Source organism: Glutamicibacter sp. (assembly GCF_035257265.1).
Classification (GTDB): domain Bacteria; phylum Actinomycetota; class Actinomycetes; order Actinomycetales; family Micrococcaceae; genus Glutamicibacter.
This window is the reverse complement of sequence record NZ_DATEXC010000026.1, coordinates 57,672-112,349: the sequence shown is the minus strand read 5'-3', so window position 1 is coordinate 112,349 and position 54,678 is coordinate 57,672. Positions and strand designations below refer to the sequence as shown.

The window sequence follows — 54,678 nt, the reverse complement described above, 5'->3', positions numbered from 1 at the left end:
GCCATCTGCGGCCTGTCCGGCGGCGTGGACTCGGCGGTAGCCGCTGCCCTGGTGCAGCGCGCTATTGGCGACAACCTCACCTGCGTATTCGTCAACCACGGTCTGCTGCGCGAAGGCGAAGCGGAACAGGTGGAGAAGGACTTTGTCGCCGCCACCGGCGCGAAGCTCTACATCGCCGACGAACGCGAGCGCTTCCTCACCGCACTGGACGGCGTCACCGATCCGGAAACTAAGCGTAAAATCATCGGCCGCGAGTTCATCCGCGCCTTTGAGGCCGCCGAGGTAGCAATCCTCAAGGCCGAAGCCGGCACAGGGGAACCGGTCAAGTTCCTGGTGCAGGGCACCTTGTACCCGGACGTTGTCGAATCCGGCGGCGGCGAAGGCGCAAGCAACATCAAGAGCCACCACAACGTCGGCGGGCTGCCAGAGGATCTGGACTTTGAACTGGTGGAGCCGCTGCGCACGCTGTTCAAGGACGAGGTCCGCGCGGTAGGCCGCGAGCTGGGTCTGCCCGAGGAAATCGTGGGACGCCAGCCATTCCCCGGCCCAGGTCTGGGCATCCGCATCATCGGTGCGGTCAACGAGGAACGCCTCACCCTGCTGCGCAAGGCCGACGCGATTGCCCGCGCCGAGCTGACCGCCGCAGGTTTGGACGACGAAGTCTGGCAGATGCCGGTGGTACTGCTGGCCGACGTCCGCTCGGTAGGCGTGCAGGGCGATCACCGCACCTACGGTCACCCGATCGTTTTGCGTCCGGTCTCCAGTGAGGACGCGATGACCGCAGACTGGTCACGCTTGCCGTACGATCTGCTCTCCAAGATCTCCAACCGCATCACCAACGAGGTTGACGGCGTGAACCGCGTGGTGCTCGACGTGACCTCCAAGCCACCTGGAACCATCGAGTGGGAGTAACCCCACAGTTCTAGCCGGCACGGTGTAAAACGTGCGGCCCAAGCGGAACCGCCCGTGCTCAACCACCCTTCACCAGGTGCGCGAGAACGGAACGGTTCCGCTTGTCCGGTTTAAACGTGTTTCGTGGGCGCATTCTGCCCCACCGGTGCACTACCTTTGAAATGAGGCGTGCAAGCTTTTCCGCGCGCCGTGATGGTCGGTTCAGTGAAGGGAATAACTGTCGTGACTAGTGGCCAAAATGCTGCTGCCGAGCGCGTATCTGCCTGGGTGAAATCCCTGGGCCAAAGCGCCGGCGCCGATACCACCTTGCGGTTTGCTCCGTCGACGTCGAACAGTATCGACATCACGCATGCAAATCCATCGGGGTTGGCCCAGTTTCTTGCGGGTCGCCGTACCCGCCTGTCTACCTTGCTGCACGATGCCGATCAGTTTGCGACCGCCAAGCGGACCGCCCGGGCATTAAGCGCTAAGACCACCGAATTGTGGGACGAGCGCGGCATCGACGTGGGCTACCTGGCCGCCGGTGTCGCCAATTGGCGCGCGGTCCATGAGGGCAAGAGCGAACCGGTGTCCGCACCGATCATGCTTGGCCGGATCACGCTGTCCAAACACCTGGACCACGACGACTACGACGTGCAGCTGGTAGGCCGCGCCGAAATTTCCCCGGCCTTCGTCCGCCAATTTGAGGCCGATCACCACACCAAGGTCGACGTGGAAGCGGTAGACGCCGCAGCCTACTCGATTGCCCGTTTTGACCCGGTGCGCGGCATGGACGCCCTGCGTCAGCAGGTCTCCGAGGTCCCCGGGGTAGTGGTTGGACACCGTCTGCTGGTTTCCACCTTCTCAGATTTGATTGACCCGGCCGATCCGGCCATCCTCACCGGGGCCCACCCGGTGATCGAGGCGCTGATCCGTGCAGAGGAACGCGCCAGCGATCCCGCCCCAGCCGCCCCAGCCGCCGCAGAAAAAGCCCAGCCCGAGGCCCCAGCCGAGACGGAAACAGAAACTTCGCCAGAGCCTTCGGCAGACACGCAGCCGGAAGCGAAGTCCGAGGAATCTGCCGGATCGCGCCTGCGCCGGGTCGCCAGCCTGATCAAGGACTCCTCCAAACCACGGCGCACCCCGCCGGCCGCGGCTCCCACCATCACCTCCACCCGCAAGGTGCACACCGGCACCAGCGTACTGGCCAAAAACAGCGACGAACGCGACCCGGCAGATGAGCTCTACCTGCTGGACGCCGATGAGTCCCAGGCAAGGATGCTCGACTACATCGCCGCCGGCGAATCGGTGAGCATCAACGCCGCCTCCGGAACCGGCGCCACGCAGACCGCACTGAACGCCGCCGGTCTGCTCGCAGCGCAGGGCAAGCGCGTGCTGGTGGTCGCCGAGCAGCGTTCGGCAGCCGAAGAATTTGTGCGACGCTTCAACGAACAGCTCGACGCCGGCAGCCTGCTGCTGGAACCCAACGAGGATCCCGACGCGCTGCGCAACCTGCTGATCCGTGCGATCCTGCGCAATGAGCGGGCCACCGAGCCGCAGCTGGGCGGGCTGCTCAAGAAGCTGCGCGAATCGCGCGGAGCCCTGCACGAACACGTCAAATCCCTGCATTCGGTGCGCAGCCGCTGGGGCTGCTCACCGTACCAGGCCATGCAGGAGCTCGCTCGGCTGACCTCGCTGGACCCGGCGCCATCGACCACCGTGCGGCTCAAGCGTTCGGTGCTCGACTCGATGGGCCAGCGCGGCCATGTTGCCGCGCAGCTCAAACGCGCCGCCCAGCTTGGCGCGTTCTCCAAGTCGCACACCACCAGCCCCTGGTTCGGCGCGCCGCTGCGCAACCAGGAAGCCACCGAGCAGGCACTGAACCTCGCCGGAGGCCTGGGCCGCGACCTGCCGATCCTGCACGAACATATGCTCAAAATCGCCGCCCAGTCGCAGATCCGGCTGGAGGACAGCTACGACAAGTGGGGGGACCAGCTGCAGTTGCTGGTCGCCGTGCGCGGTTCGCTGGACAAGTTTGAAGCGGACATCTTTGAGGGGGACATCGACGATCTCATCGCCGCCACCGCCTCCAGCGCCTGGCGCCGCGAACACGGGGTAGAGATGGGCTCCATAGTCCGCTCCCGGCTGCGCAAAATCGCGAAGGAATATGTGCGCCCCGGCATGCACGTGGCCGATCTGCAGGCAGCCCTGCAAGCGGTCTCCATCCAGCGCGACGCCTGGCGCGCCATCGCCACCAGCCAGCGCAACCCTGCCGTTCCCGGCGGGCTGCTGGACGTGGAGGCCGGGTACCACGACGCCGGCGCACGCATCGACAAGCTGTCCCAGATGCTCCCGCCACAGGTAGGTACGGGGCTGCGCGAAATGCCGATCGCGGAGCTGCTGGACATTATCGCCGCGCTGGTGGACCGCAAGGAAGACCTGGCCGAGCTGCCCGAGCGCACGCTCATCGCGGAACAGCTCGCCGAAGGCGGGCTGGCAGATCTGCTCGCCGACTTTGCCGACCGTGAAATTGACGCGGACGCCGTCGACGCGGAACTTGAGCTCGCCTGGTGGCAGTCCGCCCTGGAAGCGATGATTTCCGGCGATGATTTCCTGGCGATGAACGACGGCGCGAAGCTGGAAAAGATCGAGGCCGACTACCGCCTGGCCGACGGCGCGCATATCTCTTCTGGCCCCTCACGGATCCGCTGGGAGCTGGCCCGCAATTGGAAGGCCGCCCTAGCCGATCACCGCGCCGCCTCCCGCCAGCTGCGGGCGACCCTCAAAGACGGCACCCTGACCGTGGCCGGACTGCTCGAATTTGGTCCGGCGCTGGTCGGCTCGCTGACCCCGGTCTTCGTCTCGGCGCCCTTGCTGCTGGGCAGCGCGCTGCCGGCAGACACCGAGTTCGACGCGGTGATCCTGCTGGAGGCCAACTACCTGACCCTGCGCGAGGTACTCGACGCGATCCGCCGCTCCAAGCAGGTCATCGCCATCGGCGACCAAATGCTCGGCGGTCCAAAGCCCTTCGAGGTGTCCGTGGATCCCACCGCACGGCTGAAGGAACGCAACCCCGGACGCTCCGCGCTCAGCGCGCTGAACGAGGTTCTGGTCACCGGCACCCTGTCCACCGTGTACCGCGGGATCGACGAGGGTCTGGTCGAACAGCTCTCGCGCACCTACTACGATTCGGCGATCTCCCGGTTGCCGGTTGCGGTCACCATCACCGGCAGCAGCCCGCTGCTGACCGGGGTGTACGTACCCGATGCCACCGGCACGCTGTCCAACAGCGAGGACGGGGTGCAAACCACCGCGGCCGAGGTCGCGAAGGTCGTAGACCTGGTCTTTGCACACTTCGCATCGCGCGGCACCGAGTCGCTGGCCGTGATCGCCTCGAACCGTGCCCACGCCGCGGCCATTGCCGAGGCCATCCGGGTGCAGCTGCCCAACCACAAGTACGCGATGGATTTCCTGCGTTCCAAGGTGGAACCCTTTGTGGTCACCACCATGGACCGGCTCATCGGGGTGCGCCGCGATGCGGTCATCTTCGCCTGGGGTTATGGACGCACACCGCACGGTAAAACCCTCCATGAATTTGGGGCGCTCTCCCGCGAAGGCGGCGAACAGCTCTTCGTTTCGGCGATGACCCGTTCACGTAAACGCATGACGCTGGTGTCTTCATTGCTGCCGGCCGATGTGGACCTGGACCGGGTATACCGTGGGGCCTGGCAGTTCTTCGAGCTCTTCGGCCGGGTGGAAGCGGGGGATTCTGGCGTCAGCACCGTGGGCAGCCCGCGCTTTGATGCGCTGGTCTCCGACCTGGCCAGGCGCCTGCGCGAACGCGGCGCAATCGTAGCCGAGGATTACCGCGGCGTGCTCGATCTTTCAGCACACGCGCTGGACATGGACGGCGATTCGCCGGTGCGTCCGCTGGCAGTGGTGTACGACGGGACCGAGCACTATGCCGGGTTGACCGTGCGTGAACGCAGCCGGTTGCGTCCGGAGTTCTTCGAGAACCACGGCTGGCGCTACGTGCCGCTGTGGACCATCGACGTGTTCACCGATCCGGCCTCGGTTACCGACCGGTTGGCGCGCAGTCTGGAGTTGGCTCCGGCCGCCTCCGCACATCCGCGCACCGGTCCGCGCACCCGGGTTCCGATGGCGCCTCCGGTCTCCGCGAGCAGTGTGACCGCGCAGCCCGACTCGGCAAAACCAGCGGTCAAGCCGGCCGACAAAGCCGGCAAGGCCGACAAGGCCGAAGCAAAGTCAGTCCAGGAAGCAGAGTCCGCGCAGCAGCCTGCGACTCCGGCGCCGATCCCAGCCAGCGCCGACGCTGCCGGGACTGCTCCGGCAGCCGATCAGCAGACGCAGAAACCACAGGGTAAATGAGCGAGCGTGCGGGGCAGGAACCGACGGGTAAAAAACCCGCCGGACGGGTCAAACGACCCCGGGTCATTGCCCCGCCGCAGCAGCTGAGCGTCAAAGTTGAACTCACCGGGAGCTACACCCCGGTACCCGTGGTGGCGTCGGTGGACCGAGCGTTAGCTTCCCAGCTGGCTCCGTCGACCAAAACCGGCGCAAAAACCACCGATCCGTTAGCGGAGTTGCGCGCCAAGGACGATGACCCACGCCAGTGGGGCGACAACGTCGAGGATTTGGCCGAAAGCATGAAACGCGATAAACCCCCGCACTGGGGTTAGTTCACCAGCACCGCCGAAACCTTGCCGCGGGACACCGCACCGGATAACTCATCGGAATCCCGGTTGGCTGCGGCCACCACGATAATTCCCTCCCCGTCCGGGGTCGCGGCATTAAACATGCCCAGCTGTCCGTCGCCAGAAGCCGGAACCCATAACACCGGCACCGCCCGGGCAATGGTTTCCGAGCTGATTTTGGCCTCAAACCCGTCCCCGGTGGTCAGCACAATATCCACCAGCTGCCCCGGATGCATCAGGCTCACCGTGGCAGGATCGCTGAGCCTGATGGGCACCGCCACGGTCCCGGAAATGGTTCCGGTCAGCAGATTTGGGCCCACCAGCAGGTGCCCGCGCAGCACCGTCCCGGCGGGAACCGCCACCGCCAAGCGTTGGCCGATCACCGCCTGCGGCTCGGTCAGCACCTGAGCGTCTGCCGGATCCAGCGGGATGCTGCGCAGCTGCACCTGATCGGCTCGAACGATCTGCCCCGAGGCCAGATCGCTGCTGGCCACCACCACCTCGCGCTGGGCCAGCTGACCCTCGGCGAGCACATTGATGCCCGCGGCCACCGCCAGCAGCAGCAGTACCACGGCCAGTGGTTTGCGGTAACGCCGCAGAAGCTCATGGCGCGTGCGTGCTGCCCGGATCTTAGGCCGCGGAATCACCGGGGTGCGGCGTCGGGATAAATTACTCATACCCCCAAGCAAACCCGTCCGCCCGGGGTTCGGCCACGTCCCGGCAGCGAACTGTGGGCAAAGCGCGCTAGCTCGGGGCGATGGTGTGGAACTGCCGTTCGGTGATCACCACGTCCACCGGCCGATCGTGGGTTTCCACCGGGAAATCGCCGGCAGGCACAAATTCGGAGGCATGCACCAGCGCCGCCACCCGGGTAGCCTGCTGCTCGATGAGCGGCAGGAAGCGGTCATAGTATCCGCCGCCCTGGCCCAGCCTCAGCCCGCGCTGGTCGACTAGCAATGCGGGGATGAACAGCGTGTGCACCTGCTCGAAGAGCCGCGCATCGTGGCGCGGGCCCACCGGTTCATCCACCGGGGCCACCGCGCTGCGCCGCAGTTCCACTCCCGGGATCCAGCGCACCCAGCCCAACTGATACTGCGGCTGGCACACCGGCAGATACACCTCGATGCCGGCCTCGACCAGCGCGTTTAACAACACCGAGGTATCTGGCTCTTCCGCCGTGGAAAGATACGCGCCGACCCGCATCGCGGTGCCGGTGGATTCGGTCAGGTATTCCATCGCCTGCGCGGCCAGCTGCTGCGCCAACAGGGCCCGCGTCGTGGGGGACAGGGCACGGCGCGCGGCCCGTGCCTCGGCACGCCGGGATTTTTTCTCCGCGCCAAGGCCCGCGGTGTCTGCTGCGTTCATGGACTCAACTCTACTGCCGACCCGGCGGCCACCGGCCGGCTTTCGGCCACCTGCCGGAAACCGTCATCAAACCACAGGTGAACGCCGCACCAAGCGAGCAGAGATACGATAAGTGCATGCTGAGTTTTCTGCGCGGGCGCAATGCCGTGCCACCGCTGTCCTCGGACCGACTGCTGCTCCGGGAAATGGCACTGCGCGATCAGCCCGCCTGGATTGACCTGAGAAACGCCAACGCCATGTGGCTCAAACCCTGGGATCCCACCAACCCGCTCGGCGCGCCGGAACCCATGACTTTCAGGGCGATGCTGGTGGCCAAACGCGCCGCCGCACATGCGGGGGCCGGCTACTCCTGGGTGATGACTCTGCCGGCGCTGCATTCAAAAAATCCGCCGATCATCGGGCAGATATCGGTCAGCGGCATCCAGTATGGGGCCGCGCGCACCGCCTCCATCGGCTATTGGATCGATAGCTCCCATGCCGGGTTCGGCCTGATGCCGGAGGCCTGCGCCCTGGTGATCGATCACTGCTTCCAAACTCTGGCGCTGCACCGGTTGGAGATCAACATCCGCCCGGAAAACGCCGCCAGCCTGCGCGTGGTGGACAAGCTTGGGTTCCGCGACGAGGGGGTGCGCAAGGGATTTCTGCACATCGACGGCGCCTGGCGTGATCATCGAACATTTGCACTAAACCGCGAGGAACTCAAATGCAGCATGTTAGAACGTATCTGCGAATAATCGCGCCGATTAACCCATACGCGGGCGCCAAGCGCGCAAGAACCCACCACGACTTGCGAATTCTTGTAGACACACCGCGAAATCTGCCCGTCGATGCCCCGCACGTTGCATAGTGTTGACTGATGAAGCCCACCGTTGGGCTTCACTGAATTTGACCGTTCACTCGGTGTGGGAGGACCCCTATGGCTAACACGTCACAGAGCGTATCGCAGCAGCAGCAGCCTGCCGCGGCAGGCCTCAAGATCCGTGTGCGCTATGGGCGCTTAGCCGTCGCGGTGCTCGGCCTGCTGGCCGTAGCGGCCACGCTGATCGGCCTGGTGCTGGCGCCTTTCACCGCGCTGACTTTCACCACCGTCGGCATCTTTTTCCTCGTGGCTCTGGGCTCCGTGGCCTCCCTGCGGGCGCTGGCGGTGCTCGATCGCAACCGCAAGCTGCTCGAACATCTTGAAGCTACCCGGGAGCGCGCCCTGGACACTCCGGCCTTCGCCGATCAAGCCAACCAGGTGATCGTTCGCAAGCACGGTGAGGACCAGGTGTTCGATGCACGCCCGGGTTCGGCTCGCCGGGCTCCGGCCATCACCGCCGAAGAGCTGCGCTCCGAGGCGGTACGTGTGGCCCGCGGGGATGGCGGCGTTAAGCAGCCTGCCACCTGGGAGCCCACAAATATTCCTAAGCCCACCTACGTGGCGGTGCGTGAAGCCACCCAGCGCGAAATTTCGGCGCGGGTCCGTCCGGAACCAATTCCGGTGTCCGTTCCGCTGCGCCCCACTAAGCACATCAGCCTGAAGGCCGATCAGGACGCCAAGCGTCTGGCCGCGCAGGTTTCCGCCGAGGAACGCGCGGCGATCATCTCCGTCAGTGCCAAGGCCGATCCGCAGCCCGCCGAGCCGGCAACCCCAGCGGCAGCCGCAGCTCCGGCAGCCGAGGCAGCGCCGGGCACCCCGGCCGCCTCCAGCAAGGCGAAGCTGAACCTCGACGCCGTCATGCAGCGCCGCCGCGCCTAAAACATCTTCACATGCAAAGACCCGCATCCTGGACAAGGATGCGGGTCTTTGTGCTGGGTCTAGCTGAAAATTATTCGCCGTCCACCGGAAGCGGACCGCGGTTGCCCAACTGGTGGTCGAAGACCAAGGTGGTTTCGGTGTGCCCCACGGATTCGTCGGTAGCCAGATTATCGAGCACCCAGTCGCGCAGCGCCTCGGTGGAACCCACCGCAATATGCAGCATGTAGTCGGTGGCACCGGAGACGTGGAACATCGAGAGCACCTCAGGCAGGGCCGGAATACGTTCGCGGAAGGTGTCGATCTTTTCCCGGTCGTGGGCACGCAGCTTCACGGAGATCAGCGCCTGCACGGTGCGTCCCACCGCGGGCAGCGAGACCTCGGCGTGGTAACCGGTGAGGATTCCGCGCTCCACCAGCGAACGGGTGCGCAGCAGCGCGGTAGACGGGGCGATCGAAGCACGTTGCGCCAGCGTCGCATTGGAGATGCGGGCATTGCTGACCAGCTCGTCGATGATGATTCGATCAATCTCGTCTAGATCGTTGCCGAAAGGTGACTCTGGGTGCGATGACATAAGAATATTTCACCATACCCGGCCCCGTTCGTTGAAATGTTTGGGTGTTTTCCCTGACTCCCGTGGCGCTCGCCTGCCACGAAGAAGCGCAATCGTCGATATATTTAGGGTATGACTCGACGTTCTGAATCCACCGGTGAACCCTTCGACACCCGATTGGCGGCCTACGTCCTGGTCGAACACGAGGACAAAGTATTGCTCACCCTGTGGGATATGCGCCACCGCGATCCCAAGTTCACCCCGCGCTGGTCACTGCCCGGAGGCGGTATCGACCTAGGGGAGCAAACCGTCGACGGGGCCATCCGCGAGGTCTATGAGGAGACCGGATACAGCGTGGGAAACCTCGCGCTACTCGACGTCACCACCGGGATCATCCCGGCCGCCCGGCGGTATTCCGGCGATGACTGCCCGATGCAGACCGTGGCCGTCACCTACCGCGCCAAGCTCCTAGGCGGTCAACTGCGTCACGAAGTTTCCGGATCCACCAGCCAGGCCGCCTGGTTTACCCGGGAAGAAATTAAGGCCCTGAACCGGATCGAGCGGGTCGATCTGATCCTGTCTTTAACCGGCCCCGGCGTGCGCTGAGCGGCAATTGCACCTCGCTGACTTAGAATCTAGGGGAGATGAACTTACCTAAAACCGCCGCCTTCGGCGCGCTGACCCTGGCCGTGACGCTGTCTTTGAGCGCCTGCACCGGTGGCGATCCCGGCCCGGTGGCGCAATCCAAAAACATCAGTATTTCGGTAGCCAGCGGCACCTCGGCCACCGAGCTGACGCTGGGCAGCATTTACGCCGACGCACTGCGCTCGGCCGGATACCAGGTCACCGCGTCTGAACCCAGCGCCAACCCGTACCAGCAGGTGCTCGAAGGACACGCGGATCTGGCCATCTCCACCGCGGATAACAGCACCGTGGAGGGTTTCAAAACCGCCGATCCGGCGGTGCGCGCGCTGGAGCAAAGCGAGGCACAAAGTACCCCGGTGCTGGTGATGAGCGCCGCGGAGGCCACCCACTACGGCGTGGATTCAGTGCCGAGCCTGGCCGCGAACTGCCAGAAGCTTGAAATTGTCGGGGTCGCCCCGCAGAACGCGGCGCTCACCAATGCGCTGGCCGCCGAGGGCTGCACCAAGCCACGGTATAAAACGGTTCCCGCCGCGCAATTAGCCAACCAGCTGCGTGCGGCGCTGAACCGGGTAGTCATACTGGACTCGGCCGATGCAATCATCGGCGATGAAGGCTTCGAAACGATCGAGGGCAGCGAAAAGATTTTTGAGGCCAAGGCCGTGGTGCCGCTGGCCGAGGAAGATCTGGATCAAGACGCGCAGAACGTGATCAACCAGGTCACCAAAAAAATTGATCAAAGCTCGCTGATCGGAATCAACCGCATGGTCACCGGTGCGGATGCGCTGGACCCGGGGACCGCGGCCGGCAGGTTCCGGATCCTCACGCAGTAGCGCACCACCGGCAGGTCATCCGCCGACCCGAAGGCGCGCGGCGCGTGCCAAACATGAGAAAGTGAACCCATGGCAGAATTCAAGCAATCCACGAAGCTCCACAACGTCCTCTACGACATTCGCGGGCCCCTGCTTGAACATGCGCAGCGCATGGAATCCGAGGGGCACCGCATCCTGAAACTGAATATTGGCAATCCCGCCACCTTCGGTTTTGAGGCACCGGACGCGGTGCTGGTGGACATGATCCGCAACCTGCCCAACGCGCAGGGCTACTCGGACTCGCGCGGCATCCTTTCGGCGCGCACCGCCGTCTCGCAGTACTACCAGACCCGCGGCATCCAGACCATCGGCGTCGATGACGTGTACCTGGGCAACGGCGTCTCCGAACTGATTACGCTGAGCCTGAACGCGCTGCTGAACAACGGCGACGAGGTGCTCATCCCCGCCCCCGACTACCCGCTGTGGACCGCCTCGGTCTCGCTGGCCGGCGGCACCCCCGTGCACTACCTCAACGTTGAAGAGGAGGGCTGGCTGCCGGATCTGGAGGATATGGAAGCGAAGATCACCGATCGCACCAAGGGCATCGTGATCATCAACCCCAACAACCCCACCGGCGCGGTGTACCCGAAGGACACCCTGGAGGGGATCCTGGAGCTGGCGCGCAAGCACAACCTGATCGTGTTCTCCGATGAGATCTACGAGAAGATCCTCTACGACGATGCCGTTCACATCAACACCGCCGCCCTGGCCGACGACGTTTTGGTCCTCACCTTCTCGGGCCTTTCCAAGGCTTACCGGGTCTGTGGTTTCCGCGCCGGCTGGATGGCGATCTCCGGTCCCCGGCATCAGGCGACCAACTACATCGAGGGCATCAACCTGCTGACCAACATGCGCCTGTGCGCAAATGTTCCGGCGCAGCACGCGATCCAGACCGCGTTGGGCGGCTACCAGTCGATCAACGATCTGATCCTGCCCGGCGGACGCCTGAAGGAACAGCGCGACGCCGCCTACGACCTCTTGCAGGCAATCCCCGGGGTGAGCGTGCAGAAGGCCCAGGGTGCCCTCTACATGTTCCCGAAGCTGGACCCCGAGGTCTACCCGATGCACGACGATGAGAAGTTCGCCCTCGAGCTGCTCAAGGCACAGAAGATCCTGATCACCCAGGGCACCGCCTTTAACTGGCCGAAGCCCGATCACTTCCGGCTGGTCACCTTGCCCAACGTGCGCGATCTGACCGACGCGGTGGGCCGCATTTCGATGTTCCTCGAAGAATGGCGTGCCCGCGCCTAAGTGAAGTTGTTCAAAACCCGTGTGCCGCAAGCAATTGGCGCACGGGTTTTTGCGTTGCTGGACGTAGCTGTTTCAGCTAGCACAAAACCGCTCATTAGCTGCGCAATGACGGTAAAATTGAACCGTAGCTGAAGGGAGCGCAATCATGCCTAGAATTCTTGATCTTGAGCAGTGGTGGCCCGAGCTGTTCGCGGGCATGGACAGTGAAACTCGCAATTCCATCGTCCAGGCATTCGCAGGTTCCTGGCATGAAGGTTGGGAACCGAATCGCGAAGACGTCGAAAATCTAACAAATTTCGTCCGTGGTGAGTACGACCGTGAGGAGTACCTGCGCCGCGCGATGGTCCAAGCTGAGCACAGCTGATTCCGCTCGGAGGGCTGAATGACGCCGCGTCTGGGCCAAGTCCAGGCAAAATACTTCTCAACGGGCGCGTCGGAACAGTAGGCTAGCAAGCAACGTCCGTGCAGTGTGAGTTGGGAACCTAATGAGCGAATACCCGCAGAACCTCGTCCAAGCCCTGCGCGTGGTAGGTGAAGTGGATTTATCCACGCGCGCCACCAAAAACCCCAACTGGTGGCCGGAAGATGCCCCCAAAAATAAAAAGGCTGCCGGGCAACGGATGGAAGCGATCGCCGGGGAACTCGCCGATCTGCAAGAACGGCTGTTCGCCGCCGCGCTGCACGAAGAACTCTCCGATTCACTGCTGCTGGTCCTCCAGGGCATGGACACCTCCGGCAAGGGCGGGATCGTGCGCCACGTGATGGGTTTGTTCGATCCGCAAGGCGTGGAACATCATGCGTTTAAGACGCCGACCAAGGACGAGCTGGCCCACGACTTCCTCTGGCGGGTGGAAAATCAGTTGCCGGCGCCCGGGATTATCGGCGTTTTTGACCGCTCGCACTATGAAGATGTGCTGATTCACAAGGTGCAGAAGCTCAGCAGCGAGCAGGAAATTGAGCAGCGCTACCCGAAGATCGTCGAATTTGAACGACGCCTGCAGGCTCGCTCCATCCACCTGCACAAGGTGATGCTGCACATCAGCAGCGAGGAACAGTTTGCGCGGCTAGGCGAGCGCCTGGACCGGGCGGACAAGCATTGGAAGTACGCGCCGGGGGACGTAGATGACCGGCTGCTGTTCGACGAGTACCAGCGCGCCTATGAAGCCGCGATCGGACGCACCGCAACCGAGAGCGCCCCGTGGTTCGTGATTCCGGCGGATCAAAAATGGCGGGCACGGTTGTGCGTGGCCGAATTATTGCTTCAGACGCTGCGCGGTATCGACCCGCAATGGCCGAAGGCAGACTTTGATCTGGCCGCCGAACGCAAACGCCTGGACGCCACCAAGTAGCGCGTTTAGGCAACGGTGTGCACCGCGAAGGCGGTGAGGAACCCTGCGGTAGCGATGAGCCCGGTGTAGTCGTGCTCCACCTTCCAGGCCTCGGGAATCATGGTGTCCGAGACCATGGTGAGGATGCCGCCTGCGGCCAGTGCTATCGCGAATGCGGTAATTGCCGGATCGGTGAGCGAGAGTAGCGCGTACCCGGCCCAGGCTGATATTCCGGCCGCCAGGGTCACCGAACCCCAGAGCGCAAAGATGCCGCCAGCTTTTTTGCCCGACTCTTTTTGCGCCGCGGTGCTGGCCAGTGCCTCGGGAATGTTGGAGATGAAAATCGCCACGAGCATCGCCGGGTTGACCGCACCTCCGGCCACCAGCCCCATGCCGAGCGCCACGGATTCGGGGATCCCATCGATCAGCGCGCCAATAGCCAGCGCATTGCCCGAGTTTGCGTCGCTGCCGGAGCCGCGCCGCCGCGAACGCTTGGCGACGATCCGGTTGGCGAAGAAGTAGATCAGGGCGCCGCTGGCCAGACCCAAGGCGGTGACCAGCAGTCCGCCGCCATCGTAGGCTTCGGCAACAAGTTCGAAGGCCAACGCACTGATCAGTACGCCGGCGCCGAAGGCCATCACGCCATTGACCAGAACCTTGGGCAGCTTCAGCCACCAGCCGGCGGCCGCGCCGAGCAACAGCGAAGCCCCGGAGACCAGACCCCATATCAACGCCCACCAAGCCATATCCATAGGGCTCAGCGTAGCCACAAATCCGGCCGGTTGGCAGGGGTGCTACTCCTCCGTGGTGTTTTCCACGCGGGCGCGGGCCCGATCGAGGCGTTCGGAGACGCCATTGAGCCAATTTTCGCAGTGCGCCGCCAGCGCTTCGCCACGTTCCCACAAAGCCAGTGAGGCTTCCAAGGGCACGCCGCCGGTCTCCAACTGATTGACGACGTTCATCAGTTCTTCGCGGGCCTGCTCATAGGAGAGGTTTTTGATGTCTGCCGGAATTTGCTCGCTCATATTCTGTCCTTAAACGTTTTTGGTGGATTGCTCGGCCGGGAAAATTTGATCAACGGTGGCGGTCAGTTTGCCCGAGGCCACTCGAATACGCAGCTGCTCGCCGCCGGTGAGGGCTTGGGCAGCGCGAACCACCGAACCATCGGCCAACTGGGTGACCGAATATCCGCGGTCCAAGGTCTGCTGCGGAGATAAGGCGCGCACCTGGGCGCTGAGATGTGCGATCTCATCGCCGGCTCGCTGCACCCGGTGACGGATGAGCGCGGTGGCTCGTTCGCGCCAGCGCTGCAGATCTTCAGCCCGTGAATCGATCATGGTGTGCGGGTTCGCCAGTACGGGACGCTGCCGCAGCGCAGAGATCACCTGCTCCTCGCGGGTGAGCAGGTTACTAATCGCCCGGTCCAGGCGCTGACGCGACATTTGCAGCCCGGCAAACTCTTCGTTCAGATCCGGCACGATGCGCTTGGCCGCGTCGGTCGGTGTTGAAGCGCGTAGATCCGCTACGTCGTCCAGAATCGGGCGGTCCGCCTCATGCCCAATGGCGGAGACCACCGGGGTGGATGCCGCGAACACCGCACGCACCAGGTCCTCGTTGGAAAATGGCAGCAGGTCTTCCAGCGCGCCGCCGCCGCGGGCAATGACAATGACCTCTACCTGCGGGTCTTGATCCAGCTCACGCAGTGCGGCGGTGACTTGAGCGACCGCATCTACCCCCTGTACGGCGGTGTTGATGATGCGGAATTTGACCGCAGGCCAGCGCAGCGTGGCGTTGCGTACGACGTCTTTCTCGGCATCCGAATTTCGTCCGGTAATTAGTCCGATGGTGCCCGGCAATACCGGGAGCCGGCGCTTGTGCTCAACATTGAACAGTCCCTCGGCACCAAGTGCTTGGCGCAGCCGTTCCAGGCGCAGCAGCAATTCGCCCAGGCCCACCGGGCGCAGGTCTGTCGCGTTGAGTGAAAGCCTGCCGGTTTTGGCGTAAAAACTTGGTTTGACCCGGGCGACCACGCGCGAGCCGACCTCGGGGGTGGCGTCGAGCTTACGCATCACCGAGGACCACACGGTGACCGAAAAGGAATTATCCACGTCTACGTCGCGCAGGGTCAGGTAGGCGTGCCCGTTGCGCAAATTCGCCTCCAGCAGCTGACCTTCCACCCAGGTCATGGGGGAGTTTTCGATGTGGATCTTCAGCTTTTCGGTGAGCACACGCAGTGGCCACGGATTATCAGCCGTGGTTAACGCCGCGGTGGCCGGTAAGCCGGCGGGGGACTCGGACTCCATGCGGGCCGCTCCTTGGAAGTTTCGAAATGTAGCGCCAGCGCGCGCTTTGGCTGGTGCACAAGTGAGACTACCGTATGGCACCGAAGGTTCAGCGAATTGAGCGGTTCAGGCTCCGCGGAAAAAGCAGGTGAAGCATTGGTCTCAGCAGGGGATATTCTTTCACGCGCCGTGCTCGCAAGCCGCTGTTTTGATCGGTTATCAAACGATTAGGACAAGCTGGACCAAGGCCATTGTCTGCGGCCTATGAGCGGAGGACACTATGTGCATTGGGGAGATATCCGTGAAGGGCACAAGATCATGTGGTGGGGATCAAAAAAGAATAATGCCGCCCGTGCGGTGTGGGCTGGGGTGCTGGCCCCCACCGGAGATTGCATCTCCTCGTTTAAATCGCGCTACGGCGTAGTTCTGGAGGCGCTGGCCCGCGCCAAGGGACAGTGGGTTATCAACCATTCGATCAGTCACCCGGATTTGCGGCCGCTGTGCTGCGCGCAGTCAGGTAAGCAATTGGGTGGCACCGGGGTGCACACAAACTTCGGCAGGCCGCCGTACGGGGCCATCGACGGTTCGGTGAGCTGCGGCTACAACAGCCGCGGGATGGCGATCTGGACCTGGAGCCGGGACACTAAAGACTGGGAAACTAAATCAAAATCGATCACCGTTTCCCGTGCCTCCGCCGCGGTGTGCGGGGATACCGTCTTGATGCACATGCAAGGGCAGGGATTTGCCCCGGACTCGCTGCGCCAGATCAAGGCGAACCTGGGCAAACGCGGCATCGGTCTCTGCCGGGCTTACCGCGGCAGTGATGGCACCGGAGCGGTGCTGCGTACCCCGGTACGGCTGCCCGGCTCGCTTCCTTGCTGACCCGTAGATGAGCGTGGAGGCTAAACTCACAGCCCTTTAGAGGTGGCGCGCATCATATGAGCATGCGCTAACTTGCATGGGGTTCGTAGACTAGGGGTATGGCTACTTCCACTTCTGTCCCGGTCTCGTTGCCGATCCCTCGGGTTCCGCGTATTCGTCGCACCCCCGAGCAGATCGCAGCTGCCTCCCCGCAGGTCACCAAGCGCAGCGTGCTGCTGGCCGCGCCGCGCGGCTACTGCGCCGGCGTGGACCGTGCGGTCATCGCCGTTGAGAAGGCGCTGGAGCACTACGGCGCCCCGGTCTACGTGCGCAAGCAGATCGTGCACAACGTGCATGTGGTCTCCGAACTTGAATCGCGCGGGGCAATCTTCGTGGAGGAAAACGAGGAAGTGCCCACCGGCGCGCTCGTTGTCTTCTCCGCACACGGTGTCTCCCCGGCGGTCGTGCAGTCCGCCGAGGACCGCGGATTGCGCACCATCGATGCGACCTGCCCGCTGGTGACCAAGGTGCACCGCGAAGCCGTGCGTTTCGCTAAGGCCGATTATGAGATCTTGCTGATCGGCCACGAAGGACACGAAGAGGTTGAGGGTACCTACGGCGAAGCGCCGGAGGTAACAACCATCGTGAACAACCCCGAAGAGGCCGACACAGTGGTGGTGAAGGACCCGGACAAGCTGATCTGGCTCTCGCAGACCACGCTCAGCGTGGACGAGACTATGGAAACCGTACGCCGGCTGCGTCAGCGTTTCCCGAATCTGCAGGATCCACCGAGCGATGACATCTGCTACGCGACCACCAACCGGCAGGCAGCGATCAAGGAGATCGCCCCGGCCTCGGAACTGGTGATCGTGGTGGGTTCGGCGAACTCCTCGAACTCGGTACGCCTGGTGGAGGTCGCACTGGATCACGGTGCCAAGGCCGCCTACCGCGTGGACTTCGCCAACGAGGTTGATGAGACCTGGTTTGAGAACGTCTCCAGCGTGGGCGTGACCTCCGGTGCTTCGGTGCCCGATGTCCTGGTTCAAGAGGTGCTGGCCCTGCTCGCCGATTACGGTTTCACCGACGTTTCCGAGGTCACCACCGCGCAGGAAGACATCATCTTCTCGCTGCCTAAGGAGATCCGCGGCAAGCTCAAGGAGTCCGGCGATGACGCCCGGGCCCTAGGCGGCCGGCGCTCCGCCAATGAAACGAACTAAGCACTTCATTTTTCGCATCTCCTAAGCAAAGGTAGAATCTTCTCCCGTGGCTCTTACTATCGGAATCGTCGGACTGCCCAATGTCGGCAAGTCCACCATGTTCAACGCGCTGACCAACGCCCAGGTGCTGGCAGCCAACTACCCGTTCGCGACTATCGAACCTAACGTGGGCGTCGTCCCGCTGCCGGACGCGCGTCTGAAGGTGCTCTCCGGAATCTTCGGTTCCGAGCGCATCCTTCCAGCAACCGTGTCCTTCGTGGATATCGCCGGCATCGTCAAGGGTGCTTCGGAGGGTGAAGGCCTGGGCAATAAGTTCCTGGCCACCATCCGTGAAGCCGACGCGATCTGCCAGGTGACCCGCGCATTCGTCAACGACGACGTCATCCACGTCAACGGCAAGGTGGACCCTGCCTCGGATATCGAGACGATCGCCACCGAGCTGATCCTCGCCGACATGCAGACCATCGAAAATCAGCTGCCTCGTCTGGAGAAGGAACTGCGCAGCAAGAAGATCGAGAAGTCTTTCTTGGACGCAGTGCTTAATGCGCAGAAGATTCTCGAAGAGGGCATCACTCTCTTCGCCGCGGCGAAGACCAAGGGTGTTGATCTCGAAGAGCTCGCTCCAATGCAGCTGATGACCACCAAGCCGTTCATCTACGTGTTCAACACCGATGAGGCTGGTCTGGCCGACACCGAGATGCAGGCCAAGCTCTCCGAGCTCGTCGCACCGGCGGAAGCAATCTTCCTTGACGCACAGTTCGAATCCGAGCTCGCTGAGCTGGAAGAAGACGAAGCAGCAGAGATGATGGAAGATGCTGGCATCGTCGAGTCCGGACTGGGCAAGCTGGCCCGCGTCGGTTTTGATACCTTGGGTCTGCAGACCTACCTGACCGCTGGCCCGAAGGAAACTCGCGCCTGGACCATCTCTAAGGGCGCGACCGCACCTGAGGCAGCCGGTGTGATCCACACCGATTTCCAGCGCGGCTTCATCAAGGCTGAGGTTGTCGGCTTTGAGGACCTGGTTGAGGTTGGTTCCATTGCCAATGCGAAGGCGGCCGGCAAGGCGCGCATCGAAGGCAAGGAATACATCATGAAGGACGGCGACGTGGTGGAGTTCCGCTTCAACGTCTAGATTCTTCGCCTGAACTCTGTGGAAATGCCGCCCTCCGTGAAAACTGATGAGGGCGGCATTTCTTGTCGATGGATCATAGATTGTGTCAGCTTATTGAACCCTCAGCGCATCCTGTAAGAAGCAATCCGTCACTTTAAGCTAAGTTCTTCGCGGAGAATGCTGATGATTGAGGGGAAGTCAGGTTAATAGACCCGCCGAACCTCCTGGGGCCAGCCGCAAGCCTGGGCAATCTTCCCCGCCCACATTTTTGCATCCTTATCGTCGGGGACATCGATGATTGTTAGACCGCCGATGTACGCCTCGGTGGGGGCAACTGGGCCGTTGGTGATCAACAATGTTCCGCTCGTCGCGTCGGCACTGAACGCGGCGTTGATGTCTTCATCCACGCCGGCGGCGAACACGTAAGCACCTGCGTCTTTGATCTCGTTCACCACATCGTTGGCCAAAGGTCCGCGCGAAGCAAACCATTCCTCGCTGTGGTTTCCGACCCACTGCTGGTTGAAGTAAATGATGTATTGAGTCATAGCAGCTCCTTGCCGAGTGCATTGTGTGATCCAAACAATATACTGCTGGCGCGCTATCAGGGTCGGTATCTGGGCTCGCCTGATGATTGAGCTCTGCATGCGTTTCATGTGGTCGTCCGGTACCAGATGCTGGACCCTGCGCGCTTGGAGTACGCGGCGGTAGGGGTCGCGCGTCGACTTGTGCGTGGAGGAGCGCTGGCCAAGGGAGATAAAGCATGGCGGAGTTACGCTCCAAGGTTTCATCGCGTTGCGTTTCAACTGCTGCCGGACCAGTGCGCGGGCGGCAGTAGGATCGGTATATGGATGCGGAGCATGAGTTTGAGGAGCTTTATCTGGCCGGCGGCTGCCTGTGGGGTGTGCAGGCTTTCATCGCGACGCTGACCGGAGTGACATTCACGGAAGCTGGAAGAGCCAACGGTGCCAACGGTGCCAGCGGAGACATCGATAGCGGCTACGACGGTTATGCAGAATGCGTTCGAACCCGTTTTGATCCGATGATTGTTAGTGTTGAGCAACTCATGGCGTACCTGTTTGAAATTATTGATCCTTACAGCGTGAACCACCAGGGACCGGATACCGGTCTGAAGTACCGCACTGGTGTGTATTCAACTACGCCGGCGCACCTCGACGAGGCTCGGGCATTCATCGCTGCGAGGGACGATGCGGACCGCATCGCGGTCGAGGTGCTGCCACTTGCCACCTATGTGCGAAGCGCAGAGGAACATCAAGATCGGCTCGCACGGTTTCCCGCGGACTCCTGCCACCTTCCTGACTCACTGTTGACTAAGTACCAAGGGTGAAGACCCTCTGCGGCTGGAGCGTAGCGGCATCATGAAGTTGCTACGTGTCAGAACTCGGTGGAGTTTATATTCGAAGTTTAAGTAATCTAGGCGCACTGGCCTCGATCTACTTTGCCTTCACACGCTGATTCGAATCGGACGTTCCGACAGGCTAATGCCATGGTTCTTGTTCTGCTTCGGACCACCCCCTATTGTTGTCGAGGTATTCAAAGGTTCTAAAATTGCGAGGTATTTTGGTGGGAAGAAGTTTCTGGGCTGCCAGAAAACGTGTTGCGCTTTACCTCGCTATCTCGGTTTTTGGCATGGCCTTGCTGATTGGTGTGTACTGCTGGATCTCGGGCAGGGCGCCGCTAGAAGCCATAGAGAATCTTTGGATTGCATTGGTGTTCGCTCTCGGGACGGCCGTGGTGACTGCCTTGCGGGATCAGAAGGAAGAGGGCACCGCTGGTTCCCAGAAAACTAACAGCGAATGACGCGCAGTTTTAATGGTTCTGCGGAGATGGGCGAAACTGACGACAGAGCGCAGACTAGCGGCGTGAAGCAGTGGGAATTAGTCGTCACTGCCTGCCGATGAAATCGAAGGTGTACTCATTAGTCAACGGCATGATGCCGGGGTCATCTTCGAATGGCATGTAATCCAGGGAGTAAAGGTAACCGTCGATAACCCAAAGATCTAAGTGCCCCAAAGCTTTTTCGTTTTGCATCACGGTTACCGAGGAAAACGGTCCGCCGCCATGGGTGATGCGCTTACGACCAGGGGCCTTGGTGACTGCGATAAGGAAGCATTCGCACTCGTCGAATTGGAACCCATCCCAGTGGGAGAACGCCAGCTGTTCACGTGCCTTTGCTGATTCAGTATCGGTGCCACTGCATAGCAACGCTAGGATGTCGCGTTCGGCTTGGCTGAGTTCCTCGCCTTTGCTGCGGTTAGTTTGGGGGCGCATAGATGCAGGCTATGGCGTGGTGCGACGGCACAGCAAATCCGAGGGCACTTGAATGTGCAACATTGCCGCGACGGACCCACCGTGTTTGGATACGAACGACACGAAGCGCGGATGTGCGAATCTCGTAAGGCCGTTGTTCGCCTAGCGCTGTTCGTTTAGAACAATGGCCAGGGGACCGCTGGCATTTCGCCGCTCGGGCTGGGAAATTTACCGGTAGAAAGCAAATGGTCACAGCGCTGCGCAAGGGATGCGAGTTCGTCTGCGGTGATGAGCTCCGCGAGCTTTTGCCCCAGCTCAGCCTGTAGTGCCTCGCTAATGCGAGCGACGCCCTCGTGTTCTTCATCAGTGAGTGCTTCGCCAACCCAGCCCCACAGCACCGTGCGCAGCTTGTGCTCGCGGTGAAAGGTCAGTCCGTGGTCCACACCGTATCGGTGTCCACCGGTCATCGCCAGGATGTGGTTGCCTTTGCGGTCGGCGTTATTAACGATGACATCAAATACCGCCATGCGTCGTAATGCGGGGGAGTCCTCATGAACCAGGGCGAGCAGTTCACCATTCTCGCCGCGCCCCTGGAAAACCTGTTTCCAACCAGTCTGGGGAACGCTCTCGGCAGGAACCAGATCGATCGCATTTTCCTCGACATCTTGCTCCTGCCACAGCTGCACCATGCCCTCGCCGAACTGAGCCTCACGCAGCCAGGTATGTGGCACGATATTCCAGCCCAAGGCTTCCGAGACCAGATAGGCGGCGACCTCCCGATGAGCCAGCTGACCGTCGGGAAAATCCCACAGCGGATTCTCCCCGGCGATCGGCTTGTAAACGACAACGTTCTCTGCGATGTTGCCCATAAAGGTTGCGTTTGACGCCGTGGTGAGCCGGCCGGTGAGCGTGAGCTCGGTGGTCATCAGATCGGACATGTGTATTAGTTTTCGTTGATGGTGCAGGTGTGTCCGTCTGGGTCCATCGGATACCCGCAGAGGGTGCACATCGGACGCCCGGCATCCACGATCTCGCGGGTGCGCTTAGCGAAGGCGCGAGCGGTACCCACCGGCATCCGCACGCGCAGCATTTCGGTCTCTTCGATGGGAGCCGCGTCTGGATCTTCATCCGGAATCGGGTGGGCCTCGATGACGATCTGCGAGGTGGATGGGTCCCAGCCCAGGCTCATTGCGCCGGTGCGGAACTGCTCCTGGTCAGCTTCGAGCGGGTCATTGTCCACGAGCTCGATCGGAGTGCCGGTGGGAATGCTGAAGGGGTTTCCATCCACGGTGAGCAACTGGTCAAGAATGTGATCGATGTTCTCCGCGAGCTGCGCGGCCTGCTGTTTCTCCAGCACAACACTGACAATCTCTTTGCCCGTGCGCACCTGGAGGTAGAACGTGCGGTCACCGGGAAGCCCGATGACGCCGACAACGACCCTATCGGGCCAGGAAAATTCGTGAATACGTGTAGGCATATAAATATCTTATGCTCCGCTAGTGGGTGTAGTTTGTGTTCCGGCTCCGCCACCGACGGGCGCATCGGCGCCGTGGGTAGTGTTCGGCAGCCAGGATAGATCGCCGGCATCGGTGTTGATCGCGTGGACGGCAGGGCGGTTAGTGCCATAGTGCACGATCGAAATCGACGCAGGGCCCACATTTAGACGCTGGAACATGTCCAGGTGCATGCCCAGCGCGTCGGCGAGGATCGACTTGATGATATCCCCGTGGCTGACCGCCGCCCAGACGGCTTGCGGCCCGTGCTCCGCCTCGAAGGCTGCATCGTGACGTCGAATTGCGGCCACCGAGCGGGACTGCATCGCGGCCATCGATTCGCCGCCGGGAAAGGTGACTGCCGAGGGCTGGGACTGGACAACCGGCCACAATTTTTCGGCAGCCAGCTCGCTGAGCATGCGTCCTTGCCACAGTCCGTAGTCGCACTCAGTGAGATCGTCTTCGGTGGGTGCGTAAGGGGTGCCGGGCTGCCGATCGAGGATGTACTGCGCGGTTTGCTGACAGCGCTGAAGCGGGCTGGAAACCACCCCGACCAACGGCACGCGCGCCAGGCGCTCGCCGGCTGAAGTTGCCTGTTGTTCTCCCAGCTCATCAAGACTCACCCCTGGAGTCCGTCCGGCTAGAAGTCCGGTTGCATTGGCTGTGGTGCGGCCGTGCCGCACGAGGATAACTGTCGCCATCTACTCAGCCTAGTCATCTGCCGTCGCTGAACCTAGTTCAATCACTGAACGGTCTTCATTGGCTGCCCAAAAACTACAAGCAGAGGCTGAATTATCGGCATATTCCGTAGCGGATTTGCGTACCAGCCTCTTCGTGCCGAACCGTGATTCTTGAACTTTGACCTGATATCTCACACACGCCTCAGCGCGGGGCGAGGTAGCATTCGAGTGAATGATCAACGGCTCCGGCATCACCCAGATCAAGCTTGAGGTCTCGATCCGAGTTCCACCATGCCGTATTAACGAAATAGTGCATGGCAAGCGAGCCATTACCGCAGACACCGCGCTTAGACTCGGGCGTTATTTTGGGATCGACCCACAGCTTTGGCTGAATTTGCAGTCGCACTATGAATTGGTACTTGCAGAGGATCGTGTTGCTGAACAAATCGCGGCAATCACTCCACTGAAGGTTGCCTGAGGGTTCAACACTGTGGAACGCATTGCTAATTCTTTAAAGACTTCCGCCAACCTTGGACCGCGTAGCAGATCGTCCCGACGAGCAATGCCGCGAAGACCACGGACTGCCAGGAGAAGAGTGACTGCGCGTTGTCAATTGAGACTAGAAGCAGCAACGCTATAAGTACGCTTCCAACCGTCCAGCCCAATGCTTCGCGGCGTGCGCGGAATGAGGTATTGGGCGCGAAGCTGGCTGCATAGCTTTCGGGCGTGCCGAATTCCGTAGGCAGCGATGCCTCGGCATCTACGGCGAATGCGCGGGTATCTTCGATGATGACACGAATCCGTCGGTCGCTAAGGTCATCCCGAAGCCGGAGGCTTTCCTGGAGCTGGCGGATCCATTCCTCGTGTGTTGCGACTTCAGTCTTTGACGTGGTTGAGCGTGGTGCCAGAGAATTGCGCTTTGAAAACTTCTCGATGAGGTAGTAAAAGAGCGCGTACATCGGTACCGGAGCCAGATACCAAAGCACGGATGCTGTGCCCGGAGACCGTGGAAGAGCAATGGCCAGCCCGGCGAGGGCAACCGCGGCGGCAGCGAAGGCCGTTGCAGTCCAGAGCATTGCCCTAAGGCGTGTAAATTTCCGCACTGCAAGATTCCAGAACTGCCTGATGCCCATGGAAATAGCCGGGATGAGGAGCGGAATTCCAAGCATTGCCCAGCTCAGTTCCGTTGTCCATCCATCATCGATAAGGGCCACTATGGTCACTAGAACGCAGAGCAAGGCTGCGCTGATACAGATTGTTTGGGTGAGCTGCTTGAAAGAATACAGGTGGTACCGGTCCTGTGCAGGAGTTCCGGATTGTTGCCAATGCTCCTGTTGTTCTTTGGCCCAAACCTTTGGGTCACCAAATAGTTTTTCTGCCGGTTCCTGCGCGTCCTTGAGTATTGGAAGAAGGTCGACGAGGGCTTGTTTCGCAGCTGAAATTTTGACGTCATCGAGCATTAGCCGACCTGCAGCGGTTTCTACCCAGTTAACGTCGTCTTTCTGGCCACGGGCAGCATGAAACTCTTTGAAGAGTTTGGAGAGATCAATTTCGATGTCCGATTCTGCGGAGTTCTGAGTCATGGCTTCATTCCTTGTGGGTCCGAGTCGTTGTCAGTTTCTGGTTTCTGCGCACCGAGGGAGTTGGCTAGAGCATGCCACGCGCGGCGTTCTTCTTGGAGCCTTGAATGTCCAAGCTGCGTCAACGCATAGTTGCGTTTTCCGGGACCGTTTTGCCCTTGCTCCCATTGCGCGATGACGGCGCCGTCGTTTTCCAGAGCGGTTAGCAGCGGATAGAGAGATCCACCTTTGGGCCGCCCAAGTCCAAGCTCATTGACGGCTTGCGCAATGCCGTAACCGTGCAAAGCCCCGTCTTCAAGACTTGCGAGAACTGCCGTTCCCAATGCAGCACGGGTCCAGGTCGCAGGCCATGCCGATTTCACCTCGTCGTCGCTCATGTATCTAAGTATAGGCTGTATCTAGATATTGAATCAAGGGCATATGACTCCCCAGCACGACTGTAGATGGATCACCCATGACTGCCCTCGCTGCTACCAAGTTTCTATCGAGCCTCTAACGTCGATTGATAGGATTGGGAGCATGTCCAGCTCACGAGCCATCACACTTCGTTCCCGTTCCGAACATGACTTCGACACCTTGTTCCAAATTGCCAACGATTTGACCACCTGGGAAGAACGCAGCGCGGCAGTTCCTGCTCCATTAAATCGAGACACCTACAAGGCCCGGCTGGCACAGCTCGATGCCGATAATTCAGACAAAAGTGTGCGTTTCATGGTTGATGTGGACGGTATCGCAGTCGGTAGTGTCTCGCTCTTCGATTTCGACGAATTAGCCCGCCATGCCGAAGTCGGTATCGCCTTGGTGCCCGAAGCCCGTGGAAAAGGCATCGGGACCGCAGCCATCTCGCAGATCGTCGAATTCGCATTCGTACGCTGCAACTTGCGGCGCGTCCATCTGCAAATGATCGAATCCAACGCCGGCGCTATCCGTGCGTATCAGAAGGCAGGTTTCGTGATCGAGGGTCGTCAGCGCCAGCATGCTTGGGTGCGCGGACAATACGAGGATATCGTCCTCATGGGAATCCTCCGTTCGGATTGAGAGCTCGCTGCGTGGCGGGGGAGCGTACTCTTTGAATCTGAATGTCTGCGAGACAAGCTCTTCGGGAAATATCGTGTTGAATCAGTTGTTCAATGTCCAAAGTTGTCAGGGCTTCTACTCCGAGTCGTCAACAGTGGCTGGCAGGCTGCGGCGCGTCGTCGGGCTTGGCGATTTATTCTCAGCGGTCCATGGAACTTTTGACCGCCCGTAAGCCGAACCCTCTACCTTCTTCTGGGGAAGAAACCTGAAAGGGTTTATTCCCCAGCAGCGCGGCTACAGTTGGGGATCAAGCATAGCTATGCGCAGATGCAAAGTGCCCCTTTGAAAAAGCTGACAACCGCTACCTGTCAAGCGATATGGTTTGGAAGCCCACCTGGATAACCAGCGCAGTGCGTGCAGGAAAAGGAATCGTGAATGAGGACCTCGCCAGATAACATCTTGCTGCGCTTGTCAGCGGCTCAAGAACAACAAATTTGTGAGATATTTGCAGCATTGGAAGCACGTGGGTTTCCTGCACAACAACAGACTCCGCATATCACCATTACCTTTTCCCCGGCCATGGCCGATCAGGCCGTGCAATGTGCTGCACAATTGCTACCCAGCCTGATTCCGTCACGCCTAGATCGTGTAGGCACGGTAATTTTTGGAACGAAGCGCAAACAAACGATCGCCTGGCTGCTTGAAACCTCCGCTGAATTGGAAGCTGCGGCGCGCGAGATTAGCGCGCTGAATCCAGATGGCCGCGGGCACCGATGGACTCCGCACCTGACGATGGGCCTGCGCTTGCCACGGGAGATCGTGCCCGAGTATATTCGCGCTTTAGATGAGCTGACCCCAGCGTCGCTCAAAGAGCTCACCGCTATTCGCGCAGCACTGTGGAAACCGTCAAGTCAGGAGCTGACCGTGCTCGCCGACGCGAGTAGCTGCCAAGAGGCAAAAACCTCCAGGGAATAATCGTTGTGGACGTAAGGGAACAGATGGCTGACAGTACGTGGACGCAGGTTGGCGAGGGCGTGTACCAACGCCGATACGACCCAATGGATGTTTCGGTCGGTCTGGTCCTTGGGCCACGAGGAGCAACGGTAATTGATACGCGCAATAACCCTGCCGAGGCGCAAGAGATCATCAACGATGTGGCGCAGCAGTTTGCGGTGCCGATAGCCGCGGTGCTCAACACTCACGCGCATTATGATCACACTTTCGGCAACCAGCTGTTCGCTCACGCGGGTATCCCCATTTACGGGCACCATTTGATCACGCGGCATTTTGAGAACTTCGAGAGACCCCGGCTGCTGCGAGTACAGCAGGATCCTGCATCCGAACCGGATAAAAGCTGGGCCGAGGTGGCACTGACACCGCCAAGTGTGCCGATTGCTGAATCAACCACGGTTGACCTCGGAGACCGGGAGCTGCAGCTGATTCCACTGGGCCCCGGGCATACGGAGACCGACCTGGCGATTTTCATTCCTGACGCGGGAATCTGGTTCCTCGGCGACATTATCGAAGAGTCAGGCCCGCCGATGTTCGGGTCTGGGTCCTTCCCGTTGGGTTGGCCCGAGGTCTTACGCTCCCTGCTGAAGTTGATTGACCCACAGCACGTGCTGATTCCCGGACATGGGCAAGCGGTGGACCGCGCGTTTGTGAGCGCTCAGCTGGCCCGGTTCGACGAGTTGGCGCAGACTTTGCGAACTGCGCATGCCGCTTCAATCGCAGTAGATGAGATCCAATATTCTGCGCAGCTGCTTGCGTTGTGGCCACATGAGTTCCTTCGCGAAGCCGCGGTGGATGGATATGCGCAGCTTTCGCAGCACGGCGCATCAGGGGTGTAAAGGGCGGCTCATAGTGCGGAAGCCTGGCAAAGCCGCCCGGAACTAGTAGCCCTGTTGCTACGGTGTTTGCAACGCGAGGGTCTTGGCCCGAAAAGGCCTAGGGATTGAGCTGCGCAGCTGCAGCTTTGAAATGCTCCGCATTTTCCGTCTGCATCGCGTAGAGGCCATAGTCAACGGCCGCGGTACTGAAAAGCTCGGCACAGTGCTCGGCTAAGAGCGGGCCGACCACGCCGCCTTGAGCAACGTATCGGTCCACGGTGGCGTTAAACGCTGAGGCGGAAACGCTGGCGTGGTGGAAGACAAAATCCCGGGCCGGGTCGCCGATGGCCGCAGTGGTCCAATCCAGGATGCTGTCGATGCGCTCGCCGGTCATCAACTGGTGCGCGGGATAAATTTCTCCATGCGTCAGTGTGGTGTGCTCGGGCCAATACCGGTCATCGGCTAACCATCGGCTCCAACGTTCCTGCAAGTCTGCGGACACCTCAAATACCTTCACGACCCGGGCGATATCCTCGCGTTTGCGCTGGCGCACGGAACTGGGCGTGAAAACCTCAATGCCGCTGTCGATGACCTCCGTTGGATCCACCGCATGCAATTGGGCAAGAAAATCTGCCAGTGAATGCGCATACTCACGGGATTCGAGCGCAAAATGCCACTGCGGTTGACCTTCCTCGGAAAGCGTCAGACCCGGTTCCCCTGGCAAAAGAGGGTAGGCGATCAACGTGTCGCTATGGATTTTCCAGTCGGGAATTTCCACGTCCAGATGCGGGGCAAGCCGCCGAAGCAGTCTGCCTTCGATGGCGGCACGTTCGGTCACGTCGGGGCGGCGTGGAATGCGCAGCACCCAAGAATCCTCGGCATCTGTGGTTCCGATGGCGACTTGGAAATCCAAGCCAAGCTCGTTGATGGTGATACTGCGCGGTTCCAGCTCCAACCCGTGCATTTTCGCGAGTGCGCAGATCTCATTAATCGCAGAATCTTCCATAAATCAAGCTTTGCCGGTTGCACGCAGAAAGTACAGGGCCAATCCAATCATTCAGCCGGTGCGTGACTCTGCCGCTGGAAGCCCACAGGTTTCCAGAGTTTCACTTGGCGGCGGGTCTAAGGTGAAGTCATGACACATATTGCTGGATTGACAGAACTACTGGCCACGCTCAACGCAGGTGAGGTGATTCCCGGAGGGTCCGCGCATCACGCGGCAATGCATGCGACGAGCCAGGAAGCCTTGCGGATTACTGCGCAGCTCAACGGAAGCTACCAGAGTCCCGAACAGGTTCGTGCATTACTCAGCGAATTGACCGGAACAACAGTGCCCGAGTCAATGCAGCTCTTCCCGCCGTTCAGCGCGGACTTCGGCAAAAACATCAGCTTTGGTCCAGAGGTCTTCATCAACAGTGGGTGCCGCTTCCAAGATCAGGGCGGGATCAGCATCGGTGCGGGCTCACTGATCGGGCACAACGCGGTGATCACCACCTTGAACCATGACATGGTGCCTAGCCGCCGCGCCGATATGCACCCGGCCAAGGTAGTGATTGGCAAAGGTGTCTGGTTCGGTGCGAACGTGACGGTGCTGCCGGGGATCAGTATCGGAGACGGGGCCGTGGTGGGTGCCGGCGCAGTAGTCACCAAGGACGTGGCCCCGAACACGGTGGTGGTCGGCGTGCCCGCAAAGCAGGTCGCGACGGTTCCACTGGACTAACCCGGTAGTCAGCCGGCGGGTTGGCGAGATATTTTAGCCGTGCGAGTCATGAGGCGCAGGTATCCGGCGCCCACAAAGAGGTGCAGTACCGCGCCTAGGCCAAGGATGTAGAGACCCGGGGTGAATAGCCAGGACAGTTCCGGGATGCGCCCAAAAGCCACAGCGGCTAGACCCAGCATCATAATTGCGGTGCGGATCTTCCCCAGCTTGGTTGACTCCGGTGGGGCGGAGAGCCGCAAGGCGAAGTAGGTGCACAACAAGATCAGATCGGTGATGAAGATGGCTAAGCCGATCCATAAGGGCACTAAGCCGCCAAAGACTAAACACACGGCAATCGCGACGATCCCGAGCCTGTCGGCAATCGGGTCAAGCAGGACACCGACGTGGGAGACCTGATTGAACTTCCGCGCGATGAATCCATCAATCCAGTCGCTGAGCCCGAAAACGAGCAATAAGAATGCGGTGGCTACCGGTGCGGAATCAGTCAGCAGGTAAGAGCAGATCGGCACGACCAGCAGGAACCTGAGCACCGTGATGGCGTTGGGTACGGTGGCCCAATCGTGCTTGCGTGCGGCCGGGCTAGTCATCACGCTCTCCTTAATCTCCTACGTTGAACGATGTCGCACCTGAGCTGCGATATCAAGAGGCAAAAGCCGATCTGGCAAAAATAACCCGCTGGTAGGCTGAGCGTGTTCCCTAAAAAGTCCGAGGAGGACTCCGTGGTTGATGTAAAAGCAGTGGCTCAGAAACTCGCCGATTTGCACGAATCAGGCAGCACCTTGGTGCTCCCGACCGTCTGGGATACCTGGAGCGCGAAGATTGCCGCCGAGGCAGGATTCCGAGCGCTCACCATCGGAAGCCACCCCGTGGCCGACGCTACCGGTAGCAGCGATGGCGAGCAGATGGATTTTAAAGAGTATTTGCGCACCTGCCAACGGATTATTGGTTCCGTCACGCTGCCGGTGAGCGTCGACGTGGAGTCAGGTTATGGGTTGGCTCCCGGAGAATTGATCGGGCGTTTGCTCGATGCCGGAGCCGCCGGCGCAAATATCGAAGACGTGGTGCACTTAGAAGGTAAACGCGTTCGTGACCGCCAAGAGCACGCCGACTACATCGCCGCGGCCAGAGCCGAAGCCGACGCGGCGGGCGTGGCATTTGTAATCAATGGACGCACCGACGCGGTGAAGCTTGGCACCGGCGTATTTGCCGATCCGCTGGGCGAGGCCGTAGCCCGCATCAAACTCATGGAGCAGGCCGGCGCGCGCTCGGTCTACCCGGTGGGGCTCAGCTCCGCCGAGCAGATCCGCGAGCTGGTGGCCGCCGTGCAGGTCCCGGTTAATGTCACCGCGCACCCGGTGAAGTCTCATGCCGCCGGAGACCTGGCGCAACTGCGTTCCTTGGGAGTACGCCGGGTGAGTTTTGGTCCGCTATGGCAGATGTGGTTGGCCGAAACTTCCGCCACGCAATTAGCGCAGTGGAGCAAATAACTCGGTGAACGCGCGCTAGGTCGTTTACGCCGTGAGTATGCCGGCGGCGTAGGCGGCCTGAGCGACGTGCGCGATGGCGTCGTCGATAATTGAGATCAGACGGACCCCACGAGTGACCGCCGGATCCCAGCTGCGGTCGATTACCTCGTCCAGTTGCGCGGGAGTTAAAGTAATTGCATAGTCGCCGAGCGCGGTGAGCGTGGCTTCCAGGTATTCCAGCAGCAGCGCCTGATCGTCGACCTTGATGCGCGCAGCTTCCGCCGAGCTGTGACCGTAGCCAACACTGGCACCGAGTTCTCCGAGATCAAATTTTTCGGCATATTCCTCCCAGAGCTGCGCCTTGCCGGTGAGCGGAGCCAACTGCGCATCAACCTCCCGCGCGCTGTGCCAGAGCAACCACGCAATTGAATTGGGATGCCCGGCCGGGTGGGCATTGAGCTGTTCGGCGGTGAGCTGTGGCAGATGTTTGGCCGAACTGATCGGCAGGCGGGCGAGTGTGCTGAAAATTTCTGCTGTGTCCATACTTCTTATTGTGCTCTGAGATTCTCTCGCTGTCAGTTTTTGGTGCTACAGCTCGGTGTCCGGCAACAGTTCAAAACCGGCAGCTTCGGTAGGAACACCGTTGATTTGCAGGGCTATTGAATGCGCACCGGGGTAATAACGGCGTGTGGTGATCGGCCGGAAGGAATGAGTCCGGGCAATGTCGAGTTGTTCGCCCGGTGCCAGCGTGCGGGTGGAGAGTTTAAAAACCTTAGGCGTGGTTGAACCGTTGGCCTTTTGATGGTTGACGATGTAGTCGATGGCCAGCCGTGCCGGCTCTGTCCCGGTATTTTTGATGCTGGCGGCGAATTCGACCGAGGAGTTCCACCCAATTTGTTCACTGGCCACCGATGGACCGCTGATCTCTAGCGTGGCGGGCACAAAACCTAGTACCGCCAGCGCCTCGGGGTTTCCGCGCTTGAGCAGCGTGCGCAGCCCATGCTTGACTACCCCGAGCGTGGTATCGGCCGGATTTTCCAACCAGCGCTGCGCCGTATGGACAACTAGCGAGGCTGATTCCCGGCTCAGATCGTTCAAGTGGTTAGCTACCGAGCGGCGCACATATTCACTCTCGTCACGGTACAGCGCGTCAAGAATGGGAATTGCCATTGCCGGTGCGACGTTCAGCTGCGGCACCCGGACAGCCCACGGTAAATACGGTCGGGTGCCTTCGCTGGCTAACCGGCGGACGTGCTCATCGGGGGATTGCGTCCACCGGTAAACGAAGGACAACGCGCGCTCCAGGTCGTGGTTTAGCAACTGCCGAATCGCGAACTCCGCGGTGAGCCTTGGGGTAAGCATGGCAAGCAGCGCTAGTGCGTCGTCAAAGGCTTCCGCGGTGTTTTCCTGTACCGCTTTGCTGGCCAATGCGCTGGTCACCGGCCAAATCATCCAGCCGGTAAAAGTTTCGCTGTGCTCGCTGGCGCGGCGAATGGCCGCCGCGAGTTGTGCGTAGCCAATAGGAAAATCTGCCAAGAGTGCGTCACGCAACGCATCGGAGCGTTCACGCAGGCTCAGCGGGTCCAGTGTCGCGCGGACTGCCGGGAGGTGCTCCAAGGTACGGTCCGGAACGACCGCTTGCATTTGCAGGGAGAGCTGTTCGGCAACATCGGGGCCAATAAGTTGATCAGCGAAAGGCATAACGCCATTCTTGTCTTAAACCGCTGAGAATCCGAATGCTTAAAATCGTCGAGGGCCACCAAAAATGGTGGCCCTCGACGGAAGCCTAAAGGTGTCTACCCGCTACTAAGCGCGAGGCAGAATCTGGAAGCTGACAGCTCCCTCTTCGTTGACAGCTGCGTCTAGCACCTTGTCATCAAGCTCATCGGTGACCAGCTCATCGAGGTAAACTGGGCTGCCTTCACCACGGATTACCAGGTCGGCTGCTTCTGGTTCTGCAACAATCTGCACCGCAAATGCGGCCTCATCCGGTGCTCCTGCACCCTCGGCCTGGTGGATGCGTAGTCCAGCATTTTCTGCCTCGGACTGGTTGGTGACAATCGCGGTAACGATCGTATCTGCCTGATCGGTCAGTGTGAGCACGGTGGCTCTCCTTCCGGTTGCGAACATGCCAAGGTCAGGGCATGCGGTTGCCACGATTCCAAAAATAATCAAAGATCGCAACCTCGCTTAACATGTACGAAATACGCTTCCGGTTGGTTTTCCCTCTCAGGTACGCTCCTCCTTCAATACCCAGAGCTAGGTTTTTTGAGCTAGAAAAATCATGGAGAAGTCGCAGAATTTCGGGCAGAGGCGGGGAGTCGTTCTCAAGCTGTTCGCTTGGCGATGCCCCGAGCGACGAAGAAGAGAATGGACAGTTGGACAACGAATATCAGGGCACCGGAAAGCACCTCGTCCCAGCCCATGGCCAAACCAGACTGCAGGGTGCCGATGCCGCTGGCGACCGGGTAGAACAGTGGCCAAAGGACTGCCAGATTTCTGACGAAGGCAAAAATGATCGAAAAAGCCAGCGCGAACATGCCAAAGCTCAAAGCGGCCGGAAGCGGGACAGAACCCACGTGTTGAAGTGCAAAACCGATACTGGTGAGGAAAATTGCAGGAAGCCAACCAAATGCTCGTTCCCACCGAAGATAGAGCCAACCAAAAACGAAGAGCGGCTCCCAGAAAACCAAGAAATTTGCTAACAAATGGGGGAGTAACTGGACCTGAAGGTCAGCGGCGGTCACGATGAGCTGGTACGCGGAGCCGGCACCCAGCACCGCAGCGATGATCAGTGAAGTCACTAATAACCTGCGAGTGAATCCAAGTCCTGCCCAGCCTTCGCCGCTAAGGCGAAGCACGGTTAGTGCAGGAACCAGAGTGCCAACTAGGAGAATTCCGAGCACCAAAAACCAATTGCCCAATGCGCTGCCGGCAAAATAACATCCCCCAAACGCTAGTAGGGTGCACGACGCGATGAGAGTGTCTTTCCCGGGATCCCAAGCGATAATTCGACGCCGTGGGCGGTGGGTTGCGCGATTGTGTTGCGCGCCGGGTGCTGGGGATGTAGAACTCGACATGCTCATTTCCTCAAAAAAAGGGTGAGCTGGCGTTTCGGATTCCACGCACAGCTCGGTGCAATCCACCCTAAAATGGTTTGTATCCCTTGGCTAGGGCAACCCGTGTAGTTTTCTAGTGCTCACCCTTAATAACAAAGTAGGATCCGCGGATAGTGCCGGCCAATTTGGACTTCTGCCGCGCAAATTTGAACTTGTCTGCGAGTTCTTGCGGTATCTCCATCCCATCGGAGAGTTTAAAACCGACCGCACGCTTCTCGCCCTCGGCCAGGCCGTAGAGAACGTTGATTGACAAGCCCGATTCGTAAAACAGGTAAGCGCGTTTAGCTCCATCGGCTTCAAACATTGAGGCCTGCAACACCGGCGAACCGATCTGCAGGTTTCGTTCCTTGAACAAAATGCCGTGTACCCAAGTGATGGTCTGTGCTGATTCGCTGGCGTCGCTGACCACGAAGTCGTGATCGAACTTATTCTTCAAATACCGTGCTTCGTTGGCGCGCAGTCCGGCGAGCGCTTCGGCGACCGGAGAGGACTCCAAGCCCACGATAGAGACATCTTTGAAATCGACAAGGTAGGACATGGTGTTCTCCCAAAAGTTACTTGTTGCCGGTGCGGCATTGCTGACCTGTGCATATGGTACCGAATTTTTGGAGCTGCACCCGTGGGCGAGGATAAACTGTCTGCACGGCAGGTTCATATCCACTCGGGAAAAGAGTTTTGGTGAAGATTACTGTGGTGGGTGGTTCCAAGGGGACCGGGGCAGAATTTGCGAAGCTGGCGCAGCAGGCCGGGCACGAGGTGACGGTGCTTTCACGCAGTGGCCAGGCTCCGCACTCGGTGCGTGCGCTCGCCGGTGATGCATCGGATCCGCAGGTAGTGCGTGATGCCGTGGCGGGGGCCGACGCGGTGGTTCTTACCGTCGGCGCCGCGAAGAAGGTGCCACAGCAGCGGGCATTGGTGACGCAGACTGTCATTGGGGCGATGCAAGTTGCGGGGGTGCGGCGATTGGTCGTGCAGTCTTCCTTGGGTGCCGGGGATTCTGGTTCTCAACTACCCGGTTTTTTGCGCTTTGTGATGTTGTTGGCGCTTGCCAAGCCACTGGCTGATCATAATGCGCAAGAAGCGCATGTCACCTCCTCCGGGTTGGCTTGGACGATTGTCCGCCCGTCGGGGCTGACTAATAATGAAGCTACCGGTCGTTGGAAGGCGCTGACGGCGTCGGAGGCTGGAACGCTAGGTGGCACCATCACACGCTCGGATCTGGCCGCGTATCTGCTTCATGCGTTAAACGATGATTCGAGTATTGGACAGGCTATTTCACTGAGCAACCGCTAGCCTCGTGCCGAGTACCCAGACGCCGAGTACTAATCACGATTCGCACCGATTCGTGCTTCTGCCTCCCGGTAGGCTGAGCACATGTATTTGGAAAACATTGTTTTCGACTCGGTGGACCCCCAGACTCACGGCCGGTTTTGGCAGGAACTCTTGGGCTGCGCGTTTTTGGGAGAAGATCCTCAAGGGTTTGAAACACGCCTGAAAATCCATGAGGGCCCCACCCTAGACCTGTGCTTTCAACGGGTTCCCGACGCACCCAACGACCCGATGCGGCTGCACCTCAGTGTGTCTGCCGAGGCCGAACAGTCCCGGAGAATCGCACAAGCATCAACCCACGGTGCGCTGCACCAGAACAGTGAAGAACATGATGTTCCACGCAGCGTCTTGGCAGATCCCGAAGGCAATGCGTATTACGTGCTGGAAGACGATCACAACCATTTAGCTACCGGACCCATCGTCGCCTTGACGATGGAATCGGCAGACGTTGCTCGCGATACCCGGTTCTGGCAGTGGCTTAGCGGATGGAATCAGGATCTTGCCGGTAAACCCGGTTCCTTACGCCACCGCAGCGGGCATGGTCCGGTTCTTCAAATATCCTCGGAACGAGAGGCTAAGGGACCGGCCAAGAATCGGATGCACTTGGATATGCGATTGGAATCCGGCGACGATGCACAGGATATAGCGGAAGAAATCATGCGTCATGGTGGCCGCGAGCTGCACCCAAACTGGGGAGAGCTGGCCTGGCGGGTCTATCAGGACCCCTCTGGAAACGAATTTTGTGTACTCCCAGTGGCGAGGGTCGGTAATGATGGCTAATGAACCGGTAGTAGACGCAAACTTCACTGATGAGCTACTTGCTCGACTCTATGACCCGCTCGATCCAGATCGCAGTGATCTGGAGACTTATACCCAACTGATCACAGCACTGGACGCCCATAAAATTTTAGATGTCGGGTGTGGAACTGGAACCTTCGCTTGCACCATGGCTGCGGCAGGATTTGAGGTGACCGGAGTCGACCCGGCCGATGCGTCCTTGGCCGTAGCGCGGAAAAAGCCTGCGGCAGCGCGGGTCCACTGGGTGCACGGTACGGTGCACGATCTGCCGACAGCGGATTTTGATGCGGCGGTCATGACCGCAAACGTTGCCATGGTCTTCACCGATGATGCGCAATGGCAAAATACTTTGCAGCGCATTGCCCTGGCGCTGAAACCAGAAGGAACTCTGATCTTCGAGGCACGGCGCCCAGAACTGCGGGCGTGGGAACGCTGGACCGAGCAACTAACTCGCGAAACGACAATGGTTGCAGGGCAGGGAGCGGTGACTACCTGGGTTCAGGTACTTGGTTACGCCAACGAACTTTTGCGCTTCCGCGAAACCTTTCGTTTCGAGGACGGGACCGAATTGATCTCCGAATCCACGCTGCGTTATCGAAGCCGTGAGCATATTGAAGCCACGCTGAATGCCGCCGGATTCGACATCCGCGGGGTATACGACGCCCCGGACAGACCGGGACGGCAATTTATCTTCGTTGCCCAACGTCGCCTGAACGGATAGTCTCGAACCCATCGGTGGCCGTAGTGGATACCTGCCGACGGGATAGGACTGATGAAAACTCATCTGGCAGGTGACCCCCGCGTCGTTATTAGCGCGCTCGTGTTGTGCGCTGTCAGCCTCATTCATTTGACCGCGCAAATGATTGCTCCAGACGAGGTGCTGGCGAATCTCACACAGATCTTCTTGATGCCAGCGCTCGCGGTGGTGTTATTGATGGCTACCCACAGGCCGCGCAGCAAATTGGTGCGGTGGGTGTTATTAGCCCTGGGATGTTCTTGGCTGGGTGATCTGTTCCCGAGATTCATGACCGGGGACCAAGCTTTTTTGACGATGGTTGGCTGCTTCCTACTCGCACAGCTGTGCTATCTGCAGGCGTTGCGGCCATACTGGCGTCGCTCGGTACTCGGCCGCCCTCGCTGGGTCATCCCCTATGCACTCGGATTCGGATGGCTGGTATTCGCCTGTGCTCCGCACGCCGGCTCATTGCTTTATCCGGTAGTAATCTATGGTCTTGCCTTGACGCTGATGGCGTTGCTCTCAACTGGACTGGGAGCACTCGCCGGAACTGGTGGAGCGATCTTCTTCATTTCTGATGCGCTGATTGCATTGCGTTCCTTTGCCGGCATTGAGGTGCCTGCTCATTCATTTTGGATCATGCTCAGCTACGTGGTGGGCCAGTCCATGATTGTGGCTGCGGTGTTTGGCCACGCACGCTTCACGGCCCAGGAAACTAACGAAGGACGAGTATGAACCCCGTAGAACCCGAAGATAATCGGCTCCCCGAAGGCATCGCCGCGATCCACGGAAGTGGCCTACCGGTGGTACTGGTCCACGGTAATGGCGTCGATCACCGGATACTCTTGGCATTGGATGAACAGTTAGCCCGCCCTGGAAACCTGCAACGTATCTATGTTGACCTTCCCGGCTTCGGCGGGACCCCGGCGCTCGCCGGAAAGTCAGGATTGCCGGAGATTGCGGACTGGCTGCAGAATTTGCTCGTAAGCCAACTCGGTACGCAAGCTTTTGTGTTGATCGGAAATTCGCTTGGGGGTTTGCTGGCGCAGGAGATGGCGGACCGTTTTGAAAGCCAAATTCTTGGCCTGGTGCTACTCGCTCCAGTGATTCGGCCAGCGGCCGAAGAACGCAATCTACCGGCGCGCAGCATCATCCACGAAGACGAGGTTTTGCTTGCGGAGCTGGGTACCGTCAACGCCGGCCACTATGCGCAGATGTCGGTACTCCAAACGCGCGCAAACTGGGAACAATTCGAAAAACATGTGCTGCCCGGAGTGCTCAGCGCAGATCTGCGCGTGATGGCACACCTATCCAAACGCTATTACTTGGAGACACTGCCGGTAGACCGTGACCAGGTGTGGAATATGCCGGTACTGATCGCCTGCGGAATGCAAGACCACATCGTGGGATTCAAAGATGCCAAGGAGCTATTAAAACGCTACCCCAATGCTTCATTCCTTGAACTTGAGCGCGCGGGACATAACGTGCACATTGACCAGCCGGAGATCTTGGCGCAGGCGCTTGAGCATTGGATGCAGCTGTTGCAGCCTGAGACGCGGAAGAACCTCTAACTAGTGATTTAGCTGAATGCACTGAACCCGGTGAGGTCCCGGCCTAAAATAAGGGCTTGGATGGATTCGGTTCCCTCATAGGTATGCAACGCTTCAACATCACCAAGATGCCGAATCACATGGTTTTCCAATAAGATTCCGTTGCCGCCAAGCAGATCCCGCGCGATCGACGAGATGCGCCGGGCCGCTCGCGTATTGTGATATTTCAAGAGCGACGCCTGTGCAGGGAGCAAACTATTTACCGCCTGCGCGACGGCCACCGCTCGGCACTGTAACTGCATATTTGTTAGTTCTGCCAGCATTTGTGCCAGCCGTTCTTGGACCATTTGATGTGCACCTAGGGGCTTGCCAAATTGGGTACGGCTTTTTGAATAATGCAGGCACGCCTCAAACATGCTCACTGCGTGACCCAACGCGGACCACCCCACGTTTACCCGAGTCTCTACCAACGCGCGGGACACATCCTTAAAAGATGTGACCGCAGGCAGCAGGGCTTCAGGACCCACTGAGACGTTCTGCAAGGAAATTTCGGCTTGGTCGATGGCACGCAGCACCCCTTTGCCGTCAATGACAACAGCTGAATATCCCGCTGTTTGCTGGTCAACGATGAAACCCTTAACTTGCGAATCAGCTTCGTCTCGCGCCCAGATAATGGTGATCCCACCGGCGGCGCCATTGCCGATCCATTTTTTATGACCGTTCAGAACCCACCGGTCACCTTCACGGCGTGCCGAGGTGGCTAAACCCACCGAATCAGAGCCATGTCCGGGCTCGGAGAGTGCAAACCCGCCCAGTAATTCGCCGGAAGCCAGCGGTTGGAGGTAGCGATCCTGTTGCTCGGCACTGCCAAAGAGCACCAGACTGCGCAGGACCAGCCCACCTTGCACCGCGGCCGCGGCAGCCATCGAACCATCGGCCCTGGATATTTCCATAGCTACCAACCCGGCGGCCAGCGGAGACATCACCCGGTGCCCTGGGATATTCAGCCCGTCGGTCAGCAGGTCCAATTCACCCATCCGGCGTACCAGCTGGACCGGGTAGTGCGCTTGCTCCCAGTACTTGTTGATCTGCGGCAATATTTCTGCCCCATAGGTTTTGGCGGTATTCCAAAATTCGCGGTCTTGCGCGGTGGCGTCGGCGAAGGCCGAGAAATAATCCGTGTCGAGATTTTCGCTTAGCTCGTACCGTCTTGATGGTTCTGAACTCATCCTTGTTCTCCTTGACCGGTACGTTGGGCACGCAGGTCGCGCTTGAGTAATTTGCCCGATTGATTGCGTGGCAGCTGCGCGACGAAATCCACCCGCTTGGGAACCTTGTAGTCTGCGATGCGGCTTCTAATATGGCTGCGCACGGACTCGGCCGTCAACTGCGCGCCTTCTTTGAGAACTACCACGGCGGTGATCGCTTCAATCCACCGCTCATCGGCTACCCCAAGCACGGCCACCTCGGCGACCTGATCAAGTTCGTAGATGCAATCTTCCACCTCACGTGGCGCCACGAGCACACCGCCGGTATTGATAACGTCTTTGATCCGATCTACCACCTGAATGTAGCCGCGGCTGTCCACGGTCACTTGATCTCCTGAGCGGAACCAACCGTCAACGAACGCTTCTTCGGTAGCTTCTGGTTTGTTCCAATAGCCGAGCATTACTTGTGGGGAACGATATTGAATCTCGCCTGGCTCGCCCGCTTGTGCGATGCCGCCGGTGGAGTTGATGACCCGAGCTTCGACGTAGAACACCGGGCGGCCACAGGAGGCAGGGCGTGCCTCATGTTCTTCGGGTCGCAGGACTGAACATAGCGGGCCGAGCTCGGATTGACCGAAGCAATTGTAGAAGGCGATCTCCGGATACCGGGCACGTAGCCGCTGTAATACGGTGACCGGCATGATTGAGGCACCATATTGTGCCTTCGCCAACGAGGAAAGGTCGCGGGTCGCTAGATCCGGGTGGTTGCTCAGCGGTACCCACACCGTAGGGGCTAAAAATAGTGAACCGATTCGTTCTGACTCGACCAGCTCAAGCATTTGCGCAATGTCCGGTTTTGCCAGAAGCGTAATGCTGGCACCCAGGGAAAGATAGGGCAGCAAGAAAACGTGCATGGCCGCCGAGTGATACAACGGCATCGCGATCAGTGGTCGATCCTCGTCGGTGAGATCTAAAGCGATAATCGCCGAAACGTATTGTGCCATCAGCGATGCGTGGGTCATCATCGCGCCTTTAGGTGCGGAGGTAGTGCCGGAGGTATAGAGAAGCTGGGCCAGATCTGAACTAGCGACATGGTCATTTTGCATCATCGCTACCGGTGCGTTTGGATCCATAGCGGTAGCCAGAATGGAGTCCTGGTGCTCCGTGGTGGGAAGCAGCGCCCAAACTTGCTCCACGGCCGGTGTCTGGCCCTGTTCCATGACCTGGTGCACCAGCGAGGCGCGCTGTTCGTCGGTGACTACCAGCACCGCCCCGGAATCTTCGAGCAAGTAGCTCAATTCCTTGTCCTTCAATGCGAAGTTCACCGGCACGTGGACTAATCCGGTCAGCGCACAAGCCAAAAAGAGGATCGCATAAGCATCTGAATTTGCTGCGTAAGCTGCTACCCGTGAGCCCCGAGGAAGGCTGGCATCCATCAGCCGGCTCGCGACTCGCTGTACCGCAAGTTCTAACTCACGGTAGGTCCACCGCCGGTCCTCAAAGAGCAAGGCTACCGCCTCGGGGTTTCGTGCGGTGCTCCGGCGTAAAAGGGCTCCGATGGTGCTGCTGGTTTCTGCGGCTGCGGGAGGTACATAGTTCATCAGCGGTGCTCCTGATCGAAAGGTCGCGTGAGTGGTTTCAGAGTCTTTCGACGATGGTGACATTTGCTTGCCCGCCACCCTCGCACATGGTTTGCAGTCCCCACTGGGTGTCACTGCGTTCAAGCTCATGCAGCAATGAGGTCAGCAAGCGGGCTCCGGTAGCTCCAATCGGATGACCCAGAGCGATAGCTCCGCCATTAACGTTGACCTTGTCCATATCTGCTTGGGTCTCGTGTTGCCATGCGAGGACGACGCCAGCAAAAGCTTCATTAATTTCGATGCGATCCATATCTTGCAACCTCATCCCCGTGCGCGCCAAGGCATGTTCGGTGGCTCGAATGGGGGCCGAAAGCATCATGACTGGGTCATCGGCGCGTGCTGATACGTGGTGGATCCGGGCTCGGGGTGCGAGCCCATAGCGTTTGACCGCAGCTTCGGAGGCAATGAGTAGCATCGCAGCACCGTCAGACATTTGCGAAGCCGTGGCAGCGGTGTGCTGGCCGCCAGCAATGATTGGGGCAAGTGATGCCATTTTTGCCCGGTCCACCTTTCGGGGCCCTTCATCGATTTCTAAGCCAGCCATCGGCAGGATTTCTCGGTCAAAGTATCCTTCACGCTGTGCGTGAAGGGCTCGCCGATTAGAGAATTCTGCGAAGTCTTCAAGATTTTTCCGGGAAAGTCCCCATCGGTCAACCATCATCTCCACCCCGCGGAATTGCGAAATTTCTTGGCTTCCATAACGCTGGGACCACAGTGTTGAGCCGCTGAACGGATCAGCGAATCCGAATTCTTTCGCGGCCACGTTGGAGTAGGACAACGGAATGCTTGACATCGATTGCACGCCGCCGGCGATAACGAGGTCACTGCTGCCACTCATGACAGCTTGAGCGGCGTAGGAGACTGCTTGCTGACCGGATCCGCATTGACGTTCAACGGTGGTACCGGGCACTTGCTCGGACAGCCCCGCGGCTAACCACGCGCTGCGGGCTATGTCCATTGCTTGTGGACCAACTTGATCGATGCACCCTAGGATGATCTCGTCATATTGTTCCGAGTCGATATTATTTCGGCGCACCAGCTCGGCTAATGGGGTGGCAGCAAGATCCAAGGGGTGAACCTGCGACAGCGCTTTGCCACGGCGTCCTACTGGGGTGCGGAGTGCGTCGATAATGTAAGCCTCGGACATGGGTGATCCTCCAAAATAGTGCACCGTCGCACGGCAGTAGTCGTGTTTTCAGTTGTGAAAACGTAAATTCACAAAAGCACTGGGTATGAAATAAGAATGCCCAAGACTGCCAGTGTTGTCTAGCTCACTACGTGTGTTTGGTGTGCGCCGGGGGCGAAGCAACGCATAGATGGCTTATTCCAGCGACTAGGCTAGTGCGGCAAACACTGCGGTGGGTGACCTTTTAGTGCCTAACCTATTTTTATAGTTGATGTGAGGGCCGTCAAAGCACTAGGTTACGATTCAGTAAGTAGCGCCTTGGAACTGTTGAAGGAGGAAAATTCAGTGAGTTCTGAGTCTGACGAGGAATCGCAGAGTTCGGCGGACGGAGTGTTGATGATCCGTCCCTGGTCCGGGGTCGAAGAAGTGCCTGAACTATTAGATGTCTGGCGCTCATCGGTTGAGGGGCGGCGAGATTTTCTCTCCGCTAGCGATCTGAATTCAGTGGCCTCCACACTCGAAACCGTTTATGCACAACGATCGCTGGTGTACGTTGCTCAGCTCGGGACACGGATCGTGGGGTTTATGTCCATGGGAGATGAACGGGTCGAATTATTGTGGGTTCACCACGAACACCGCCACGCTGGTGTAGGCAGAGCATTGGTGGCATTTGCCTATTCGAAACAAAATAATGTGCAGATGGTAGTCAATGCGCAGAACGCCGCAGGAATCGATTTTTTCCGCAGCTGTGGATTCGAGCTTTCCGCGGAGGAGAAGTTGAGCACCGGACCCGCGGCAAAAATTTCACTGCGCCATTCCGGTGTCGGAGCCAAGGTCATGCGACGATAACACTATGAGTGAAAATAGTCGCGAAGTTCGTGAAGTCAGTGTAGTGCGGACCGCATCACGTACGTATAAGGCCACGAGTGCCGCAACCGGTTCGAGTATCGAGTTCGGACAGGCTGAGGGGCTGCTGACCCCGGTTGAGCTTCTCTTGGCGGCCATCGCCGGATGTTCGAGTATCGATGTTGACGTTGCCACGACTCGGAGAAGCGAACCAGAGAAGTTTGAAGTGACAGCATCGGGCGACAAACTCACTGAGGATGGAGCCAGCCGGATGGAGGACATCCGTCTCGGGTTTGATCTCAGATTCCCGGACACCGAAGAGGGGCGTAAAGCTGCAGGTATGGTCGAACGCATCGTGAAGCTCTCACATGATAAATATTGCACCGTTTCGCGCACGGTCGAACTGGGTGCCAAGGTCACCAGTGAAATAACCAAAAGTTAGTTTTACCTGCACTAAATGAATTTTTAGACCCGCCATAGCTCAGCATTGCTCATGGCGGGTTTTTACTTTTATCTATACAGGGAACTCACATATTGGTCACTTGTTTTTACGATCTGAAAATAATTTTAAGTATCACTGGATTCGTAGTTATCAAGCGCAGAAGACTATCGAAAGCGCAGGGCTTTACTAATTTCACCACTAAATCCGAAGGTGAATTACGTGAAATTCTTCGAGTTGCCCACCCCGGGCAGCTAGTTTGCCCTAGTCAGCAAATAATCCTCGTCGTAGGGTCTAAATTATCCCCACGTTGAAGGAGCAGTAATGCAATCTCAGAACGTATTAGGAAACATCGACTGGGCGTCGATGCTACAAAAAGTAGCTATCGCGCTAGTAATTCTCATCATTACTTGGTTGATCGCAAAAGTTGTTAAATGGGCTGTTTCCAAGCTCGTCACCAAGATTAAGTTCCTCCAAAAACCAGGCACCGATGGAAAACAGATCGGCGACTCCCTAGGTAAAGTCGCCGGACTGATTGTTTGGCTCTTTGGCCTGGTTGCAATTCTCCAGGTCTTCGCGCTGACCGAGGTGCTCTCCCCAGTTCAAGATTTGCTCGGCGGAGTCATGGGCTTCTTACCGAACCTCATCGGTGCAGCATTCATCTTCATCATTGGCTACGTGATTGCTAACGTCATCAAGCAGCTGATCCAGACCGGTCTGAGCACTGTTGATTTCAGCGCTTTGGTCCGGAAAGTTACCCCCGGAGAAGCCGAAGAAGTTGATCCGGAAACTTCAATTCGCACTCAGCGGACCATCGTGGATGTCATCGCCAACATCGTGTTTGCACTGATCCTGTTGGTTGTCTCGATTTCTGCACTTCAAGTTCTCGGTATCGCCGCTATCTCGGTACCTGCACAGGAAATGCTGCAGATCGTTCTGACCGCCATTCCGCAGGTCATCATGGCGCTGATACTTCTCGCCGTAGGCTTCCTGATTGCGAAGTTTGTTGGCAAACAGCTTGAATCCACGCTTCGTGGTGTTGGTACTGACCGCGTCGTGGCCGGTTGGGGAGTAGTTCCTGAAGGCCAGAGCGCCTCGGGCATCCTCGCTACCATCGTGAAGATCGCAATTATCCTGTTCTTCGCCGTCATGGCAGCAAGCATGCTGAACTTCCCGGCAATCACCAATATCCTCAACGAGGTGCTGGAGCTGGGCGGCAAGGTAGTCTTCGGCGCAGTAATCATCGCGATCGGCTTCGTCTTGGCTAACGTCATCCGTCGACTGATGGGCGATACTACGGCTTCGAAGATTGTCCGCTACACCGCCATCGCACTGTTCGTGGCGATGGGCCTGAAGTACATGGGCCTGGCCGACTCGATCATCAACATGGCCTTCGGCGCCATCGTGATTGGCGCGGCACTGGCAGCAGCCCTGGCCTTCGGTCTGGGTGGACGCGATGCGGCGGCACGTACCTTGGAGAAGATCGATTTGAACAAGTTGGACGAACCGGCAACCACCGGCACCGTGCCAACTAGTCCAGCACCGACGACTCCAACCCGTCCGTCACCAACTACGCCTCCGACAACATCAAACGAGTTCTAGTATTTAGAGCTTGACGCAGTAAAAAGGTGGGACCGATTGCCCGGCCCCACCTTTTTACTGTCCAAAATGAGTTACAAGATTCAGCATTTGCCAGACCGATCCGAACTATCGATCCTGCCGAGCTGGGTGTAAGGACAGTGCGGTGATGGGCGGGGCCTGATCGGTGACCAACCGAGCATAATTTAAAACATCGATACGCTCACCGTTGATTAAGAACTTCTCCCGTTCCCGGCCTTCGAGCACAAAACCACAACGCTCGGCGACCTTTCTGGATGCAGGATTATTCACCCGCAAACCCAGCTCCAACCGATGCATCTGACGGACAGTAAAAAGCTCGTCAGCCAAGGCAGCCAGTGCGCGGCTTGCCAATCCGCCACCGCGATGCGCCGCATGCATCCAATACCAGACCCACGCATTGCGATTTCCGGAATCAATACTCGCCGAGGCCAAACCGACTAAGCCGGGACCTTGAACTATCGCTAGTGGTACTTGGTGTTCAGGATTTCTTAGCAGCTGCTGAATATAGTTTTCTGCCTCGACAAGATTTTGAACCTCACCTTGCCGCGCCATGTCCGGGTGGGAACTAAAAGCCTCAAGAACTTGGGGTGCATCGCTTGGAAGCAACGGACGAACAAACGCTTGAGTCTCTGACTCGGCACAAGGCGGGGCCGCAGCATCGGCGGGGATCATGGGCAGCTTGGTTCCTTGGTGGAAGAGCAACTGCCAGCCATGGGCCGAACGGACCCAAATCGAGGTGCGCTGGCTCGGAATGTCCGCGCCGGTTTTCCAGCGAAGTAATACCAGAGTCTCACTGAGCTGCCAGATGCGGGGCTCGAACAATTGGAGCGTAGGTGATTCCTCTACTGGTTCAGCCATGAGTTGTTCAATAATTTGGGCGCGGTTGTAGCTTCTGCCGGAGGCGCCAACTTCTTCAAAGTCTTCATGAAGCAGCCGTTTGAGCTCCTGTTGATCGTGGCGAATGCGCTGCGTAAGTAGCAGCTTTTCACCGTCAAAGATCTTTGCGGCTACCAAGTTATCAGAAGATAAATCTCCCGGGACAGAAAATTCGGGCATGGCAACGAGTAAAACACAGGACGGCTGCAGCCGTGAAGTCATGAAGTTAGTAATCGTGAGCCCTGACGTGCTTATAATCCAAGTACTCCGCGGGAGCCCTTGAGGGCTGAGAGGGCTTTGTGCCGACCGCTACACCTGATGCGGGTCATGCCGCCGTAGGAAGGAATTGCCTTCGTGCACACTGTCATTGTCGGCGCCGGAATTATCGGTCTCTCCACAGCTTTCGAACTTCGCACCCGCGGCGTTGAAGTCACGATCATTGATCCGGCTCCCGGTTTAGGTGCAAGTCATGCAGCCGCCGGGATGCTCGCGCCAACTGCCGAAACCATCTGGGGCCAAGACCAACTTCACCGGCTGATGTCCTGTTCGGCCAAGGCTTACCCTGATTTTATTGATCGAATTTTTCAGGCTACCGGCCAGCGCGCCGCTTACGTTGAAAATTCGACTCTGGTGATCGCCGCCGAATCAGCGGATATGGAAGCGCTGCTGGAACTAAAGCGGCTACAAGACTCTTTAGGGTTCAGTGTTGAAAGACTTATGCCCAGCGCCGCACGCAAACTTGAACCTGCGCTGGCGACAAACATCGCTGGCGCCATGTACTGCGCCGAAGATCAACAATTAGATCCGCGCTCTTTGCTGAACATTCTGATCAGCTACTTTGGATCCGCCATCGTGCACGAAACCGTGGTGGGGCTTCTGAGCCACGGGGCAAGAACTAGCGGTGTAATCACCGCCAGCGGGCTGCGAATATCTGCAGATCAAGTGCTTCTGGCCTCCGGATTGGGGCATATACCGGGAGTGTCAAACCTGGCGCTGCGCCCGGTATATGGCGATATCTTAAGGTTGCAAGGCTCCACACGATTCCCCTTGATCAAGCGGACTGTTCGCGGGATTGTGCATCGTGAACCGGTCTATCTAGTCCCACGAGCCGACGGAAGTTTAGTCCTGGGCGCCTCAAGCCGGGAAGACGGACAAGAACAGGTCAACGTGGGACAACTACATGCGTTATTGGACAATGCGCGCAGACTTGTGCCGGGAATCGCGGATACCACGCTGAACGAAGCAATCGTCCGCGCGCGCCCCACCACACCAGATGATCGGCCGCTTATTGGCCGGCTGGATGCTGGGCTTGTCCTGTCCACCGGCTATTCGCGGCACGGGGTGTTGCTAGCCCCTCTCGGAGCACGGCTCAGCGCCGGGTTGCTGCTCAACGACCCCCAAGACGCGCAGCTACTCGCCGCAGTTTCGCCGGAAAGATTTGGCGACCACCACCTGCAAAACAGCACCCTGAAGGAGATATACACATGCAAGAAATAGAATTTTTCCTCAACTCCACACCCACCACCATGCCCGCCAACAGCACAGTGCGTGAACTGGTCGCCGCACATACCGGAAAACAAATCACCGAAGAAGGCAGAGCCAGCGATGGATCACGTCTGGGCATTGCTGTCGCGGTGGACTCTGCAGTAGTCCCACGCAGTGGGTGGAATGATTTTTCCTTGCAGCCTGGCCACCGAGTGGAACTAGTCACCGCGGCGCAGGGAGGCTGAAGATGGAAGAACTTACGATGGACAATGACGGATTTAATATTGCCGGGGTTAGGTTTGCGTCTCGACTCATCCTTGGCACCGGGGGAGCAACCTCGCTGGATATTTTAGAACAAGCGCTCCGCGTCTCAGGTACGGAGCTGACTACGGTATCGATCAGACATTTCGCCGCTGCCGGATCCGGGTTAGTGTACGAACTTTTAGCTCGCAATTCTGTGCGTCCGCTGCCGAACACCGCTGGTTGTTTCACTGCCCGGGATGCGATACTCACCGCTCAGCTAGCGCGTGAAGCTCTGGAAACAAACTGGATCAAGCTTGAAGTCATCGCCGACGAACACACCCTGCTCCCGGATCCAATTGAACTATTTACCGCAGCCGAGGAACTAGTTAATGACGGATTCCAGGTATTCGCCTACACCAATGACGACCCGGTCATGGCCATGAGATCAGAACAGCTGGGTGTGGCCGCGGTGATGCCAGCTGGTGCTCCGATCGGTTCGGGCCTGGGGATCCTCAATCCACATAATATTTCCACTATTACCGCACGCGCCTCGGTGCCGGTCATCTTAGATGCCGGGGTGGGTACCGCCTCGGATGCGGCCAAAGCCATGGAGCTGGGTTGTGACGCCGTACTGCTGGCCAGCGCGGTCACCCGAGCCAATAACGCGCCCTTGATGGCCGCCGCCATGCGTGATGCCGTTCGTGCAGGCCGCGCGGCACGGCTGGCCGGACGCATCGTGCAACGCGACCTTGCTTTGGCTTCCTCGCCAGATTCCGGGATGATGCAGGCGCTCATTGGCGACTTCTCGTGAGCGCCGAACCGCGCCTGGCCCGGGAGCTTACCGCCGCGCAGCTAGCCAGATATTCTCGACACCTGACTCTGCCGGGAGTTGGAATCACCGGACAAAACCGTATCGCCAACGCCAAGGTCTTGATTATTGGCGCTGGGGGATTGGGTAGTCCTATTGCCAGTTATCTGATCGCCGCCGGGGTTAAACAGCTCAGCGTCATCGATCCGGATAGTGTGGAACTTTCAAATTTGCAACGCCAGATCTTGCACCGTGAACAGGACCGAGGTGCACTGAAAGTTGCGTCGGTGCAACGCCTTGCCCAGGAGCTCAACAGTGAGGTTACGGTGCACTGCCATGCCACATATTTGGCACCAGCGAACGCGCTGGAACTCTTTGCCGAACACGATGTGGTGATCGATGGCAGTGATAATTTTGCGACGCGTTACCTCACCAGCGATGCCGCGGAAATCACCGGTATACCGTTGGTGTGGGGGACAATTTTCCAATTTTCGGGTCAGGTCTCGGTCTTTGACCCGCAATCCGGTCCGATGCTGCGCGATATTTTCCCGGAGATGCCAGAGGCCGATTCGGTACCGTCCTGTGCCGAAGGTGGGGTATTCGGTGCGCTGTGCGGAGTGGTCGGATCCTTGATGGCCACCGAAGCGCTGAAAATCATCACCAAGGTGGGACAACCGTTGAACGGGAAACTATGGCTCTACGACGCGCTCACCGCAGACGTGCAGATTTTGAGTTTTGACCGCGACCCGCAGCGTGAGCCGGTCCGGGAACTTGGTCAATATGAACCCCAATCTTGCTCGGTGGTTTTGCCGGGCGAAGAAATCGACGTGAGTGAAGTGGAAAAGCTGCGGGCTCAAGGCCAGCTGGTCCTGCTCGATGTGCGTGAATCGTGGGAACGTGCCCTGGCAACTATAGAGGGCAGTATTCATATGCCCCTGGAACAATTGTCCGGTGACTCCTGGAAGCAATTTCCTTGGGAGCAAGGAACCCGCGTGGTGACGGTCTGCAAAACCGGGCCACGCTCGGTTCGCGCCGCACTCACGCTCAACGCGGCGAGGCCAGCGACGCTTGCCCCGGTGCTCAGCCTGCATGGTGGAACACTGCGCTGGTTGGCGCAGATTCGTGGTCAGGTCGTGAACTACTAGGTACTGCTGACATACTGAAGTTATGGAGTCAACCAAAAAATTACTGATCAGAGAGCTATCCCCAGCCGATGAACAGCAAGCAATTGCCGCTCATCACGCGTTGCTCGACGATGATTTTGATTTTCTCCCGACTTGGTCGGCCAGGCAAAATTGGAGCGGCTACGTGCAACGCATGAGCGAAGGCCGTAGCGGCGAATTCATCCCCGAGGGGTGGGTGCCCAGCGGTTTATTCGTCGGTGTGCACGAAGGAAAGCTCGTAGGACGTGTCTCGGTGCGTTACGCGCTGAACGATTTTCTGAGCGAGGTCGGTGGACACCTGGGTTATGGGGTGGTCCCGGAATTTCGTGGCCACGGCTTCGCTACACAATTGTGCGAATTTGCGCTGAAAGAGCTTAGATTCCACGGTGTGCGCTCGGCTTTGGTAACCTGTGATGAGCAGAACGTTGCTTCAAAGGCAACGATCATCGCCTGCGGCGGACAAGCCGATGAAAATCGCCCCACGGTGCATGAAACCGGGGGAAACACCAAACTGCGTTATTGGATTTCAACGGCGCGCTATTAGCCGTTAATGAAGCTATTTCTGTATGTTCCACCACAGATAAACGATGTACTTGTCCGAAGCGCGTAAAATAGTATGTTGGGTCGACTGTGGCCCCGCCTCCGAGACCCTAAATTCTCTACACGAAGTGAGCCTTCCCGTATGTCAGATACAACTCTCATCCGTCGCGACGACCTGCGCAACGTAGCTATCGTTGCGCACGTTGACCACGGCAAGACCACCATGGTCAACGCAATGCTCCAGCAGACTGGTGCATTCGAAAGCCACGGTGAAACCGAAGATCGCGTGATGGACTCCGGCGAGTTGGAACGCGAGAAGGGCATCACCATTCTTGCTAAGAACACCACCGTGTTCTACAGCGGCCCAGCTGCCGAAGGCAAGAACATGACCATGAACATCATCGATACCCCGGGTCACGCTGACTTCGGTGGCGAGGTCGAGCGCGGCCTGTCCATGGTTGATGGCGTGGTTCTGCTTGTCGACGCCTCCGAAGGCCCGCTGCCACAGACCCGCTTCGTGCTGCGTAAGGCACTCAGCGCCGATCTGCCTGTCATCATCGTGGTCAACAAGACCGACCGTCCCGACTCCCGCATCGATGGCGTCATCTCTGACTCCATGGATCTGCTGCTCGGACTGGCCTCGGACTTGGCCGACGAAGCTCCGGATCTGGATCTGGACAAAGTCTTGAACGTTCCGATCGTCTTCGCTTCAGGCAAGGCCGGCTACGCTTCGATGACCCAGCCAGCCGATGGCACCCTGCCGGACAACGAAGATCTTGAGCCACTGTTCGAGACCATCATCAAGCACGTGCCAGCCCCGACTTACACCGAAGGTGAAGTTCTCCAGGCTCACGTGACCAACCTTGACGCCTCGCCATTCCTTGGCCGTCTGGCACTGCTGCGTATCTTCAACGGCACGCTGCGCAAGGGCCAGCAGGTTAACTGGGCCCGCCAGGATGGCACCATGAAGCAGGTCAAGATCACCGAGCTGCTGGCCACCAAGGGTCTGACCCGTGTTCCTGCTGAATCGGCCGGACCAGGCGAGATCGTCGCAGTTGCAGGTATCGAAGACATCATGATCGGTGAGACCCTCACCGACCTTGAGAACCCGAAGCCACTGCCGCTGATCACCGTTGATCCACCAGCGATCTCGATGACCATTGGTATCAACACCTCGCCGCTGGCCGGCAAGGTCAAGGGTGCCAAGGTGACCGCGCGCCAGGTGAAAGATCGCCTGGACAAGGAACTGATCGGCAACGTGTCGCTGAACATCTTGCCAACCGAGCGTCCCGACGCTTGGGAAGTCCAGGGCCGTGGCGAATTGGCGCTGGCCATCCTCGTGGAGCAGATGCGCCGCGAAGGCTTCGAGCTGACCGTCGGCAAGCCACAGGTTGTCACCAAGATTGTTGACGGCAAGGTTCATGAGCCAATGGAGCACATGACCATCGACGTGCCTGAAGAATACCTGGGCGCAATCACCCAGCTGATGGCATCACGCAAGGGCCGGATGACCAACATGTCCAACCACGGTACCGGCTGGGTTCGTATGGAATTCATCGTTCCTGCCCGCGGCCTGATCGGCTTCCGTACCCGCTTCATGACCGAAACCCGCGGCGCTGGTATCGCAGCATCGCTGGCCGAAGGTTACGAGCCATGGGCCGGTCCAATCGAATACCGTATCAACGGTTCGATCGTGGCTGACCGCTCCGGTGTTGTCACCCCGTTCGCGATGATCAAGCTTCAGGAACGCATGAACTTCTTCGTGCAGCCGACCTCCGAGGTTTACGAGGGCATGATCGTTGGCGAGAACTCGCGCGCCGATGACATGGACGTGAACATCACCAAGGAAAAGCAGCTCACCAACATGCGTGCAGCTTCCTCGGATAGCTTCGAGAACATGACCCCACCACGCCACCTGACTCTTGAAGAGTCCCTCGAATTCGCCCGCGAAGACGAGTGCGTTGAGGTGACCCCGGATGCCGTGCGTATCCGTAAGGTTCTGTTGAACGCCAGCGATCGTGCCAAGGCAACTCGTGCGCGAGCAAAGAGCTAACCAGCCGCTGACCGGCGGCAGCAACCTGAGCGCGCTAGTGCGCGGCCTGGTTGCTGCCGTGGTTTCCGGTTTACTGGGCACTGCAATCCATGCCTCGCTGAGCTATGCGGGAGATATTCCGCTGGTTTGGGGGGTGCTGGTGGCCTGGCTGCTATTGGGTTTGCTGGTGTACTGGTCCGTGGTTGCCTCTGGCAAACTCTGGCCCGGCGCGGTGGGCTTTATCGGCTGCTACCTGGTGGTCGGGTCGATTTCCTATTTTGGAAATGACACCATGATCTTGCCGCTGCAGTACCTGCAATATCTACCCGGTCCGACCATCGCCTCGCTGTTATGGATGTATGGCATGATCGTGCCCGCGGTGATCTCGCTATTCATGGCATTGCGTGTACTACGCAAACGTCAGCGTTAACCTAGAAAAACCCCAGCATTGCTGGGGTTTTTCTACGTTAAAACGCTTATTTGTTGCCGGTGACATCCAAGTGGTGAGCGAGGAACAACGAGGTAGCTACGCCCTCAGGTTCCGCTTCGCGCATCGCGTAGTCTTCGATAATTTCCCGAATACGGCCGAGCATTTCCTTCTGCGTCTCTTCGGTAAGTTTTAGACCCACGCGAATGACCTGAATCTCTTGTGGCTCAAGCCCATCGATTTCCTGCAGGAAGGTATCTACCAGCAGGGGAGCGGCATCGGGAATTCGGGTGCCCCAGGACTGCCGCGTGCTACGGTATGGCACTTCCTTAGCTCCGCGGTTACCGCGTCGGGGCTCTTCCGCAGCGAGGAAACCGCTGCCCACCAGGGTGCGCACGTGGTGCAATGACGTCGCCGGATTCAGCTCGAGAATGTCGGCTATTTCCTTATTGGTACGGGACTCATGCAGGCATAAGCGCAAGATTCTAAGCCGCAAGGGTGAGCTTAGAGCTCGTGCGCGGGCTTGGACTAGATCGTCTGTCGGCATATTGCCAGCATACGCGAAAATTACCTAGTGATTGGTATTTTCAAATCGCAAGTCGCTGTCTACGCCGTTCAGTGAACTACTTCAGTGTTGGCGGTCGGGAGCGTCGTACCGGTGGCGGTGGGACCCGTTTGGCGTGCGTAATGGCCTGGCGGGCAACGTCCAGCGCGCCGCGCTTGGTATTAATGGACACGGTGTCAGCGGTGACCGCGAGGACCTCTCCGAGGGCATCGCTACTGATCTCGTTCCCGGTCACGGGGGATGTCTGTGCCAGGCGGTACCGCACCACGATGCGGTCGCCGGGGCTAAGATCTTCAAATTTGAGCATATTTTCCGTCATCTAAGTGCACAAGAATTCATCTTCGTTAACCTGGTGCGAAATGTGAATCGTCGATTACGTCACAGGGTGGGTGTGCGAGATCGCTTGTTTGGGTATCAGGACTAGACTGTAGCTAGAGCTTATTGCGGATTCAACGACCAGAGGTTAAATCCGTGAAACTGAAGTGAAATCTTAGAATTTGCGCTAGGAAAGGTCTCAGTACCCGTGACTTACATCATCGCCCAACCGTGCGTGGACCTTAAAGATAAGGCCTGCGTCGAAGAATGCCCGGTGGATTGCATTTATGAAGGCGAACGCTCCTTGTATATTCACCCCGACGAGTGCGTCGATTGTGGTGCGTGTGAACCGGTCTGCCCTGTCGAAGCGATCTATTACGAAGACGATGTGCCTGATCAGTGGGCCGACTATTACAAGGCAAACGTCGACTTTTTCGACGAACTTGGTTCCCCGGGCGGTGCCGCTAAAATTGGAAATACAGGAACTGATCACCCGCTGATCAGTGCTCTGCCACCCCAGAATCAAGACTAGGTTTCCGCATATATGCTTGAACTCCCCGATTACCCCTGGAACCAGTTAGCGCCATACCGTGAACTGGCGGCCAAGCACCAAGATGGTGTGGTCGACCTTTCCATCGGTACTCCCGTTGACGACACGCCACAGGTTATCCAAGAGGCTCTCGCGCAGGCAGCAAACTCTCATGGCTACCCAACCACTCATGGGACACCAGAAGTACGCCAGGCCATTGTCGATTGGTATGCACGCCGTCGTCAGGTCACGGGGTTGAGCATTGATGATGTCATGCCAACCGTTGGTTCTAAAGAGATGGTCGCCTGGCTTCCGCTACTTCTTGGCATGGGTCCACAAGACATCTTGGTTCGACCTTCGATCGCTTACCCAACCTATGACATTGGTGCGAAATTGGTCGGAGCGACT

Annotated in this window: 63 protein-coding genes and 1 riboswitch (2 of these 64 running past the window's edge); of the genes, 37 read left to right on the top strand and 26 right to left on the bottom strand. The window is 58.9% G+C overall.

What is annotated here, in order from left to right:
- The 3 genes from guaA to VJ369_RS05970 form a co-directional block, all read left to right on the top strand.
- Positions 1-912: the 3' portion of a glutamine-hydrolyzing GMP synthase gene (gene guaA / locus VJ369_RS05980; protein ID WP_324091189.1), read on the top strand. It extends 675 nt beyond the left edge of the window; 912 of the gene's 1,587 nt are visible here — the last part of the coding sequence; the start codon falls outside the window, past its left edge; its stop codon occupies positions 910-912.
- 222 nt (positions 913-1,134) lie between these two features.
- Positions 1,135-5,280: a DNA helicase gene (locus VJ369_RS05975; protein ID WP_324091188.1), complete on the top strand. Its 4,146-nt coding sequence runs from the start codon at positions 1,135-1,137 to the stop codon at positions 5,278-5,280.
- Positions 5,277-5,591, top strand: a complete 315-nt coding sequence (locus VJ369_RS05970; protein WP_324091187.1) for a hypothetical protein — start codon at positions 5,277-5,279, stop codon at positions 5,589-5,591. Before VJ369_RS05975 ends, VJ369_RS05970 begins: the two co-directional genes overlap by 4 nt.
- Here VJ369_RS05970 and VJ369_RS05965 read toward each other — a convergent pair.
- On the bottom strand, positions 5,588-6,283 hold the full coding sequence (locus VJ369_RS05965) for an RcpC/CpaB family pilus assembly protein (RefSeq protein WP_324091186.1): 696 nt from the start codon (positions 6,281-6,283) through the stop codon (positions 5,588-5,590). The genes VJ369_RS05970 and VJ369_RS05965 overlap by 4 nt on opposite strands.
- A 67-nt stretch (positions 6,284-6,350) precedes the next feature.
- Positions 6,351-6,971: a 5-formyltetrahydrofolate cyclo-ligase gene (locus VJ369_RS05960; RefSeq protein ID WP_324091185.1), complete on the bottom strand. Its 621-nt coding sequence runs from the start codon at positions 6,969-6,971 to the stop codon at positions 6,351-6,353.
- A 116-nt stretch (positions 6,972-7,087) separates the two neighbouring features.
- On the opposite strand from VJ369_RS05960, the gene VJ369_RS05955 reads away from it, so the two are divergent.
- Both VJ369_RS05955 and VJ369_RS05950 read left to right on the top strand, forming a co-directional pair.
- Positions 7,088-7,705 carry a GNAT family protein gene (locus tag VJ369_RS05955; protein ID WP_324091184.1) on the top strand — a complete coding sequence of 206 codons (618 nt, stop codon included), beginning with the start codon at positions 7,088-7,090 and terminating at the stop codon, positions 7,703-7,705.
- Positions 7,706-7,887: 182 nt separating this feature from the next.
- Positions 7,888-8,709, top strand: coding sequence for a hypothetical protein (locus tag VJ369_RS05950; protein WP_324091183.1), 822 nt, complete (start codon positions 7,888-7,890; stop codon positions 8,707-8,709).
- 70 nt (positions 8,710-8,779) lie between these two features.
- Here the strand turns inward: VJ369_RS05950 and VJ369_RS05945 are convergent, their stop codons facing one another.
- The gene (locus VJ369_RS05945; RefSeq protein WP_324091182.1) at positions 8,780-9,280 is read right to left on the bottom strand and encodes an Lrp/AsnC family transcriptional regulator; all 501 of its coding nucleotides are present in this window, start codon (positions 9,278-9,280) and stop codon (positions 8,780-8,782) included.
- A gap of 111 nt (positions 9,281-9,391) precedes the next feature.
- On the opposite strand from VJ369_RS05945, the gene VJ369_RS05940 reads away from it, so the two are divergent.
- From VJ369_RS05940 to VJ369_RS05920, 5 genes are all read left to right on the top strand, one after another.
- Positions 9,392-9,865 carry an NUDIX hydrolase gene (locus VJ369_RS05940; RefSeq protein WP_324091181.1) on the top strand — a complete coding sequence of 158 codons (474 nt, stop codon included), beginning with the start codon at positions 9,392-9,394 and terminating at the stop codon, positions 9,863-9,865.
- Positions 9,866-9,903: 38 nt separating this feature from the next.
- Positions 9,904-10,734 (top strand): glycine betaine ABC transporter substrate-binding protein, encoded by an 831-nt coding sequence (locus VJ369_RS05935; RefSeq protein ID WP_324091180.1) that lies wholly within the window; start codon positions 9,904-9,906, stop codon positions 10,732-10,734.
- Positions 10,735-10,803: 69 nt separating this feature from the next.
- On the top strand, positions 10,804-12,024 hold the full coding sequence (locus VJ369_RS05930; RefSeq protein ID WP_105675345.1) for a pyridoxal phosphate-dependent aminotransferase: 1,221 nt from the start codon (positions 10,804-10,806) through the stop codon (positions 12,022-12,024).
- 145 nt (positions 12,025-12,169) lie between these two features.
- Positions 12,170-12,388 (top strand): hypothetical protein, encoded by a 219-nt coding sequence (locus VJ369_RS05925; RefSeq protein ID WP_324091179.1) that lies wholly within the window; start codon positions 12,170-12,172, stop codon positions 12,386-12,388.
- A 121-nt stretch (positions 12,389-12,509) separates the two neighbouring features.
- Positions 12,510-13,373: a PPK2 family polyphosphate kinase gene (locus tag VJ369_RS05920; RefSeq protein ID WP_324091178.1), complete on the top strand. Its 864-nt coding sequence runs from the start codon at positions 12,510-12,512 to the stop codon at positions 13,371-13,373.
- A 5-nt stretch (positions 13,374-13,378) separates the two neighbouring features.
- Here the strand turns inward: VJ369_RS05920 and VJ369_RS05915 are convergent, their stop codons facing one another.
- From VJ369_RS05915 to xseA, 3 genes are read right to left on the bottom strand one after another with little or no spacing between them, the layout of a single operon-like run.
- Positions 13,379-14,122 (bottom strand): ZIP family zinc transporter, encoded by a 744-nt coding sequence (locus tag VJ369_RS05915; protein WP_324091177.1) that lies wholly within the window; start codon positions 14,120-14,122, stop codon positions 13,379-13,381.
- Positions 14,123-14,146: 24 nt separating this feature from the next.
- The gene (locus VJ369_RS05910; protein WP_324091176.1) at positions 14,147-14,377 is read right to left on the bottom strand and encodes an exodeoxyribonuclease VII small subunit; all 231 of its coding nucleotides are present in this window, start codon (positions 14,375-14,377) and stop codon (positions 14,147-14,149) included.
- 9 nt (positions 14,378-14,386) lie between these two features.
- Positions 14,387-15,655: an exodeoxyribonuclease VII large subunit gene (gene xseA / locus VJ369_RS05905; protein ID WP_324091175.1), complete on the bottom strand. Its 1,269-nt coding sequence runs from the start codon at positions 15,653-15,655 to the stop codon at positions 14,387-14,389.
- A 243-nt stretch (positions 15,656-15,898) separates the two neighbouring features.
- Between xseA and VJ369_RS05900 the strand changes: the two genes are divergently transcribed.
- From VJ369_RS05900 to ychF, 3 genes are all read left to right on the top strand, one after another.
- Positions 15,899-16,516, top strand: coding sequence for a hypothetical protein (locus VJ369_RS05900; RefSeq protein WP_324091174.1), 618 nt, complete (start codon positions 15,899-15,901; stop codon positions 16,514-16,516).
- 98 nt (positions 16,517-16,614) lie between these two features.
- A complete protein-coding gene (locus VJ369_RS05895) occupies positions 16,615-17,712 on the top strand; it encodes a 4-hydroxy-3-methylbut-2-enyl diphosphate reductase (protein WP_105675331.1) in 1,098 nt (365 codons plus the stop codon).
- A 46-nt stretch (positions 17,713-17,758) separates the two neighbouring features.
- Entirely contained in the window at positions 17,759-18,844 is a 1,086-nt protein-coding gene (gene ychF, locus VJ369_RS05890; RefSeq protein WP_324091173.1) for a redox-regulated ATPase YchF, read from the top strand.
- Between the two features lie 182 nt (positions 18,845-19,026).
- Here the strand turns inward: ychF and VJ369_RS05885 are convergent, their stop codons facing one another.
- Entirely contained in the window at positions 19,027-19,368 is a 342-nt protein-coding gene (locus VJ369_RS05885) for a hypothetical protein (protein WP_324091172.1), read from the bottom strand.
- Between the two features lie 299 nt (positions 19,369-19,667).
- Between VJ369_RS05885 and VJ369_RS05880 the strand changes: the two genes are divergently transcribed.
- Complete coding sequence (locus VJ369_RS05880; RefSeq protein WP_324091171.1) at positions 19,668-20,168, top strand: peptide-methionine (S)-S-oxide reductase; 501 nt, start codon at positions 19,668-19,670, stop codon at positions 20,166-20,168.
- Positions 20,169-20,725: 557 nt separating this feature from the next.
- Here VJ369_RS05880 and VJ369_RS05875 read toward each other — a convergent pair.
- The 4 genes from VJ369_RS05875 to VJ369_RS05860 all read right to left on the bottom strand — a co-directional run bounded on the left by VJ369_RS05875 (position 20,726) and on the right by VJ369_RS05860 (position 23,285).
- Positions 20,726-21,112, bottom strand: coding sequence for a hypothetical protein (locus tag VJ369_RS05875; protein WP_324091170.1), 387 nt, complete (start codon positions 21,110-21,112; stop codon positions 20,726-20,728).
- A gap of 155 nt (positions 21,113-21,267) precedes the next feature.
- Positions 21,268-22,035, bottom strand: coding sequence for an SCO1664 family protein (locus tag VJ369_RS05870; RefSeq protein ID WP_324091198.1), 768 nt, complete (start codon positions 22,033-22,035; stop codon positions 21,268-21,270).
- Positions 22,035-22,568 (bottom strand): DUF3090 domain-containing protein, encoded by a 534-nt coding sequence (locus VJ369_RS05865; protein ID WP_324091169.1) that lies wholly within the window; start codon positions 22,566-22,568, stop codon positions 22,035-22,037. Before VJ369_RS05865 ends, VJ369_RS05870 begins: the two co-directional genes overlap by 1 nt.
- Before the next feature lie 9 nt (positions 22,569-22,577).
- Positions 22,578-23,285 carry a histidine phosphatase family protein gene (locus VJ369_RS05860; protein ID WP_324091168.1) on the bottom strand — a complete coding sequence of 236 codons (708 nt, stop codon included), beginning with the start codon at positions 23,283-23,285 and terminating at the stop codon, positions 22,578-22,580.
- A 211-nt stretch (positions 23,286-23,496) separates the two neighbouring features.
- Between VJ369_RS05860 and VJ369_RS05855 the strand changes: the two genes are divergently transcribed.
- Complete coding sequence (locus VJ369_RS05855; protein ID WP_324091167.1) at positions 23,497-23,742, top strand: HigA family addiction module antitoxin; 246 nt, start codon at positions 23,497-23,499, stop codon at positions 23,740-23,742.
- 25 nt (positions 23,743-23,767) lie between these two features.
- Here the strand turns inward: VJ369_RS05855 and VJ369_RS05850 are convergent, their stop codons facing one another.
- Both VJ369_RS05850 and VJ369_RS05845 read right to left on the bottom strand, forming a co-directional pair.
- Positions 23,768-24,847 carry a hypothetical protein gene (locus tag VJ369_RS05850; protein ID WP_324091166.1) on the bottom strand — a complete coding sequence of 360 codons (1,080 nt, stop codon included), beginning with the start codon at positions 24,845-24,847 and terminating at the stop codon, positions 23,768-23,770.
- Positions 24,844-25,221: a PadR family transcriptional regulator gene (locus VJ369_RS05845; protein WP_324091165.1), complete on the bottom strand. Its 378-nt coding sequence runs from the start codon at positions 25,219-25,221 to the stop codon at positions 24,844-24,846. The genes VJ369_RS05850 and VJ369_RS05845 overlap by 4 nt, the downstream gene beginning before the upstream one ends.
- Before the next feature lie 142 nt (positions 25,222-25,363).
- On the opposite strand from VJ369_RS05845, the gene VJ369_RS05840 reads away from it, so the two are divergent.
- The 3 genes from VJ369_RS05840 to VJ369_RS05830 all read left to right on the top strand — a co-directional run bounded on the left by VJ369_RS05840 (position 25,364) and on the right by VJ369_RS05830 (position 27,711).
- Positions 25,364-25,882, top strand: a complete 519-nt coding sequence (locus tag VJ369_RS05840; RefSeq protein ID WP_324091164.1) for a GNAT family protein — start codon at positions 25,364-25,366, stop codon at positions 25,880-25,882.
- A gap of 414 nt (positions 25,883-26,296) precedes the next feature.
- Positions 26,297-26,836 (top strand): 2'-5' RNA ligase family protein, encoded by a 540-nt coding sequence (locus VJ369_RS05835; RefSeq protein WP_324091163.1) that lies wholly within the window; start codon positions 26,297-26,299, stop codon positions 26,834-26,836.
- Between the two features lie 23 nt (positions 26,837-26,859).
- Positions 26,860-27,711 carry an MBL fold metallo-hydrolase gene (locus tag VJ369_RS05830; RefSeq protein ID WP_324091162.1) on the top strand — a complete coding sequence of 284 codons (852 nt, stop codon included), beginning with the start codon at positions 26,860-26,862 and terminating at the stop codon, positions 27,709-27,711.
- A 97-nt stretch (positions 27,712-27,808) separates the two neighbouring features.
- Here VJ369_RS05830 and VJ369_RS05825 read toward each other — a convergent pair whose 3' ends face one another.
- A complete protein-coding gene (locus VJ369_RS05825) occupies positions 27,809-28,696 on the bottom strand; it encodes a macrolide 2'-phosphotransferase (protein ID WP_324091161.1) in 888 nt (295 codons plus the stop codon).
- Between the two features lie 129 nt (positions 28,697-28,825).
- On the opposite strand from VJ369_RS05825, the gene VJ369_RS05820 reads away from it, so the two are divergent.
- Positions 28,826-29,410: a DapH/DapD/GlmU-related protein gene (locus VJ369_RS05820; RefSeq protein ID WP_324091160.1), complete on the top strand. Its 585-nt coding sequence runs from the start codon at positions 28,826-28,828 to the stop codon at positions 29,408-29,410.
- Between the two features lie 8 nt (positions 29,411-29,418).
- Here the strand turns inward: VJ369_RS05820 and VJ369_RS05815 are convergent, their stop codons facing one another.
- Entirely contained in the window at positions 29,419-29,997 is a 579-nt protein-coding gene (locus tag VJ369_RS05815) for a CDP-alcohol phosphatidyltransferase family protein (RefSeq protein WP_324091159.1), read from the bottom strand.
- A 132-nt stretch (positions 29,998-30,129) separates the two neighbouring features.
- On the opposite strand from VJ369_RS05815, the gene VJ369_RS05810 reads away from it, so the two are divergent.
- Positions 30,130-30,897 carry an isocitrate lyase/PEP mutase family protein gene (locus VJ369_RS05810; RefSeq protein ID WP_324091158.1) on the top strand — a complete coding sequence of 256 codons (768 nt, stop codon included), beginning with the start codon at positions 30,130-30,132 and terminating at the stop codon, positions 30,895-30,897.
- A gap of 24 nt (positions 30,898-30,921) precedes the next feature.
- Here the strand turns inward: VJ369_RS05810 and VJ369_RS05805 are convergent, their stop codons facing one another.
- The 5 genes from VJ369_RS05805 to VJ369_RS05785 form a co-directional block, all read right to left on the bottom strand.
- A complete protein-coding gene (locus tag VJ369_RS05805) occupies positions 30,922-31,419 on the bottom strand; it encodes a mycothiol transferase (protein WP_324091157.1) in 498 nt (165 codons plus the stop codon).
- Positions 31,420-31,464: 45 nt separating this feature from the next.
- The gene (locus VJ369_RS05800; protein ID WP_324091156.1) at positions 31,465-32,577 is read right to left on the bottom strand and encodes a DNA alkylation repair protein; all 1,113 of its coding nucleotides are present in this window, start codon (positions 32,575-32,577) and stop codon (positions 31,465-31,467) included.
- A 105-nt stretch (positions 32,578-32,682) separates the two neighbouring features.
- Positions 32,683-32,979, bottom strand: a complete 297-nt coding sequence (locus VJ369_RS05795; protein ID WP_324091155.1) for a Fe-S cluster assembly protein HesB — start codon at positions 32,977-32,979, stop codon at positions 32,683-32,685.
- A gap of 224 nt (positions 32,980-33,203) precedes the next feature.
- Positions 33,204-33,956, bottom strand: coding sequence for a hypothetical protein (locus VJ369_RS05790; RefSeq protein ID WP_324091154.1), 753 nt, complete (start codon positions 33,954-33,956; stop codon positions 33,204-33,206).
- 112 nt (positions 33,957-34,068) lie between these two features.
- Positions 34,069-34,533 carry a phage tail protein gene (locus VJ369_RS05785; protein WP_324091153.1) on the bottom strand — a complete coding sequence of 155 codons (465 nt, stop codon included), beginning with the start codon at positions 34,531-34,533 and terminating at the stop codon, positions 34,069-34,071.
- 140 nt (positions 34,534-34,673) lie between these two features.
- Between VJ369_RS05785 and VJ369_RS05780 the strand changes: the two genes are divergently transcribed.
- From VJ369_RS05780 to VJ369_RS05760, 5 genes are all read left to right on the top strand, one after another.
- Positions 34,674-35,288 (top strand): NAD(P)-binding oxidoreductase, encoded by a 615-nt coding sequence (locus VJ369_RS05780; protein WP_324091152.1) that lies wholly within the window; start codon positions 34,674-34,676, stop codon positions 35,286-35,288.
- A gap of 81 nt (positions 35,289-35,369) precedes the next feature.
- On the top strand, positions 35,370-36,104 hold the full coding sequence (locus tag VJ369_RS05775) for a VOC family protein (protein WP_324091151.1): 735 nt from the start codon (positions 35,370-35,372) through the stop codon (positions 36,102-36,104).
- The gene (locus VJ369_RS05770; protein ID WP_324091150.1) at positions 36,094-36,843 is read left to right on the top strand and encodes a class I SAM-dependent methyltransferase; all 750 of its coding nucleotides are present in this window, start codon (positions 36,094-36,096) and stop codon (positions 36,841-36,843) included. The genes VJ369_RS05775 and VJ369_RS05770 overlap by 11 nt, the downstream gene beginning before the upstream one ends.
- Positions 36,844-36,894: 51 nt before the next feature.
- The gene (locus tag VJ369_RS05765; RefSeq protein WP_324091149.1) at positions 36,895-37,593 is read left to right on the top strand and encodes a lysoplasmalogenase; all 699 of its coding nucleotides are present in this window, start codon (positions 36,895-36,897) and stop codon (positions 37,591-37,593) included.
- Positions 37,590-38,429, top strand: a complete 840-nt coding sequence (locus VJ369_RS05760) for an alpha/beta hydrolase (RefSeq protein WP_324091148.1) — start codon at positions 37,590-37,592, stop codon at positions 38,427-38,429. Before VJ369_RS05765 ends, VJ369_RS05760 begins: the two co-directional genes overlap by 4 nt.
- Positions 38,430-38,437: 8 nt before the next feature.
- Here the strand turns inward: VJ369_RS05760 and VJ369_RS05755 are convergent, their stop codons facing one another.
- The 3 genes from VJ369_RS05755 to VJ369_RS05745 are packed head-to-tail and all read right to left on the bottom strand — an operon-like array spanning position 38,438 to position 42,403.
- Positions 38,438-39,637: an acyl-CoA dehydrogenase family protein gene (locus tag VJ369_RS05755; RefSeq protein ID WP_324091147.1), complete on the bottom strand. Its 1,200-nt coding sequence runs from the start codon at positions 39,635-39,637 to the stop codon at positions 38,438-38,440.
- On the bottom strand, positions 39,634-41,217 hold the full coding sequence (locus VJ369_RS05750) for a fatty acyl-CoA synthetase (RefSeq protein ID WP_324091146.1): 1,584 nt from the start codon (positions 41,215-41,217) through the stop codon (positions 39,634-39,636). Before VJ369_RS05750 ends, VJ369_RS05755 begins: the two co-directional genes overlap by 4 nt.
- A 37-nt stretch (positions 41,218-41,254) precedes the next feature.
- Positions 41,255-42,403: an acetyl-CoA C-acetyltransferase gene (locus VJ369_RS05745; protein WP_324091145.1), complete on the bottom strand. Its 1,149-nt coding sequence runs from the start codon at positions 42,401-42,403 to the stop codon at positions 41,255-41,257.
- A gap of 324 nt (positions 42,404-42,727) precedes the next feature.
- Here VJ369_RS05745 and VJ369_RS05740 point away from each other — a divergent pair, with 324 nt between their 5' ends.
- The 3 genes from VJ369_RS05740 to VJ369_RS05730 all read left to right on the top strand — a co-directional run bounded on the left by VJ369_RS05740 (position 42,728) and on the right by VJ369_RS05730 (position 45,269).
- Entirely contained in the window at positions 42,728-43,231 is a 504-nt protein-coding gene (locus tag VJ369_RS05740) for a GNAT family N-acetyltransferase (protein ID WP_324091144.1), read from the top strand.
- A gap of 4 nt (positions 43,232-43,235) precedes the next feature.
- Positions 43,236-43,670 carry an OsmC family protein gene (locus tag VJ369_RS05735; RefSeq protein ID WP_324091143.1) on the top strand — a complete coding sequence of 145 codons (435 nt, stop codon included), beginning with the start codon at positions 43,236-43,238 and terminating at the stop codon, positions 43,668-43,670.
- 321 nt (positions 43,671-43,991) lie between these two features.
- Positions 43,992-45,269, top strand: coding sequence for a mechanosensitive ion channel (locus tag VJ369_RS05730; protein ID WP_324091142.1), 1,278 nt, complete (start codon positions 43,992-43,994; stop codon positions 45,267-45,269).
- A gap of 105 nt (positions 45,270-45,374) precedes the next feature.
- Here the strand turns inward: VJ369_RS05730 and VJ369_RS05725 are convergent, their stop codons facing one another.
- Positions 45,375-46,385 carry a GNAT family N-acetyltransferase gene (locus VJ369_RS05725; RefSeq protein ID WP_324091141.1) on the bottom strand — a complete coding sequence of 337 codons (1,011 nt, stop codon included), beginning with the start codon at positions 46,383-46,385 and terminating at the stop codon, positions 45,375-45,377.
- Between the two features lie 37 nt (positions 46,386-46,422).
- Positions 46,423-46,522, top strand: a riboswitch (TPP riboswitch).
- Here VJ369_RS05725 and thiO point away from each other — a divergent pair.
- The 7 genes from thiO (at position 46,518) to VJ369_RS05690 (ending at position 52,864) form a co-directional block, all read left to right on the top strand.
- Complete coding sequence (gene thiO, locus VJ369_RS05720) at positions 46,518-47,660, top strand: glycine oxidase ThiO (RefSeq protein WP_324091140.1); 1,143 nt, start codon at positions 46,518-46,520, stop codon at positions 47,658-47,660. It overlaps the preceding riboswitch by 5 nt.
- The gene (gene thiS / locus VJ369_RS05715) at positions 47,648-47,893 is read left to right on the top strand and encodes a sulfur carrier protein ThiS (RefSeq protein ID WP_324091139.1); all 246 of its coding nucleotides are present in this window, start codon (positions 47,648-47,650) and stop codon (positions 47,891-47,893) included. Before thiO ends, thiS begins: the two co-directional genes overlap by 13 nt.
- 2 nt (positions 47,894-47,895) lie before the next feature.
- Positions 47,896-48,702 (top strand): thiazole synthase, encoded by an 807-nt coding sequence (locus tag VJ369_RS05710; protein WP_324091138.1) that lies wholly within the window; start codon positions 47,896-47,898, stop codon positions 48,700-48,702.
- Positions 48,699-49,844 carry a ThiF family adenylyltransferase gene (locus VJ369_RS05705; protein WP_324091137.1) on the top strand — a complete coding sequence of 382 codons (1,146 nt, stop codon included), beginning with the start codon at positions 48,699-48,701 and terminating at the stop codon, positions 49,842-49,844. Before VJ369_RS05710 ends, VJ369_RS05705 begins: the two co-directional genes overlap by 4 nt.
- A gap of 22 nt (positions 49,845-49,866) precedes the next feature.
- Positions 49,867-50,406 carry a GNAT family N-acetyltransferase gene (locus tag VJ369_RS05700; protein ID WP_324091136.1) on the top strand — a complete coding sequence of 180 codons (540 nt, stop codon included), beginning with the start codon at positions 49,867-49,869 and terminating at the stop codon, positions 50,404-50,406.
- A 138-nt stretch (positions 50,407-50,544) separates the two neighbouring features.
- Positions 50,545-52,455, top strand: coding sequence for a translational GTPase TypA (gene typA / locus VJ369_RS05695; protein ID WP_324091135.1), 1,911 nt, complete (start codon positions 50,545-50,547; stop codon positions 52,453-52,455).
- Positions 52,436-52,864, top strand: a complete 429-nt coding sequence (locus tag VJ369_RS05690) for a hypothetical protein (protein WP_324091134.1) — start codon at positions 52,436-52,438, stop codon at positions 52,862-52,864. The genes typA and VJ369_RS05690 overlap by 20 nt, the downstream gene beginning before the upstream one ends.
- A gap of 46 nt (positions 52,865-52,910) precedes the next feature.
- Here VJ369_RS05690 and VJ369_RS05685 read toward each other — a convergent pair whose 3' ends face one another.
- Both VJ369_RS05685 and VJ369_RS05680 read right to left on the bottom strand, forming a co-directional pair.
- Positions 52,911-53,408 (bottom strand): helix-turn-helix domain-containing protein, encoded by a 498-nt coding sequence (locus tag VJ369_RS05685; RefSeq protein WP_324091133.1) that lies wholly within the window; start codon positions 53,406-53,408, stop codon positions 52,911-52,913.
- 76 nt (positions 53,409-53,484) lie between these two features.
- Positions 53,485-53,733, bottom strand: a complete 249-nt coding sequence (locus VJ369_RS05680) for a hypothetical protein (protein ID WP_324091132.1) — start codon at positions 53,731-53,733, stop codon at positions 53,485-53,487.
- A gap of 216 nt (positions 53,734-53,949) precedes the next feature.
- Here VJ369_RS05680 and fdxA point away from each other — a divergent pair, with 216 nt between their 5' ends.
- Together fdxA and dapC are read left to right on the top strand one after the other, a co-directional pair.
- Positions 53,950-54,273, top strand: a complete 324-nt coding sequence (gene fdxA / locus VJ369_RS05675; protein ID WP_105675226.1) for a ferredoxin — start codon at positions 53,950-53,952, stop codon at positions 54,271-54,273.
- 12 nt (positions 54,274-54,285) lie between these two features.
- On the top strand, positions 54,286-54,678 hold the 5' portion of the coding sequence (gene dapC, locus VJ369_RS05670; protein WP_324091131.1) for a succinyldiaminopimelate transaminase. 723 nt of this gene lie beyond the right edge of the window; 393 of the gene's 1,116 nt are visible here — the first part of the coding sequence; its start codon is at positions 54,286-54,288; its stop codon lies off the right edge, out of view.

Bases quoted from the DNA above. Each gene is read 5' to 3' on its own strand.
- VJ369_RS05970 (WP_324091187.1), top strand. From the start codon at position 5,277: ATGAGCGAGCGTGCGGGGCAGGAACCGACGGGTAAAAAACCCGCCGGA.
- VJ369_RS05965 (WP_324091186.1), bottom strand. From the start codon at position 6,283: ATGAGTAATTTATCCCGACGCCGCACCCCGGTGATTCCGCGGCCTAAG.
- VJ369_RS05960 (WP_324091185.1), bottom strand. From the start codon at position 6,971: ATGAACGCAGCAGACACCGCGGGCCTTGGCGCGGAGAAAAAATCCCGG.
- VJ369_RS05955 (WP_324091184.1), top strand. From the start codon at position 7,088: ATGCTGAGTTTTCTGCGCGGGCGCAATGCCGTGCCACCGCTGTCCTCG.
- VJ369_RS05950 (WP_324091183.1), top strand. From the start codon at position 7,888: ATGGCTAACACGTCACAGAGCGTATCGCAGCAGCAGCAGCCTGCCGCG.
- VJ369_RS05945 (WP_324091182.1), bottom strand. From the start codon at position 9,280: ATGTCATCGCACCCAGAGTCACCTTTCGGCAACGATCTAGACGAGATT.
- VJ369_RS05940 (WP_324091181.1), top strand. From the start codon at position 9,392: ATGACTCGACGTTCTGAATCCACCGGTGAACCCTTCGACACCCGATTG.
- VJ369_RS05935 (WP_324091180.1), top strand. From the start codon at position 9,904: ATGAACTTACCTAAAACCGCCGCCTTCGGCGCGCTGACCCTGGCCGTG.
- VJ369_RS05930 (WP_105675345.1), top strand. From the start codon at position 10,804: ATGGCAGAATTCAAGCAATCCACGAAGCTCCACAACGTCCTCTACGAC.
- VJ369_RS05925 (WP_324091179.1), top strand. From the start codon at position 12,170: ATGCCTAGAATTCTTGATCTTGAGCAGTGGTGGCCCGAGCTGTTCGCG.
- VJ369_RS05920 (WP_324091178.1), top strand. From the start codon at position 12,510: ATGAGCGAATACCCGCAGAACCTCGTCCAAGCCCTGCGCGTGGTAGGT.
- VJ369_RS05910 (WP_324091176.1), bottom strand. From the start codon at position 14,377: ATGAGCGAGCAAATTCCGGCAGACATCAAAAACCTCTCCTATGAGCAG.
- xseA (WP_324091175.1), bottom strand. From the start codon at position 15,655: ATGGAGTCCGAGTCCCCCGCCGGCTTACCGGCCACCGCGGCGTTAACC.
- VJ369_RS05900 (WP_324091174.1), top strand. From the start codon at position 15,899: ATGAGCGGAGGACACTATGTGCATTGGGGAGATATCCGTGAAGGGCAC.
- VJ369_RS05895 (WP_105675331.1), top strand. From the start codon at position 16,615: ATGGCTACTTCCACTTCTGTCCCGGTCTCGTTGCCGATCCCTCGGGTT.
- VJ369_RS05885 (WP_324091172.1), bottom strand. From the start codon at position 19,368: ATGACTCAATACATCATTTACTTCAACCAGCAGTGGGTCGGAAACCAC.
- VJ369_RS05880 (WP_324091171.1), top strand. From the start codon at position 19,668: ATGGATGCGGAGCATGAGTTTGAGGAGCTTTATCTGGCCGGCGGCTGC.
- VJ369_RS05875 (WP_324091170.1), bottom strand. From the start codon at position 21,112: ATGCGCCCCCAAACTAACCGCAGCAAAGGCGAGGAACTCAGCCAAGCC.
- VJ369_RS05865 (WP_324091169.1), bottom strand. From the start codon at position 22,568: ATGCCTACACGTATTCACGAATTTTCCTGGCCCGATAGGGTCGTTGTC.
- VJ369_RS05860 (WP_324091168.1), bottom strand. From the start codon at position 23,285: ATGGCGACAGTTATCCTCGTGCGGCACGGCCGCACCACAGCCAATGCA.
- VJ369_RS05855 (WP_324091167.1), top strand. From the start codon at position 23,497: ATGATCAACGGCTCCGGCATCACCCAGATCAAGCTTGAGGTCTCGATC.
- VJ369_RS05850 (WP_324091166.1), bottom strand. From the start codon at position 24,847: ATGACTCAGAACTCCGCAGAATCGGACATCGAAATTGATCTCTCCAAA.
- VJ369_RS05845 (WP_324091165.1), bottom strand. From the start codon at position 25,221: ATGAGCGACGACGAGGTGAAATCGGCATGGCCTGCGACCTGGACCCGT.
- VJ369_RS05840 (WP_324091164.1), top strand. From the start codon at position 25,364: ATGTCCAGCTCACGAGCCATCACACTTCGTTCCCGTTCCGAACATGAC.
- VJ369_RS05835 (WP_324091163.1), top strand. From the start codon at position 26,297: ATGAGGACCTCGCCAGATAACATCTTGCTGCGCTTGTCAGCGGCTCAA.
- VJ369_RS05830 (WP_324091162.1), top strand. From the start codon at position 26,860: ATGGCTGACAGTACGTGGACGCAGGTTGGCGAGGGCGTGTACCAACGC.
- VJ369_RS05825 (WP_324091161.1), bottom strand. From the start codon at position 28,696: ATGGAAGATTCTGCGATTAATGAGATCTGCGCACTCGCGAAAATGCAC.
- VJ369_RS05820 (WP_324091160.1), top strand. From the start codon at position 28,826: ATGACACATATTGCTGGATTGACAGAACTACTGGCCACGCTCAACGCA.
- VJ369_RS05815 (WP_324091159.1), bottom strand. From the start codon at position 29,997: ATGACTAGCCCGGCCGCACGCAAGCACGATTGGGCCACCGTACCCAAC.
- VJ369_RS05805 (WP_324091157.1), bottom strand. From the start codon at position 31,419: ATGGACACAGCAGAAATTTTCAGCACACTCGCCCGCCTGCCGATCAGT.
- VJ369_RS05800 (WP_324091156.1), bottom strand. From the start codon at position 32,577: ATGCCTTTCGCTGATCAACTTATTGGCCCCGATGTTGCCGAACAGCTC.
- VJ369_RS05790 (WP_324091154.1), bottom strand. From the start codon at position 33,956: ATGTCGAGTTCTACATCCCCAGCACCCGGCGCGCAACACAATCGCGCA.
- VJ369_RS05785 (WP_324091153.1), bottom strand. From the start codon at position 34,533: ATGTCCTACCTTGTCGATTTCAAAGATGTCTCTATCGTGGGCTTGGAG.
- VJ369_RS05775 (WP_324091151.1), top strand. From the start codon at position 35,370: ATGTATTTGGAAAACATTGTTTTCGACTCGGTGGACCCCCAGACTCAC.
- VJ369_RS05770 (WP_324091150.1), top strand. From the start codon at position 36,094: ATGATGGCTAATGAACCGGTAGTAGACGCAAACTTCACTGATGAGCTA.
- VJ369_RS05765 (WP_324091149.1), top strand. From the start codon at position 36,895: ATGAAAACTCATCTGGCAGGTGACCCCCGCGTCGTTATTAGCGCGCTC.
- VJ369_RS05760 (WP_324091148.1), top strand. From the start codon at position 37,590: ATGAACCCCGTAGAACCCGAAGATAATCGGCTCCCCGAAGGCATCGCC.
- VJ369_RS05755 (WP_324091147.1), bottom strand. From the start codon at position 39,637: ATGAGTTCAGAACCATCAAGACGGTACGAGCTAAGCGAAAATCTCGAC.
- VJ369_RS05750 (WP_324091146.1), bottom strand. From the start codon at position 41,217: ATGAACTATGTACCTCCCGCAGCCGCAGAAACCAGCAGCACCATCGGA.
- VJ369_RS05745 (WP_324091145.1), bottom strand. From the start codon at position 42,403: ATGTCCGAGGCTTACATTATCGACGCACTCCGCACCCCAGTAGGACGC.
- VJ369_RS05735 (WP_324091143.1), top strand. From the start codon at position 43,236: ATGAGTGAAAATAGTCGCGAAGTTCGTGAAGTCAGTGTAGTGCGGACC.
- VJ369_RS05730 (WP_324091142.1), top strand. From the start codon at position 43,992: ATGCAATCTCAGAACGTATTAGGAAACATCGACTGGGCGTCGATGCTA.
- VJ369_RS05725 (WP_324091141.1), bottom strand. From the start codon at position 46,385: ATGACTTCACGGCTGCAGCCGTCCTGTGTTTTACTCGTTGCCATGCCC.
- thiS (WP_324091139.1), top strand. From the start codon at position 47,648: ATGCAAGAAATAGAATTTTTCCTCAACTCCACACCCACCACCATGCCC.
- VJ369_RS05710 (WP_324091138.1), top strand. From the start codon at position 47,896: ATGGAAGAACTTACGATGGACAATGACGGATTTAATATTGCCGGGGTT.
- VJ369_RS05700 (WP_324091136.1), top strand. From the start codon at position 49,867: ATGGAGTCAACCAAAAAATTACTGATCAGAGAGCTATCCCCAGCCGAT.
- typA (WP_324091135.1), top strand. From the start codon at position 50,545: ATGTCAGATACAACTCTCATCCGTCGCGACGACCTGCGCAACGTAGCT.
- VJ369_RS05685 (WP_324091133.1), bottom strand. From the start codon at position 53,408: ATGCCGACAGACGATCTAGTCCAAGCCCGCGCACGAGCTCTAAGCTCA.
- VJ369_RS05680 (WP_324091132.1), bottom strand. From the start codon at position 53,733: ATGCTCAAATTTGAAGATCTTAGCCCCGGCGACCGCATCGTGGTGCGG.